The sequence below is a fragment of the Bacteroides sp. HPS0048 genome, from assembly GCF_964240755.1.
GTDB classification, from domain to species: domain Bacteria; phylum Bacteroidota; class Bacteroidia; order Bacteroidales; family Bacteroidaceae; genus Bacteroides; species Bacteroides nordii.
The window spans coordinates 1-57,671 of sequence record NZ_CAXSVC010000021.1; the positions used below are offsets into that span (position 1 = coordinate 1).

45 protein-coding genes, 1 tRNA gene and 1 pseudogene (1 of these 47 running past the window's edge) are annotated in these 57,671 nt (G+C 38.7%); 39 read left to right on the forward strand and 8 right to left on the reverse strand.

What is annotated here, in order from left to right; all coding sequences use genetic code 11:
* Window positions 1-368: 368 nt before the first annotated feature.
* From ACESQI_RS15870 to fucO, 6 genes are all read left to right on the forward strand, one after another.
* Entirely contained in the window at window positions 369-1,295 is a 927-nt protein-coding gene (locus ACESQI_RS15870; RefSeq protein WP_002559072.1) for an AraC family transcriptional regulator, read from the forward strand.
* 240 nt (window positions 1,296-1,535) lie between these two features.
* The gene (locus tag ACESQI_RS15875; protein WP_002559073.1) at window positions 1,536-4,778 is read left to right on the forward strand and encodes a TonB-dependent receptor; all 3,243 of its coding nucleotides are present in this window, start codon (window positions 1,536-1,538) and stop codon (window positions 4,776-4,778) included.
* An 11-nt stretch (window positions 4,779-4,789) separates the two neighbouring features.
* The gene (locus ACESQI_RS15880; RefSeq protein WP_278511260.1) at window positions 4,790-6,871 is read left to right on the forward strand and encodes a RagB/SusD family nutrient uptake outer membrane protein; all 2,082 of its coding nucleotides are present in this window, start codon (window positions 4,790-4,792) and stop codon (window positions 6,869-6,871) included.
* A gap of 231 nt (window positions 6,872-7,102) precedes the next feature.
* On the forward strand, window positions 7,103-9,214 hold the full coding sequence (locus ACESQI_RS15885; RefSeq protein WP_278511263.1) for a hypothetical protein: 2,112 nt from the start codon (window positions 7,103-7,105) through the stop codon (window positions 9,212-9,214).
* A gap of 153 nt (window positions 9,215-9,367) precedes the next feature.
* Complete coding sequence (locus tag ACESQI_RS15890; protein ID WP_373126553.1) at window positions 9,368-12,634, forward strand: DUF4450 domain-containing protein; 3,267 nt, start codon at window positions 9,368-9,370, stop codon at window positions 12,632-12,634.
* A gap of 9 nt (window positions 12,635-12,643) precedes the next feature.
* Window positions 12,644-13,798, forward strand: coding sequence for a lactaldehyde reductase (fucO, locus tag ACESQI_RS15895; RefSeq protein ID WP_007483768.1), 1,155 nt, complete (start codon window positions 12,644-12,646; stop codon window positions 13,796-13,798).
* Window positions 13,799-13,968: 170 nt separating this feature from the next.
* Here the strand turns inward: fucO and ACESQI_RS15900 are convergent.
* Window positions 13,969-14,041: transfer RNA gene (locus tag ACESQI_RS15900), tRNA-Pro, on the reverse strand.
* A 306-nt stretch (window positions 14,042-14,347) separates the two neighbouring features.
* A pseudogene (locus ACESQI_RS15905) lies at window positions 14,348-14,840 on the reverse strand (transposase); the annotation flags it as partial.
* Window positions 14,841-14,993: 153 nt separating this feature from the next.
* Here ACESQI_RS15905 and ACESQI_RS15910 point away from each other — a divergent pair.
* From ACESQI_RS15910 to ACESQI_RS16040, 27 genes are all read left to right on the forward strand, one after another.
* Complete coding sequence (locus tag ACESQI_RS15910) at window positions 14,994-15,152, forward strand: hypothetical protein (RefSeq protein ID WP_005942605.1); 159 nt, start codon at window positions 14,994-14,996, stop codon at window positions 15,150-15,152.
* 83 nt (window positions 15,153-15,235) lie between these two features.
* Complete coding sequence (locus ACESQI_RS15915) at window positions 15,236-16,693, forward strand: radical SAM/SPASM domain-containing protein (protein ID WP_008778690.1); 1,458 nt, start codon at window positions 15,236-15,238, stop codon at window positions 16,691-16,693.
* Window positions 16,694-17,086: 393 nt separating this feature from the next.
* Window positions 17,087-18,229 carry a site-specific integrase gene (locus ACESQI_RS15920; RefSeq protein ID WP_004292635.1) on the forward strand — a complete coding sequence of 381 codons (1,143 nt, stop codon included), beginning with the start codon at window positions 17,087-17,089 and terminating at the stop codon, window positions 18,227-18,229.
* Between the two features lie 14 nt (window positions 18,230-18,243).
* Window positions 18,244-19,389, forward strand: coding sequence for a site-specific integrase (locus ACESQI_RS15925; RefSeq protein ID WP_004292636.1), 1,146 nt, complete (start codon window positions 18,244-18,246; stop codon window positions 19,387-19,389).
* Window positions 19,390-19,698: 309 nt separating this feature from the next.
* Complete coding sequence (locus ACESQI_RS15930) at window positions 19,699-21,129, forward strand: ATP-binding protein (protein WP_004292637.1); 1,431 nt, start codon at window positions 19,699-19,701, stop codon at window positions 21,127-21,129.
* A gap of 5 nt (window positions 21,130-21,134) precedes the next feature.
* A complete protein-coding gene (locus ACESQI_RS15935) occupies window positions 21,135-21,755 on the forward strand; it encodes a hypothetical protein (RefSeq protein WP_004312206.1) in 621 nt (206 codons plus the stop codon).
* Entirely contained in the window at window positions 21,752-22,165 is a 414-nt protein-coding gene (locus ACESQI_RS15940; RefSeq protein WP_004312207.1) for a hypothetical protein, read from the forward strand. The genes ACESQI_RS15935 and ACESQI_RS15940 overlap by 4 nt, the downstream gene beginning before the upstream one ends.
* 233 nt (window positions 22,166-22,398) lie before the next feature.
* A complete protein-coding gene (locus ACESQI_RS15945; protein WP_004292639.1) occupies window positions 22,399-22,641 on the forward strand; it encodes a helix-turn-helix domain-containing protein in 243 nt (80 codons plus the stop codon).
* 30 nt (window positions 22,642-22,671) lie between these two features.
* On the forward strand, window positions 22,672-23,145 hold the full coding sequence (locus ACESQI_RS15950) for a hypothetical protein (protein WP_004312208.1): 474 nt from the start codon (window positions 22,672-22,674) through the stop codon (window positions 23,143-23,145).
* 111 nt (window positions 23,146-23,256) lie between these two features.
* Window positions 23,257-23,772, forward strand: coding sequence for a hypothetical protein (locus tag ACESQI_RS15955; protein ID WP_005942618.1), 516 nt, complete (start codon window positions 23,257-23,259; stop codon window positions 23,770-23,772).
* A 141-nt stretch (window positions 23,773-23,913) separates the two neighbouring features.
* The gene (locus tag ACESQI_RS15960; protein WP_004292642.1) at window positions 23,914-24,351 is read left to right on the forward strand and encodes a hypothetical protein; all 438 of its coding nucleotides are present in this window, start codon (window positions 23,914-23,916) and stop codon (window positions 24,349-24,351) included.
* Window positions 24,348-25,580: a relaxase gene (locus tag ACESQI_RS15965; RefSeq protein WP_195420643.1), complete on the forward strand. Its 1,233-nt coding sequence runs from the start codon at window positions 24,348-24,350 to the stop codon at window positions 25,578-25,580. Before ACESQI_RS15960 ends, ACESQI_RS15965 begins: the two co-directional genes overlap by 4 nt.
* Window positions 25,581-25,586: 6 nt before the next feature.
* Window positions 25,587-26,123, forward strand: coding sequence for a hypothetical protein (locus tag ACESQI_RS15970; protein WP_373126554.1), 537 nt, complete (start codon window positions 25,587-25,589; stop codon window positions 26,121-26,123).
* A gap of 27 nt (window positions 26,124-26,150) precedes the next feature.
* On the forward strand, window positions 26,151-26,573 hold the full coding sequence (locus tag ACESQI_RS15975) for an integrase (protein WP_004312210.1): 423 nt from the start codon (window positions 26,151-26,153) through the stop codon (window positions 26,571-26,573).
* Between the two features lie 464 nt (window positions 26,574-27,037).
* Window positions 27,038-33,202 (forward strand): non-ribosomal peptide synthetase, encoded by a 6,165-nt coding sequence (locus tag ACESQI_RS15980; protein WP_258999181.1) that lies wholly within the window; start codon window positions 27,038-27,040, stop codon window positions 33,200-33,202.
* Window positions 33,203-33,204: 2 nt separating this feature from the next.
* Complete coding sequence (locus ACESQI_RS15985; protein ID WP_004292648.1) at window positions 33,205-33,795, forward strand: 4'-phosphopantetheinyl transferase; 591 nt, start codon at window positions 33,205-33,207, stop codon at window positions 33,793-33,795.
* A gap of 17 nt (window positions 33,796-33,812) precedes the next feature.
* Window positions 33,813-36,206, forward strand: coding sequence for a TonB-dependent receptor (locus tag ACESQI_RS15990; protein WP_004312213.1), 2,394 nt, complete (start codon window positions 33,813-33,815; stop codon window positions 36,204-36,206).
* 40 nt (window positions 36,207-36,246) lie between these two features.
* A complete protein-coding gene (locus ACESQI_RS15995; protein WP_004292650.1) occupies window positions 36,247-37,434 on the forward strand; it encodes a YncE family protein in 1,188 nt (395 codons plus the stop codon).
* A 52-nt stretch (window positions 37,435-37,486) separates the two neighbouring features.
* The gene (locus ACESQI_RS16000) at window positions 37,487-38,146 is read left to right on the forward strand and encodes a DUF6796 family protein (protein ID WP_008778686.1); all 660 of its coding nucleotides are present in this window, start codon (window positions 37,487-37,489) and stop codon (window positions 38,144-38,146) included.
* A complete protein-coding gene (locus ACESQI_RS16005; protein WP_004292655.1) occupies window positions 38,125-39,207 on the forward strand; it encodes a saccharopine dehydrogenase NADP-binding domain-containing protein in 1,083 nt (360 codons plus the stop codon). Before ACESQI_RS16000 ends, ACESQI_RS16005 begins: the two co-directional genes overlap by 22 nt.
* A gap of 4 nt (window positions 39,208-39,211) precedes the next feature.
* The gene (locus tag ACESQI_RS16010; RefSeq protein WP_004292658.1) at window positions 39,212-40,321 is read left to right on the forward strand and encodes a saccharopine dehydrogenase NADP-binding domain-containing protein; all 1,110 of its coding nucleotides are present in this window, start codon (window positions 39,212-39,214) and stop codon (window positions 40,319-40,321) included.
* The gene (locus ACESQI_RS16015) at window positions 40,305-41,111 is read left to right on the forward strand and encodes a hypothetical protein (protein ID WP_004292659.1); all 807 of its coding nucleotides are present in this window, start codon (window positions 40,305-40,307) and stop codon (window positions 41,109-41,111) included. Before ACESQI_RS16010 ends, ACESQI_RS16015 begins: the two co-directional genes overlap by 17 nt.
* On the forward strand, window positions 41,101-41,895 hold the full coding sequence (locus ACESQI_RS16020) for a methyltransferase domain-containing protein (RefSeq protein ID WP_005942640.1): 795 nt from the start codon (window positions 41,101-41,103) through the stop codon (window positions 41,893-41,895). The genes ACESQI_RS16015 and ACESQI_RS16020 overlap by 11 nt, the downstream gene beginning before the upstream one ends.
* On the forward strand, window positions 41,892-42,569 hold the full coding sequence (locus tag ACESQI_RS16025; protein ID WP_004292663.1) for a methyltransferase: 678 nt from the start codon (window positions 41,892-41,894) through the stop codon (window positions 42,567-42,569). The genes ACESQI_RS16020 and ACESQI_RS16025 overlap by 4 nt, the downstream gene beginning before the upstream one ends.
* A gap of 185 nt (window positions 42,570-42,754) precedes the next feature.
* Window positions 42,755-43,261 (forward strand): isoprenylcysteine carboxylmethyltransferase family protein, encoded by a 507-nt coding sequence (locus ACESQI_RS16030; RefSeq protein WP_227035123.1) that lies wholly within the window; start codon window positions 42,755-42,757, stop codon window positions 43,259-43,261.
* 7 nt (window positions 43,262-43,268) lie between these two features.
* Window positions 43,269-45,065 carry an ABC transporter ATP-binding protein gene (locus ACESQI_RS16035; RefSeq protein ID WP_004292668.1) on the forward strand — a complete coding sequence of 599 codons (1,797 nt, stop codon included), beginning with the start codon at window positions 43,269-43,271 and terminating at the stop codon, window positions 45,063-45,065.
* Window positions 45,066-45,071: 6 nt separating this feature from the next.
* Window positions 45,072-46,814: an ABC transporter ATP-binding protein gene (locus tag ACESQI_RS16040; protein WP_004312237.1), complete on the forward strand. Its 1,743-nt coding sequence runs from the start codon at window positions 45,072-45,074 to the stop codon at window positions 46,812-46,814.
* An 824-nt stretch (window positions 46,815-47,638) separates the two neighbouring features.
* On the opposite strand, the gene ACESQI_RS16045 is transcribed toward ACESQI_RS16040, so the two are convergent.
* The gene (locus ACESQI_RS16045; RefSeq protein WP_005942644.1) at window positions 47,639-48,514 is read right to left on the reverse strand and encodes a hypothetical protein; all 876 of its coding nucleotides are present in this window, start codon (window positions 48,512-48,514) and stop codon (window positions 47,639-47,641) included.
* A gap of 18 nt (window positions 48,515-48,532) precedes the next feature.
* A complete protein-coding gene (locus tag ACESQI_RS16050) occupies window positions 48,533-49,855 on the reverse strand; it encodes an AAA family ATPase (RefSeq protein ID WP_005942646.1) in 1,323 nt (440 codons plus the stop codon).
* A 258-nt stretch (window positions 49,856-50,113) separates the two neighbouring features.
* Between ACESQI_RS16050 and ACESQI_RS16055 the strand changes: the two genes are divergently transcribed.
* A complete protein-coding gene (locus ACESQI_RS16055) occupies window positions 50,114-51,112 on the forward strand; it encodes a hypothetical protein (protein ID WP_007851243.1) in 999 nt (332 codons plus the stop codon).
* Here ACESQI_RS16055 and ACESQI_RS16060 read toward each other — a convergent pair.
* Window positions 51,107-51,829: a class I SAM-dependent methyltransferase gene (locus ACESQI_RS16060; protein ID WP_007851241.1), complete on the reverse strand. Its 723-nt coding sequence runs from the start codon at window positions 51,827-51,829 to the stop codon at window positions 51,107-51,109. The genes ACESQI_RS16055 and ACESQI_RS16060 overlap by 6 nt on opposite strands.
* A gap of 105 nt (window positions 51,830-51,934) precedes the next feature.
* On the opposite strand from ACESQI_RS16060, the gene ACESQI_RS16065 reads away from it, so the two are divergent.
* Entirely contained in the window at window positions 51,935-52,894 is a 960-nt protein-coding gene (locus ACESQI_RS16065; protein WP_005942649.1) for a tyrosine-type recombinase/integrase, read from the forward strand.
* A gap of 135 nt (window positions 52,895-53,029) precedes the next feature.
* A complete protein-coding gene (locus ACESQI_RS16070) occupies window positions 53,030-53,893 on the forward strand; it encodes a toprim domain-containing protein (protein ID WP_005942651.1) in 864 nt (287 codons plus the stop codon).
* 96 nt (window positions 53,894-53,989) lie between these two features.
* Here ACESQI_RS16070 and ACESQI_RS16075 read toward each other — a convergent pair whose 3' ends face one another.
* The 3 genes from ACESQI_RS16075 to ACESQI_RS16085 all read right to left on the reverse strand — a co-directional run bounded on the left by ACESQI_RS16075 (window position 53,990) and on the right by ACESQI_RS16085 (window position 55,847).
* Window positions 53,990-54,769 (reverse strand): DUF4121 family protein, encoded by a 780-nt coding sequence (locus ACESQI_RS16075; protein WP_373126571.1) that lies wholly within the window; start codon window positions 54,767-54,769, stop codon window positions 53,990-53,992.
* A gap of 485 nt (window positions 54,770-55,254) precedes the next feature.
* Window positions 55,255-55,557 carry a helix-turn-helix domain-containing protein gene (locus tag ACESQI_RS16080; RefSeq protein WP_005942654.1) on the reverse strand — a complete coding sequence of 101 codons (303 nt, stop codon included), beginning with the start codon at window positions 55,555-55,557 and terminating at the stop codon, window positions 55,255-55,257.
* Window positions 55,554-55,847: a helix-turn-helix domain-containing protein gene (locus ACESQI_RS16085; protein WP_005942656.1), complete on the reverse strand. Its 294-nt coding sequence runs from the start codon at window positions 55,845-55,847 to the stop codon at window positions 55,554-55,556. Before ACESQI_RS16085 ends, ACESQI_RS16080 begins: the two co-directional genes overlap by 4 nt.
* Before the next feature lie 208 nt (window positions 55,848-56,055).
* Here ACESQI_RS16085 and ACESQI_RS16090 point away from each other — a divergent pair, with 208 nt between their 5' ends.
* The 3 genes from ACESQI_RS16090 to ACESQI_RS16100 all read left to right on the forward strand — a co-directional run.
* On the forward strand, window positions 56,056-56,892 hold the full coding sequence (locus tag ACESQI_RS16090) for a phosphoribosyltransferase (protein WP_005942659.1): 837 nt from the start codon (window positions 56,056-56,058) through the stop codon (window positions 56,890-56,892).
* Window positions 56,893-57,128: 236 nt separating this feature from the next.
* Window positions 57,129-57,422 (forward strand): helix-turn-helix domain-containing protein, encoded by a 294-nt coding sequence (locus tag ACESQI_RS16095; protein ID WP_005864565.1) that lies wholly within the window; start codon window positions 57,129-57,131, stop codon window positions 57,420-57,422.
* Window positions 57,423-57,478: 56 nt separating this feature from the next.
* Window positions 57,479-57,671 carry the 5' end (the start) of an NYN domain-containing protein gene (locus ACESQI_RS16100; protein WP_005942662.1) on the forward strand. 512 nt of this gene lie beyond the right edge of the window, so only the first 193 of its 705 coding nucleotides appear in the window; its start codon is at window positions 57,479-57,481; the stop codon falls past the right edge of the window.

A 57,671-nucleotide genomic window follows, 5' to 3' on the forward strand; every position in this document is an offset into this window, starting at 1 on the left:
AGTAAAACAATCAAGAAACTGTGAAGGAAAACAGTAGATATTAACCAAAATGTGTAAAGTGAATACAGGCATAGTCATGTCTTTTTCAACTAAATTGAAGAAGAACCACTTTTGTATGATAAAAGTACGTACTTTATGTATACAAAAGTGTACACTTTTGCATGTGTAAAATCTATAGTTAAAGAATAGTGTTAATTGTGTTAATGAAAAATAGATGATAAAGCTATATTTTATTGATCGTTTTGTGACCAGCTAACATCGGTAGATTCAATTTTTTTCATTTCTGAATTAAATAGTAGTGTTTTTAGAAGATTATTTTTATCTTTGTCTGTTGTTTCTTACTATTTATATATTATGATAGGGTACGTATGACTAAGAATTATAACGATTTAGGAGTTGAATTCAAGTATCTGATAGTAAATGATATGGATCGCAAGTTCGGTTTGTGGGTCAATACTGTGGGTTTTCAGTCTATTTTGCCGGACTCCCCTTATCCATTGAAAAATCATCCTTCCGGTTATTTTTTTAATACCAGCAAAGGTCGTATTCTGCGCGAATATCAAATAGTATATATAACGAAAGGACGAGGCTTATTTACTTCGGAAACAACCCCCGAAAAGCAAGTTTGTAAAGGACGGTTAATGGTGCTTTTCCCGGGACAATGGCATACGTATCACCCTTATCAGCAAACCGGCTGGAATGAATATTATATTGGTTTTGAAGGCCCGGTAGTTAATAATTTGTTCGGAGAGGGCTTCTTATCTAAAGACAATCAAGTTCTTGAAGTTGGATTAAATGAAGAGTTGGTTTCGCTCTTCTCCCGTGCATTGGAGATTGCAGAGCAGGATAAGATTTCAGCTCAGCAATATCTTTCGGGTATTGTAATGCATATGCTTGGGATGATTCTTTCTATTTCGAAGAATAAGATTTTTGAGGTAGGAGATGTAGACCAGAAGATTGAACAAGCTAAAATTATTATGAATGAAAATGTCTTTAAGGATATTGATCCGGAGGAATTAGCAATGAAACTGAATATTAGTTATTCGTGGTTCCGCAAGGTGTTTAAAGACTATACGGGCTATGCTCCGGCAAAATACTTCCAGGAATTGAAATTACGCAAAGCAAAACAACTGCTGGTGGGGACCTCCCAATCAGTTAAAGAAATTTCTTTTATGCTCGATTACAAATCTACTGAGCATTTTTTCTCATTATTCAAAAAACGTACAGGTTTTACTCCGTTGGAATATCGCTCTTTTGGACGCGAAACGGATGTTTCAGAAGAAGAAATCGATTAAATCAAAAAGGACAGTTGAAAATCAGAATGATTATTAACTGTCTCTTTTTCTGCTGTTTTATGGCTTAAAAAGCGCATATTTTCTTAAGGAAAATCAAAAATGAAAGTGTTTCTGTCAAAAGTTGCATATCTGTAGATTATAAGACCCCTTATATTTGCAGACACAAAATCTGTGTTCGATAACGGAGCATGCTTTGTTAAACTTGAATTTATTTATTATCAAATTATATATTAATAATCTATGAGAATCTTACGCAAAAACCTCTGCTTATTGATGCTTCTGTTAATAAGCTGCCCTCTAAGCATTTTTGCTCAGAACAAGACAATTACCGGTACGGTTCGCGATGCGATGGACGTGGTGATTGGTGCTTCTGTAACTGTGAAAGGCAACAACTCTGTCGGTACGATTACCGATATTGATGGTAATTTTAAACTCTCGGTACCCGCTTCTGCCAAGGAGTTGGTTGTTTCATTTGTAGGCTATGACAATCAGACTGTATTAATCGGCAGTAAAACTCACTTTGATATTACATTAAAAGAATCCAGTGTGATGCTGGACGAAGTAGTGGCTATCGGTTATGCGAAAGTAAAACGTAGAGATCTTACAGGAGCTACCTCTTCTGTTTCGGCAGGGGAATTGGCAGCTGTACCTGTAATGACTGCAGCGCAAGCCTTGCAAGGTAAAGCAGCCGGTGTGAATATCGTGACTGCCGGTGGTGCACCGGGTGCAAAAGTGGAAGTGACGGTGCGTGGTGGTACCTCTATTACGCAAAGTACCAAACCTCTTTATATTGTAGATGGATTTGAGATGGAAGATGCACTAACAAACATTGACATTAATGATATTGAGAATATCGATATCTTGAAAGATGCTTCTTCTACGGCTATTTATGGGGCGCGGGGTTCAAACGGTATTATTCTGATTACTACAAAATCGGGGAAGAAAGGCAAAACACAGGTGACTTATAATACTTATTTCTCGTTTGACAAACTTTCCAAGAAACTGGATATGATGTCTAATGCTGAGCAGTTTACAAAATATCAGTATGAGTTGGCAGCACTTCAGGGTGGATTGGCTAACTACAGTAATGTTTTCGATAATAGTTTAGGTGTGGATGCTCCTGATTTTTACACCGGTGCTTATGGTCGTATTGCTGATCGCTATGCCGGAGTTTCTACTCTCGACTGGCAGGATGAGGTTTTTGGTGGCTCTGCCCTGACTCAGTCTCATAATGTAAATGTGACTGCCGGTACAGAGAAAACTCAAGTAATGTTGAGTTACAACTTCAACGGACAGGATGGTTTGCTGGCTAATCATGGTATGAAGAAAAGCGCTTTTCGTGCTAAAGTCAATTCAGAACTTTATAAAGGTGTACGTGTGGATGTGAACACGATGTTTTCTAACAATTCAGTTGATGGTGGCGGTGCTTACTCGGGTATGAAGAATGTATTGCTTCAACCCATTATTGGTGGTACGCTTTTTACTCAGGATGAATTGCTACATACACAGACTTATCCGGACTTTTCTGCCTTGGATTCCAGCTTCGATACAGCCAATCCGCTTGTACAAAACGAGGCTTCCACTTCTAACAAACGTTCTCGTATTTATACGGTCAATGCAGGTCTTGAAATTGATATTCTGAAATACTTTACCTGGCGTACAGCCGGTAGTTATACCTGGACAAATTCCAAGTCTACTTCTTTTGCTGATGAAAACTCTACTTCCTATCTGATGGATCAGAACACGGGTATGAATGGTAGCATTGAAAACAAAGAATCTTATAAATGGCAAATCACCAATACGCTGAATTATAATCAGACATTTGCCAAAAAACATAAGGTAAATGTATTGTTGGGACATGAAGTCACTTATTCTGAATCTGAAGGAAATAAAATGGAACTTACTAAGTTCCCTTATCCTAATATCTTTGGGTTGGATAAGATTGATAATGCTACCGTAAAATCAAAATCGGTAAGCCATTCGCGTAATGGGATTGTTTCTGCTTTCGCACGTGTAAATTACTCCTTTGATGAGCGTTATTTGTTGACTGGTACGGTTCGTGGTGACGGTTCTTCCAGATTTGCAAAAGGTAACAAATGGGGTATTTTTCCTTCGGTATCCGGTGCATGGCGTATTTCGGAAGAAGGCTTCTGGAAAGATAATAAAGTGGCAGATGTTGTCAATAGCTTTAAGTTACGTGTAGGTTACGGTACAACGGGTAACTGTAACATTAGCGATTACATGTATGTCACTTCTTTTAAAGAGTCTGATTATCCGATGAATAATACGGTAGGCTCTCCTGTTTATATTGTAGATGAAACTTTAGGAAATAAGAAATTGAAATGGGAGACTATGCGTTCTACTAATATTGGTTTGGACTTATCTTTCTTCAATAGTCGCTTGAATATTACTGCTGAATGGTATAACAACCAAGTAGACAACCTGTTGTTGAAGAGTGTGATTCCTTCTTCAACCGGTTATAAGAATCAATTCCAAAACATTGGTAAGATACGTAACCGCGGTTGGGAAGTTTCAATCAATACGGTGAATATACAGACCAAAGATTTCCGTTGGACCAGTGATTTGAACCTGGCTTTCAACCGCTCGAAGGTTCTTTCTTTGGAGAACGGGATCGAGAGCAAGACTTTCTCTGTCGGCAGTAACCGTTCGGGTATGGTGAACTATTATGCAAAAGTAGGTGAAAGTTTAGGCGATATGTATGGCTATATTTATGAAGGTGTGTATACAACGGATGATTTTGTTCAGGGTACAGACGGTAAATTGGCGCTGAAAGATGGTGTTGTCAGACCTGAAAAGGGAACACCGCAACCGGGTGATATTAAGTTTGCTGCGAATGGTGTGGATAAAGACGGCAACCCTCAGTTCACTAAAAAAGAGACTAAGATTGGTAATGGTACTCCTGACTGTATTGGAGGATTCAATAATACCTTTAGTTATCACGGATTTGATTTGAGCGTTTTCATGAAATTCTCTATTGGTAATGATGTTTACAATGCCACCAAACACAGTATGAGCCCTTATGCTGCTTTCCAGAATGTACCTACTGAATTTGGCGATCACTACTATCGCATGATCGATCCGCAGACCGGCAAACAGGCTACTACTTTGGAGCGTTATAAAGAACTGAATCCGAATGAGGCTTCTGCCACATGGAATCTGAGTAAAACAAATTCCGGTTATATCACTTATCCTTCTTCATATTATGTGGAAGATGGTTCTTACCTGCGTATTGCACAAGTGACACTGGGCTATACATTGCCCAAAGTATGGCTGAAGAAGTTTATGATTTCTAATGCACGTCTTTATTTCACAGCCAATAATTTGGCAACGATTACCGGTTACTCCGGTTATGACCCTGAGGTTTCTGCTGGCAATGACCAGGTTGTTTGTACACCGGGATATGACAGTTCTACTTATCCGCGTTCAAGAAGTTACGTCATTGGTCTTAACTTAACATTCTAAACTTAAGCATTATGAAAAAGAGATTATTCAATACAAAAAAGAAATTAGTCATTTTGTCTGTAATGGCACTTTCCATGGGAATGACGTCATGTGCAGACTGGCTCGAAATGCCTTCTTATACATCAGCCGATTCTGAAACAGTATTTAAAAATGAGGAAGCTGCCGAATTATTCGTGACAGGTTGTTATCGGGGGATTATTCCTACCGAAATGGTCTATCAGTTGATGGCAGGTGAAACTGTAACTCACTCCAGTGAGGACGGTACTACTAACAACGGAAAATACAATATTTGTAACTGGTTTTATGATTCAACCTCTCCTTATACCGTAACTACGCTTTACAATGAAGAGTACGGTGCTATTGAGGCAACTAATATTGCCATCAAGAATCTGAATATGATGCCGGAGACTACCAAGCGTAACTCTTTGTTGGGTGAAGCTCTTGCACTGCGTGCTTTTGCCTATCTTAATCTGATTAGCATTTATGGTGATGTTCCTGCAAACTGGCAACCTCTGGAAGATATGGATCCGGATGATGAATCGACTTTCTATCCTAAACGTACGTCTCGTGATGTCATTTATGACCGTATCGTTTCAGACTTGCAGACTGCTGCAAATTATATGCCCTGGTTCGAAGAAAGTGGTTTTGCTACTACCGAACGTTTAACCAAACAGAGCACTTTGGCACTGTTGGCACGTGTGGCTCTTTATGCCGGAGGTTATTCATTGCGTTGGAATCTTGAAACGAATGATCCGGCTACATTGAAAGTTTCCCGTCGTAGTGATGAAGCTCGTGTACGTGAACTTTATCAGATAGCCGACAAAGCTTGTAGCGATATCATAGAGCATGGACAGAACTCACTGGTTCAGGCAGAAGGTGGAATGAGTGGCTTTCAGAATTTATGGTATAATTATTGTCAGCGTAAATTCACCAGTTTGAATAAAGAGATTCTTTGGAGTTTGGCACAGTATGGAGCAACGACGAACTCAAAGTTTGGTTTGTATGCACATCCGGGTACCAGAGGTGGTACGTATGGTTCCCGTAAGGCGATGCAATTCATTTTGCCTACTTACTATTTGTCTTTTGAAGAAGGTGATACACGCCGGGATGTGACTTGTACTTCTTACAGTATTTATTTTCTGGAAGGTGGTGCCAGCAATGATACCTGGGTGGACGTAGGTACTACTTATTCATGTATCATGTCGGGTAAATTCCGTATCCCCTGGTGTGTGGCACCCGAATCTGATGCAAACAAACGTAATGTAAATATTCCTATCATACGTTACTCTGATGTATTGCTGATGTATGCCGAAGCTCAGAACTACTTGAATGGTGCTCCGACTCAGCCAGCTAAGGATGCTTTAAAAGAGATTCGTGATCGTGCCGGTGTAGGGTCGTTACCAATACCTACTGATCCGCAGGAATTTGAGGATGCTTTGGCTCAGGAACGTAAATGGGAATTTGGCGGAGAACTTTCACTACGTACAGATTTGATCCGTATGGGACGTATTGCCAAAGAATTGGCAGCAACAAAACAAGCGATGAAAGACCTTTCTGATCGTAAGAACAAATATGCAGATGTGCCGGTATATCGTTTGTATAAGTTCCATAAAGATGCACAGACTTATGGCGATACTTTCCTGGCAATTGATTATATTGAATTGACCGATGATAACGAAATTGCAGTAGCAAAAGCTGTGCCTACCAATAAAGCTGAATATGATGTATTCCAGACTAAACTGGCTGAAATTGTTCGTGCACACGGTATTGCAGTAAATGCAGGCGATAAATGGTACCCGGTTAATATGTTTGAAGCCTATACCAGCACGTTCAATGGTAATGCTCGTAAGGCTGTAGGCTTTGGCAAAGGCTTCAATGCACTGCAAATTGGTAAGATCATTTATCAGAAACCTACAGGCTCTGCAGAAAACGGTGGTAAATATCCCGACTGGATTGAAGCTGCTGACGGTAGTGACGGTCTTTACTATGGCTATAAGGAAAACTGTTCAGAATTGTTGCCTTTTGCAGCTAAGTCTGCCGGTCACCCACTGGTTGACAATCCGAATCTGACACAACATCCCGGATATAAATAATCAATTCTTTCTTTTGTGATTTAAGTTCACAATAAATCAGATCCTCTGTCGCTAATCTATTTCGGTGGCAGAGGATTTTTTTCTCCGATAGATTCTTTATAGGTGTCTTTTGGGGGGCAGTAAAGCAAATCTCTTAGTCTTTCTGCCAATCTGTACAGAGAAAAATCCTATAGAAACCTTTATCTTTGTACTCATCAACATCCTGAATTTTTATCAACTATATTAAATACCATGAAAAAACTGTTTTATTCTTTGCTTGCATTGACATTGGTAAGCTGCGGCTCGAAGAAGCAAACGCCCATTGACCGTGAGGCACTTGTTAATCGCAATTCTCCTCAGGTAACAGCTTTTGATTCTCTTGCATCCCTGTCAGTTGGAAACGGTGAATTTGCATATACTGTAGATGCTACCGGTTTGCAGACATATCCGGAGCTCTATACAAAAGGTGTACCTTTAGGTACACAAAGCCAATGGGGGTGGCATGAGTTTACCAATCCGGAAGCTTATAAACATGAAGAAACCCTGAAAGATTATGATTTTGGCCGTGGCCGCATGGAACCTTATTCCGTACAGTTCAATGAAGCAGGACGTCAGAAAGAAGCTGCCAACTGGTTTCGTGTGAATCCACATCGTCTTCATTTAGGGATGGTAGGTTTTGATTTTGGACGCGACTCTTCCTCACTTTCGCAGATTACAGATGTGAAACAGACACTTGATCTCTGGAAAGGAGCTGTCAATAGTAACTTCAAGTTAAATGGGACTCCCGTTGAAGTACAAACGGTTTGTCACCCCGAAGCAGATATGCTGGCAGCCGTTGTTCGTTCTGCTGCACATCCGGCTGTGAACTTCCGTTTTCCGTATCCGACAGGCGGACATTGTGATGATGCCTGTCAGTGGGATGCTAATGATAGACATTCTACCACTATTGTTAGTCAAGACGGGCAACAGGTTGTGCTGAAGCGGACGCTGGATGCTACTACTTATTATGTTACGATTCGCTGGGAAGGTAAAGCTCTCTTTGGCGAAAAGGATAAAAATTACTTTGTGCTTACTCCCGAAGAAGATACATTGGCTTTTACTTGTGCTTTCACACCGGAAGGAGCCTCTACGGAGACTGCAACTGCAGTACAAACCGAACAAAAGGCTGCTGAATATTGGACTGCTTTCTGGAAAAATGGTGCGGCAGTTGACTTTTCTGCCTGTACGGATACCCGTGCCAAGGAATTGGAACGCCGTGTGGTATTGAGTCAATATCTTCTTGCTATCCAATGTGCCGGAACAACCCCTCCACAAGAGACTGGGCTGACTTACAACTCCTGGTTTGGCAAGTTTCATCTCGAAATGATTTGGTGGCATCAGGCTCAGTTTGCATTGTGGAACCGTGCAGAATTGCTTGATCGTACATTGGGTTGGTATGAAACAGTAGAACCTGTTGCCCGTGAAATAGCTCGTAGACAAGGTTTCGATGGAGTACGCTGGATGAAGATGACCGATCCGAGTGGGACAGAAGCACCGTCTAAGGTGGGTAGTTTCCTGATTTGGCAACAACCGCACTTTATTTATCTGGCCGAATTATTGTATCGTAATCATCCGTCGGATGAAGTGATAAAGAAGTACAATCGACTCGTACAGGAGACTGCTCAGTTTATGTATTCCTTTGCTACATATGATGAATTGGAAGGCCGTTTTGTATTGAAAGGAGCCATTCCGGCACAAGAAACGCTTCGGGCTGCCGAAACTGTAAATCCTCCTTTTGAGTTATCATATTGGCATTTTGCCATGGAGACAGCGCAGAAATGGCGTGAACGTGCCGGCGAAAAACGTAATTTAGAGTGGGATGAAATGATTGATAAACTTTCTCCATTGGCCTATAATGAAGATAAGTTGTATTTGGCTGCCGAAACAGCAACTGATACTTACAAAGATATTCGTTTTACTTCCGACCACATGGCGGTGCTGGGTGCTGTGGGTATTTTGCCGATGAATAAGCTGATTCGCGATGACTATATGAAAAATACTCTGCACTGGATATGGGACAACTGGAACTGGGGTAAGACCTGGGGATGGGACTATCCTATGACGGCTATGAATGCTGCCCGTCTGGGTGAACCGGAAAAAGCAGTAGGTGCTTTACTGATGGATAAACGTACCAATACGTATTTGGTAAATGGACACAATTATCAGGATGGCCGTTTGCGGGTTTATCTGCCGGGAAATGGTGGCTTGTTGACCGCAGTGGCTATGATGTGTGCCGGTTGGGATGGTTGTCAGACGGAGAATCCGGGCTTCCCGAAGGACGGAACGTGGAATGTACGTTGGGAAGGACTGAAGCCGATGCCGTAGAAATAGTGATGAGTGATTAGTGATAAGTGATTAGTGCCGTGCGGGATGACAGCGCAGCCTACTAACCACTTATCACTAACCACTTATCACTAATCACTCATTAACAATCACTAATCACTACTCACTTATCACTACTCACTAATCACTACTTTCATGCTTCGATACTTATCTTTTATGTTGTTAGCCTTTTTCGGTTTGTCGTTTGGTTGTGTTATGGCACAGGGGACGGTGAAACGAATAGGCGACTTTATTGAATCAACTTCTTATAATGATCATAAGCGTGGGGCTGCCCGTAGTCTGCAGTACCGTCCCGAAGGGGACGATTTTGTTTGTGTGAACGGTAAGAATCGTTATACTCGCGCACTTTATGGTAGCTCTTCTGCTTTTCGCTTGGAAACAAGTGACCGTCCTGTGTTTGCTACCTATGATAAGCGAAATAGTAAAAACATCCGTTTCAGACTTTCTATACCTGCTGATTACTCAGTGATGCTGGATTCTGTGGCTTATTGTGAGGCACGTTACACACCTGGACGCCGGACATATCATCTTACAGATCCGAATTGGGGGAAAGGAGAACTTCGTATTTCTGCCTTGGCTTTGCCGGAGGCTGATGGAGCTATCTGGAAGATAGAACCTTCGGGGTTTTCTTCCGGTGCTGTGCTTACTGCCATTATTTCTGAAATAAAAGCACGGCGATTGAATCGTAATGGGGACATGGGAGCCGATCCGGCAGATAGCTTTGAGGCACCTGCCGATCCTCAACAGATGCAGTGTCATGATATCCGTTTGAAAAATGGCACGAGTTATTTATTATTTGAAGACTTTTCTCTGCAACTACTGGATAAGAAAGAGGGCCATCGCTTGTATGATGCCGCCGAACAGGCACGTGCTACGCTGGCTTCCCGTGTTCATGTGGAAACACCTGATGTCTATCTTAATACATTGGGAGGAGCGCTTGCCGTAGCTGCCGATGGTATCTGGGATGGTGAAGTATGGCTACATGGTGCCGTGGGATGGCGTATGCCACTTAGTGGCTGGCGTGCTGCTTATACCGGAGACGCGCTTGGCTGGCATGATCGTGCCCGGACGCACTTCGATGCGTATGCTGCCAGTCAGGTAACTGAAGTCCCGAATACGATCCCTCATCCGGCTCAGGATTCTGTACTGAATCTGGCACGGTCTGAAAAGCGTTGGGGAACCCCTCAATATAGTAATGGATATATTTGCCGTAATCCCCGCAAGAACGATCAGATGCATCACTATGACATGAATCTTTGCTATATTGATGAACTCCTCTGGCACTTTAACTGGACAGGGGATGTTGCATATGCCCGTCAGATGTGGCCGGTACTTGTTCGTCATCTGGCGTGGGAAAAACTGAATTACGATCCCGATAATGACGGGCTTTATGATGCATATGCCTGTATTTGGGCCAGCGATGCGCTGTATTATAATAGTGGTGCTGTCACTCATTCATCAGCCTACAATTACAGGGCTAATAAACTGGCTGCCCTTATTGCAGAGAAGATAGGAGAGAATCCTGCACCTTACCGTGCCGAAGCAGAGAAAATACTGAAAGCCCTCAATGACCGCCTCTGGTTATCTGATAAAGGTCATTGGGCCGAATATCAGGATTTCATGGGACATCGCCGTTTGCATGAATCTGCGGGGGTATGGACCATCTATCATGCACTCGACAGTGAGGTGGCGGATCCTTTTCAGGCCTATCAGGCGACACGTTATGTAGATACGGAAATCCCTCATATACCGGTTCGTGGCGAAGGATTGAACGACGAAGGGTATGCAACGGTTTCGACCACGAATTGGTTGCCTTATTCATGGAGTATTAACAATGTGGCTTTTGCTGAGGTAATGCATACAGCATTGGCTTATTTTCAAGCGGGTCGTGCCGAAGCGGGATATAAACTGATGAAGAGTTCCGTACTTGATGGTATGTATCTGGGAGATAGCCCCGGCAATTTCGGACAGATCAGCTTTTATGATGCTGCACGTGGAGAGTGTTACCGCGATTTCGGTGATCCGATTGGAGTTGCTTCCCGCTTGCTGGTTCAAGGCTTGTTTGGCATCTTGCCCGATGCAATGAACGGGCGGATTTTGATCCGTCCCGGTTTTCCTATGGATTGGGAGAAGGCAGCTCTCTCTACTCCGGATATTGCTTATAGCTTCCGGCGTAAAGGGATGAAGGATACTTATAAGATTGAACAACATTTTACAATCCCGTTGGCGATCACTTTACAGGTAAATGCCCTTCGGGAAAATATAGAATCGGTGAAGGTGAATGGACAATCTGCTAAATGGGAATTTATAGAATCAGCTTCCGGGCATCCGGTGATAGCTGTGATGGCTCCTGTCATTGTTCGGAATGCAGTCATTGAGATTGTTTGGGGAGGAGATGCGCTTTGTTCTGTTTTCGAAGGTGGGTCAGAACTGCTTCCCAACCAGGACTTGTCTTTACCTGCCTTGAAAGGAGTTGTTTTGAATAAACTATATGATCCGCAGGGAGTGTTTACAACTTCTTCAATTGATAAGAGCGTATTGAAAGGAAAAGTATCCGGTCAGTCGGGACATCATACATTCTTTGTACATGTACAACAAGGGCAAATGCAATGGTGGCAACCTGTCGATGTGAATATAAAGCAAGAGGATGTATCGGTTATGCCTTCATTTACCCGGGTGAAGACCGCTGTTTGTGAACCGGTTAACATGGAGATGGTATTCAATGCATCGGTTACGGATATATATCGGAATGAATATCTTTCTCCGCGTTCTCCTTATACAACCTTACAGCTTCCCAAACAGGGAATAGGTGAGTGGTGCCATCCTACACTGACTGCTGATATTGATGACTCAGGGATACGGGCTCAGGTTCGTAGCGGATTGTTATCTACCAGTTTGGGTGTTCCTTTTCGTACCCCTGCCGAAGGAAAGAATATCGCCTTTACCTCTTTATGGGACAATTATCCTGATAGTCTGACTATACCGCTCACCGGGAAAGCATCCCATGCCTATCTGCTGTTGGCAGGAAGTACCAATCATATGCAGTGCCACATTGCCAATGGGGTTATTCGTGTACATTATGCAGATGGCACTTCAGAAGTGTTGGAACTTATAAATCCGGACAACTGGTGTCCTATCGAACAGGACTTCTATGTAGACGGGATTGCTTTTTGTCTTCAAACGCCTCGTCCGTATCGTTTGCATTTCAAATCGGGACTGGTTAGTAATAATCTTGAAAAGGACTTGAATATTGCAGGGGTTTACGGCCGGCCTATCGACGGAGGTGCCGGAGTACTACTTGATATGTTGCTCGATCCGCATAAAGAGCTAAAGAGCCTGACGCTGGAGACGTTGTCAAACGATGTTGTCATCGGAATAATGGGAATCACCTTACAAAAATAAAATGAAATTATGAACCGTATTGTATTAAATGAAACATCCTATTTCGGAGCCGGCTGCCGTAGTGTAATTGCTGTAGAGGCTGCCCGTCGTGGATTCAGGAAAGCTTTCTTTGTCACAGACAAAGATCTTATTAAATTTGGGGTGGCTGCTGAGGTTATCAAAGTGTTTGAAGTTAATAACATTCCTTATGAACTCTACAGTGACGTTAAAGCAAACCCGACTATTGCCAATGTACAGAATGGTGTGAAGGCTTATAAGGCTTCCGGAGCCGACTTTATTGTAGCTCTGGGTGGTGGCTCTTCTATAGATACTGCTAAAGGTATTGGTATTGTGGTGAATAATCCGGAGTTTGCCGATGTGAAATCTCTGGAAGGTGTTGCCGACACAAAACACAAGGCTGTGCCTACCTTTGCATTGCCTACTACTGCCGGAACGGCTGCTGAGGTAACCATCAATTATGTGATTATCGATGAAGAAGCTAAGAAGAAGATGGTATGTGTTGATCCTAATGACATTCCCGCTGTTGCCATTGTTGACCCGGAATTGATGTACTCTATGCCGAAGGGGTTGACAGCTGCTACCGGAATGGATGCATTGACTCATGCTATTGAAAGCTTTATTACTCCGGGAGCCTGGGCAATGAGTGATATGTTCGAGCTGAAAGCTATTGAAATGATTGCTCAGAATCTGAAAGCTGCCGTAGATAACGGAAAAGATACTGCCGCCCGCGAAGCTATGTCGCAGGCACAATATATTGCCGGTATGGGATTTTCTAATGTAGGTCTGGGCATTGTTCACTCTATGGCTCATCCGTTAGGCGCTTTTTATGACACTCCGCATGGTGTAGCCAATGCTTTGCTTTTGCCTTATGTAATGGAATATAATGCTGAATCTCCGGCTGCATCAAAATATATCCGGATTGCAGAAGCGATGGGGGTAGATACGGAAGGTATGACCGAAGCGGAGGGCGTAAAAGCTGCTATTGAAGCTGTAAAAGCCCTTTCTCTGAGTATCAATATCCCTCAGAAATTGCATGAAATCAATGTGAAGGAAGAAGATATCCCGGCTTTAGCCGTAGCGGCTTTTAATGATGTATGTACGGGGGGGAATCCACGTCCTACTTCTGTAGAAGATATTGAAGCACTCTATCGCAAAGCATTTTAAAGTTGATTGTTGGTTTAGTACGGACATCCGGATATGCACATATGCATGTTCGGATGTTTTGTTTTGTGAAGCGAAGGTAACTGCTTTTGATAGCCATCCCAATGTACTTCTGATAATTTTTCCTAAAAACAGATAAGCCACTCATAAAGAGTGGCTTATCTACTAATTAGTCGGAATGAGGCGACTCGAACGCCCGACCCCTACGTCCCGAACGTAGTGCGCTACCAACTGCGCTACATTCCGCTGCTTTAAGTGGTGCCACCAGGAATCGAACCTTTTGATTTGGCTTATCCTAATTCCCTAATTGACAGCATCTTTTAGCTTTATATCTTATGAAAACCATCGAATTAGCTTTACACTAAATTCATCGCTTTTCTTTATCAATTCGACAATCATTATCTTTTTGACGATGCAAAGATAGATAGAAGGTTCGATTTCTACAAATATTTTCATCATTTTTTATACTAATTGTCAATAAAGAAATAGAGTAAACAATCCTTCTATGTCTTTCGCATAATTTCGTTCAATCATAAACAGATTACAAAACTAAGAGAATAAAGTTTCTATTCTTTTTCTTGCTTTGGCAAAGCATGCCAATGTCAGTTTTCCTATATTTTTGACAATGAATATCATGTACGCTTGCTTTTGTCAAGCCAAAGGAGTAAATAACATCACTCAACTCACACACGGCATGTAACTTATAACCCTAATAATAACCCTCTTGTAATGTACAATGTCCAATCGATGGAGTTTTTTCTATATTTTTGTGCCCATAGACATCGTCTGGCACGAACTGAACGACAGATTTCTATCGATTTTGAATCTACACAGAAGTGGTCTTCACTACCATTCATAGTTTCTGTTATCTTTTTACGAATGGCAGCATCAAGAGAGGCTGTGAATTTTCGTATTGCCTACAGGATATCAAGTGCAGAATCTCTGATTGATACTCTCTTAACTCAACAAATAAAAGGGATTCGCTGTCAATGCCAATGGATTCAGAAGCTATATTGAGAGCAAACACTTCCAAGTTAGAAAATCTATCGCCCCCGCATCGAGATCGATAGATTTGATTCAAATGATAAAAAACATGTGTCAGCAATAAAATCTTTCAAAAACTTGATTTTCTTAATGATTCATTATATATTTGAATACTTAAATTCATAAATACAACACTATTTATCAAATAATTTCTATGGAAGAAAAAGAATCAGGAACAATTGTTAAGAAAGTGTACCAAGAGGTGAAAATTGAAGCAAAGAATTCTCCAAAAGGTTCCTATGCAGCAGGATGTCCAAGTAATTATGGTGATCCTGATGGTGAAAATTGTTACATTTGTGATTATGGAGGTTGATTAATTAATCAAAAATCTTAAGGTCGATGTGCTATTTATGTGCACATCGGCTTTTGTTATTGTAAATACCAAACAAAGTAACTATGTTAGTTAGGCAAAGCAAAAATACATTTATAAGATTCTTTGATAATAAAGGATATATAACAAATCAAATGACCAGAAAAGATCGATTGTATAACGAAACTGGTGCTGATTTCTTAAGAATGATTTCACGTGAAGCAAAAGAAGTTGATGAGATAATCGAACATCTTTCTCAAATATATGATGACAGTGTTACGAAAGAAAAACTCAGAAACGATTTCTTGAAGTTTATACTTGATCTAGAAAAACATTTATTTCTAATTACTGGTTTAACAGCGGTAGAATGTGACAGCAAAGATATTGAGTTTTCATATTCTCTAGGTAATATGAAAAATAAAGTGAGTGATTTTACCCAAGTTACCGAGGATGAGGTTCCAGAAACAACTCAAGATTATATACTTGCTGCTGATAAAAAGAAGCCGCATCTTAAATCAATACAGTTTGAATTAACAAGTCGATGTAATGAACGATGTATACATTGCTATATTCCTAACGCTAAAAAAAATAATGGAAGTGATATGACATATGAACAAGCATGTCATATCATTGACCAATTTTCTGATATGGGTGGGCTACACGTAACATTAAGTGGAGGAGAAGTCTTTTTGCATAAAGATATTATAAGAATATTACAGTATTGTAGAAAAAAAGACCTTCAAATTTGTATACTCTCAAATCTTGTGGCATTAAAAGATGTACAAATTCCTTTCATAAAAGCTGCAAATGTTTCATATATACAAGCATCTTTGTATAGCATGAATCCTGAAATTCATGATAAAATTACAACTTTAAAAGGTTCACATAAGAAAACAAGAGAGGCCATTGAAAAACTTGTTGCTGCTGACATTCCAGTTCAAATATCCTGTCCATTGATGAAAGCAAATAAAGATGGATACAAGGAAATCTTAAAATATGCTCACTCTCTACAAATAAAGGCTTTCACTGACTATATAATGATGGCTGAAGCTGATTTTAATACTAAAAATCTTCAAAACAGACTTTCCATCAAAGAAACAGAACAGGTTATTAGAGATATCATAGAATTTGATATTGATTACTCAGAATGGGTAAAAAAACAACGTCCTTATCTTGAAAACTTAGATATTGAGAAATATGCTAAACAACCTTTATGTGGCGTTGGTTTAAATAGTTTTTGCATTGCTGAGAATGGAGACATTTATCCTTGTCCCGGATGGCAATCTATGATTATTGGTAATGTAAACCAACAGCCTTTAAAACAAATTTGGAATGAATCTGAAGCCTTTTCAAAATTAAGGAATATCACACATGGCGATTTTCCACAATGCTTAAAATGTGAAGCAAGGAATTATTGTTCTATGTGTATTCAACGAAATTTCAATGAAAACAATGGTGATATGTTTAAAATAAGCAAACACTTCTGTGAAGTTGCATTCCTTACCAAAAGACTACATAAAGAGTACAAAGAGCGGTTTCAATGAATGGTTCTATAATTTATACAGGTGCTTTATCGGATGCTTATAGAAGATAGGATATATCTTGAAAAAACTCATATAACTTTTTCACTATCTATTTTTCTGCATACAATTGAGAAGCTGTTTTGAAATCATTGAATATGATATCTTATTAGGAGGCACATTTACTGAATATCCCAATAATAGACTGTAGTCCATTAGCCAATGTATTGAAACGAAGGGAAAATAAAAACAGATAAAATCTATATAAATACTGATTATCAATGTATTATTAACTAATGATGATTTCTGTTGTATTCCTTAAAAATCTCTATTATTCGACATTTTTGTTACCTAAAACGATACTTATATCCGGATTATTTGTTACCTTTGTATATGGATATAAATCATTGATATACAATGGGAAGAAAAAAGAAATCATTAATAGAGAAATCTCCGTTCAAGTTACGTCACCGTAAACTGGCGGACGGACGTTTATCCCTGTTTCTTGACCGTAGTGTAGACGGCGGGCATGAGTACGAGTTTCTGCAACTCTACCTCATGCCGGAAACATCTGCCAAAGCAAGGCGGCAAAATGCGCAGACACTCCGCAAGGCGGAAGATATTCAGCGAGAACGGACAGAAGCCCTGCTCAATGCGAAGGTGGGAACAGTACCGGAAAGCAAATCTTCCGATATGCTGCTGTCCGACTGGATGACCATTGTCCGCAAGAACCACGAACACCGGGAAGCACGCGACCTGAACGGAATCGACAACGCCCGTAAAAACTTGCTGAAATTCCGTGCAGATGTCAGGCTCTGTGATGTGGACAGACAGTTTTACATTGATTATATCGACTGGCTTCGTTCTTCCTGCAAGACCGCATGGGGAAAACAGATTACTCCCAAGACGGCTCATTCCTATTATACCACTTTGCGTACCGCTTTGAACGAGGCTGTACGTGAGAGACTGATTGAATCAAATCCTTGGTACAAACTGGAGATGACCGAGAAAATCAAAGTTCCCGAAAGCAAACGGGATTTTCTGACCATCGAGGAGATAAAGAAAATGATAGCCACGCCATTTTTTAACGAGCAGGTACGGCAGGCATACCTGTTTTCCTGTTTTTGCGGACTTCGTATCAGTGACATACGGAAATTGCGTTGGCGTGACATTTCCATATCAGGCGGGCAATGGCTCGTGTCGGTAGTAATGACAAAGACCACCAATCCCGTTTATATCCCCCTTTCGTCCCAAGCGGTAAAATGGTTGCCGGAACGTAATGGCTGTACACCGGATGGCCTTGTCTTTGGAGGGCTGCCCAATACAAGCAACCTTTGTGTCAGTCTCAAGAACTGGGCTGATAAGGCAGGCGTAAAGAAGAACGTGACATTCCACACGGCACGTCATTCATGTGCGGTGCTGCTGCTGACGCTCGGAGCGGACATCTATACCGTTTCCAAAATCCTCGGCCACCGTTCCGTGCGTGCCACACAGGTTTATGCAAAAATAGTAGACAAGAAAAAGGACGATGCAATCACCTTGGTTGACGACGCATTCTAAATACATTATTATATATGGCAACAACAAAGAAATCGACCAGACTCAAGGAACCGGTAAAGGTGCGCACGAAGAAGCTCGCCGACGGTTCGGAATCCTATTATCTCGACATCTATGTTGACGGAAAACGCAGTTACGAGTTCTTGAAACTGTATCTGTTGCCCGAAATCAATCCTATGGTCAAGGAGCAGAACCGGGCCACAAAAGCGGCGGTAGAGGCCATCAAATCAAAACGCATCATCGAACTGACTCACTCGAAGGCCGGACTGAAAAAGACATCCGTCCGTTCCAAAATGCTACTGGACGACTGGATGGAAGCCTATCTTGCCGAACAGGAACGAAAAGGCGCGAGAGGACTGAAACTGTTACGAACAGTCTGCCGGTTACTTCCCCTTTACAAGAAAAAGGTGAAGATGAGAGAGATTGACAAGGACTGGTGTCTGGGTTTCATCGACTGGATTCAGCACACCTACAAGACCCGGTGGGACAAGCCGCTTTCACCCAAGAGTGCAGCGGACTACGTGGGTTATTTCTCCACCGCACTCAACGCCGCCGTCCGTGCCGAGGTTATCCCGGAGAACCCGATAATGACACTTGCAGCCACAGAACGTATCAAGGTGCCGGAATCCAAACGGGAATACCTGACCATTGACGAAATAAAAGTTCTGATTGACACGGAATGCCCCCGCGAAGACGTGAAACGTGCCTACCTTTTCGCCTGTTACTGCGGTTTGAGGTTGAGCGATGTTTATGCCTTACGATGGAAAGATATTGTTCAGGACGGGGAACAATACCGGATGTCAACCGTGATGCAAAAAACTACCACACCGATTTACTTGCCTCTTTCCCGCCATGCCGTCCGTTGGCTGCCTGAAAGGAACGGTGCGGAAGACGGGCTGCATGTCTTTGCCGGACTCCCGGCAGAACCCAATATCAACAAGGTACTGGCCAAATGGATGGCAACGGCAGGAATCAATAAAAAAATCACCTATCACACGAGCCGCCACACGTTCGCCACAATGATGCTTACCCTCGGTGCGGATCTTTATACCACGAGCAAGCTGCTCGGCCATGCCAACGTAAAGACTACGCAGATTTACGCGAAAATCGTTGACAGCAAGAAAGTTGAAGCGGTGAATCTGGTTGATAACGTATTTGGCTGACATCCTGCGTTGTACTCCATTACCACCGTTTTCAGCCTTATTTGAATAATTGCCGAATTTTGACCTTTCCGGCCAGATTTCAATCCGAAGAGGTCAAAACTCGGCATATCTGTTTATCAGATACATAAACCTGAACTTATCTTCTTGATTTAGATAGATAATTTCAGATTTATGGACGCAGTTCATAAACCTCACAAAACCTTATATCTGAATTTACAGCGTAATATTTCATAGATAATATCAAATAAGTGGTTCTAAAATTTGCTTGGGCAATTCCAAATGCGTAATTTTGCATCAAAACATGAAAGTATGGATAAACTTATTGGCCGCGACAAAGAACACGCGGAACTGGAAAGATGCCTGAACTCGGACAGATCGGAGCTGGTCATAGTCTACGGCAGGCGGCGTATCGGAAAGACATTCCTGATTGAAGAATTTTTCGACCGGGAGTTTGATTTCAAATATGTCGGTGCGCATGGAATGACCACCCGCAGACAGTTGAACAACTTCCTGAATGTGCTCAACAGTTATTCGGGAAAAAAGTTCTCCCATTTAAGCAACTGGGATGAAGCCTTTTATGCCCTTGAAGAATACCTGTCGTCCCTGCCCGCTGACCGTAAACGGATTGTGTTCATAGATGAAATGCCTTGGATGGATTCGGGAAAATCCATATTCGTGTCGGCCCTTGAAAACTTCTGGAACGGCTGGGCCATGTCACAGCGGAACATCATGCTTATCGCCACGGGGTCCGCGACCTCATGGATGAAAGACAAGATTGTCGCCAACAAGGGAGGCCTCCATGCCAGAGTGACGTGTAACCTGCATCTGTCCCCGTTCACCCTGAATGAGACGGAGCGGTATCTCGCTACCAGAGGCATCGAATGGGATCGTTACCAGCTTACCCAGACATACATGGTGCTTGGCGGTGTTCCGTTTTATTACAGCCTTCTTGACCCCGCGTTGAGCCTTTCCCAGAATATAGACCGGCTGTTTTTCAATGAAGGCGCACTTTTGAAACTGGAGTTCGAGGAGCTATACAACGCCCTTTTCGACAATGCCGACCTGTACACGTCAATCGTACAACTACTCAGCGAACACGAATCGGGAATGACAAGCAAGGACATATTCCAGTCACTATCATCGAAGAGCAGCAACATAACCAAGGCGATAAAAAACCTTGAAAGGTCCGATATGATAGAGAAATGGCTTCAGTACGGCAACAAACGTCGCGGAGCCGTTTACAGGCTTACGGATTTCTTTTCGCTGTTCTATTTCAAGTTCCTTGCCGACAACCTCTCACACGATGATGAATGGTGGAGCAATCATCTTGATTCCGGAAATGTATTCGACTGGATGGGTAGCAGTTTCGAGCTTGTCTGCATGAGACATCATAAACAGATCAAGTCGGCTTTGGGAATAAGGGGCATGGCTACATCCTTGTCCACATGGCAGGTCAAGCCCAATAAGGAGGAAGGAATGCCCGGCGGACAAATAGACATGATAATAGAGCGGGCTGACCGGATCATACACCTGTGCGAGATGAAATTCTGCATGGACACATACCGTATCAAGCCCGAATACGAACGCCGGTTGCGTGACCGTTCCGGTTTGTTCAGGGAACTTACCAAGACCAACAAGACACTGGTTCATACCTTTATCACGACGTATGGTGTGGCCAATGGCAAGAACAGAAGCATCGTCCACAGCGAGGTGACGATGGACGACCTTTTCAATTCCTGACGATTATGATGATACGGCAAATAACACAACGGTTGCACGAAGTGAACACGCTTCTTGCAACTTACGGACAAGGCGTCTTGTCTTTTGAACAGGCCTTGCCGCCGTCCCTGTTCTATCAGGATTTCAACGACACGAACCTTCTTGTCAAGGAGGCAGCCTGTCTGGTAAAGGAGAACCCCGGACAACTTCTGGACTTTTCTTCTTCCCTTCTTTCGGAAACGAACAAATACCTTTCACTCGACAGGACACCGTTGCAGACAGTGAACTTTGAAGCCCTTTTCGAGGAATATCTAAGCCCCTTTGAACACCGGTACGAGGAAGCGAAAACAGCCGCCACAGAACTTTGGCGCGAGTATTCGGCAATGAGTAACCGGTTGGATTTCCTGCCTCTGGATTCGGAAGAATACAGGTCGCTCGACACGGAGTGCGGAGTAGCAAAGGCAAAATATGACCAAGCTCATGCACACGCAAACCTATCATATAAGGAATGGCAGCAGGAGCGTGACCGGAATTTCTGTGTCTGGTGCTTCAAACCGGTATTCCTCGACGTGCTGGTGGAGCGTCTGCAAGGAATCGCCGGAAGCATCATCTCCGACATCAGACGCGTGAAGGAGGGCAACCCATGAACCGTGCAGGCCTGCTGCAAGAGACCACCGCATGGATGGATACCGTTGACCTCGCCCTGTGCCTGTTCATTTACGAGGTGTGCAACGACTACCAGTTCGAGTATCTGTCGGGCAGCGACTTCGTGAACTTCCTGAACCTGAAACCCACCGAACGGGAGGTCATCGTGCGCCCGAAAGAGAACCTTCGCATCTGTTACATGGTGTTTTCCATCGCCCGTACCATCAGGCCGCGAGAGCGCGGGAAACTCTGGTCGGAAGAGTTCCTGAAACGCTGCGGCATATCCAAATCCTACTACGACAAGCACCGCAGCGATGTTTGCAACAATGCTGCCACCAAAGAGAATCAAGATTTCCGCAAATCCATCGACAAGGCCGTTGAAAACGCAAGACGGCTGAAAGGTACCCCATAACCGCCCGTCGTTTCCCCATTCAGCCCGGTATCTTCCCATTATAGCTATGCGCTATACCGTTCATACACAACGGTATGGCGCATTTTCTTTTCATGCACTTTCCCCATTCGTCCCCCATTGGCCCACCTTGGAGCAAACTTAACTTTGCATCGGAAACAGAAGAAAGGAAAAGTCTGAAAAAACAGCAGATTCCGATTCTACGAAAGTACAAGTAACAATAAAAATGAACGTATATGGAAAGTGAACGTAATTTGATGACCACCACGGAAGCAGCCCGTTACCTCGGACTGAAGCCAAGCTATCTCTACAAGATGATGATGCGCCGCGCAATCCCTTACTACAAGCCGGGCGGCAAGCTGTGCTTCTTCGCCAAGGAAGACCTCGACGCATGGCTGAAACGGGTACGGGTGAAATCGCAGGTCGAGATCGACAGCGAGGCATCCCACTATCTGGTAACACATGAGAAAAACAAATGATTCATCAACCTTTTTTAGAACAATGCAGTTATGGACAATTCAAAGAACATGGAACCGGGTATCAGGAATGCCACGGTTCAGGAATCCCCGAACAAGGAACAGAGAAAGAAAGAGAGCAGACCCGTAATCAGCGCGAAGGTACAGACCATTCTGGACTTTCTTCGCGGCTGTTCCCCCTACGAGGCCGATTCCATACGGGTAATGGTCGGTTACGGGACGGGCAACGGCGATACCGCAACGATTGAGGCGACGGACATGTTGGCTGTCAACCGCTTTCTCAATCACGGGCTTGCCAAAGAAAACGGAACAAGTAACGAGGCCGTGATGAAACACCGTCAGGAACGTGCGCAAAAACTGTTGGAAGCCGTCAAGGATTTCGTTGACATCGGCCAGCTCTGCCGCGTCAGCATCGTGCTGATGAAAATCTCTTCCGACTTCAAGGCGGTGGAGGACGCACGGGGACACCTGCAATCCCAACCCGCCGCCAACGTGAACCGGAACTGATGTCAAAACCGGAACGGGGTATCGGACGGACAAGGAAACTCCCGCACGCACTATCTCATTGAAACTGTTGTAGGTTTTCCGATACTCCATTCCCTTATTTTTTATTGAATTATGCAAGAAAACAAGAGGAACAAGGAAACATCCCTTTTCAAAAAGCCGCAGGGCTTCCGTACAGTCCGCATCCACTTTACCGCAGAGGCAATCGAATGGCTCGGAGGGACAACGAAAGATGACGACGGCAATACAATCGGCAACCATACTCTTTTTTATGACCTGCTCTCACGGATGCGACTGTCCCCCGGCAGGGGCGATTCATTCCGCAGGCCGCAGGAATTGCAGCCCGGACAGTTCCAGTTCTCGGAAACCAGACTCGCGGAGGAATGGAACATAGGGAGAAAAAGAATCCGCAATCTCCTTGCAACGATGGAAAAGCTGGGCATGATAGCGGTGGACGCTTCCAAAACCGCTTCCGTCGCTTCCATGACCTGTGTCGAGGAATGGACGGACTTTCAGAACTTCCACGTCGTAAACCTTTGCAATCCCGCCCTGAATGGTATTCGAACGGCATCTGAACGGCCTTTGAATGGCATTTTATCCGGCAGCGGAGGCACGCCGCAGGAGAGGTGAAAACGTCTTTCAGTTTCGAGATATGCCAAGGTATCACCTCCCTTCGGTCAGTCATCCCTTGGCGCTCTCGCGGCTCACTGGCAGTTCGCCGGTGGCGGCGCTCGCAGGCTCGCACCGCTTAACCCTTATAAAACAACAGTTATGACAGAAGACAATAAGCAAGACACATCATTTCCGTCCGGCGGCAGCCGCACCGAATACATCGGAGCCAAAGTCACCGTGGAACAGAAACAGTACATCCGCCGCCTTGCCGCCGAGTGCGGCATGACCGTCAGCAGCTACGTGCTGGCAAGAGCTTTCAACTACAGGCCGAAAGCGAGGCTGACGGCAAGGCAGGAGGCGGTCATGGAGACCCTTATAGGATGCCGCAGCGACCTCGTGAACTACACGTCCGCGCTCCGTGGCATGAACCCCGAAAAGCGCAGACAGATGTTTAACAGTTACCCTTTCATGCTCGAATGGCTCAAGGAACTCGGCAGGCTGGCCGAGCGTGTCACGGACGTGCTCGACAAGGTACGGTTTTCCAACCGCCTGCCCGACGGGACAAGGAACGGTGAAGACAGGGAGGACGAGCCATGATAGGGAAAGCGAAATCCATCTCCCACGGGATAAATGACATCAGGTACATCACGGGAGAATCGAGGAACAAGAAACATCCCGAACGCATCTTCCACGTGGGGGACAATCTGCTGCCGCCCGGTCTGGATGCCACGGGTATATGGGATTCTATGCGGCTGACGCTGGAGAAGTCCAAACGGGTCAAAAATTCCGTCATCCGCATCGAGGTCAGCCCTGCGCCGGAACACACCAAAGACTTTACCATCGACGACTGGCAAAGGTTGTGGGACGACTTCACGGATGAGTTCGACAACATCGAACTGCTTGACAAGAACGGCAAGACCTATTCCCCGAAAACCGCCCTCAAAGGCAGCAAGGGCACGGTGTGGCTGCATCTGGAATCCAAGAGCGGCATTCCCCACCTTCACGGTGCGTTCTGCCGTATCGACGAACGGGGGAATATCAACAACGACCATGACATACACCTGCGGGCACAGCGGGCAGCCGAGCGTGTGGCCCTGAAACGGGGCTGGACGACTGCCGCCGAAGTACGTGAGACGAACATCGGGCAGGTGAACCGGGACTGCATGGAAACCCTGCAATCCATGGAAAGCTGGTCATGGGACGAGTACGTGGCCAGACTCCGGAGCAAGGGATATGAGTTTTGGGAGCTGAGCGACAACAAGAAGATATTGCGCGGTTACGTGCTGAAGAAAGGCAACGCCAGATACAAGGCTTCCGAACTCGGCAGGGGGCGCAACCTCATGGCGACCAAACTTGAAAGCACGTGGAAAAAGCTGCACGCGGCTCCCAAGACAAGGACTGTTTCGACACAGCCCGCCGCAGGGAAATCTATACCGACTACACCCCGGACGATTCCGGTTCACGCACAAGGAACGACACCGGTTCCGCAATACACCGGCTATCGTCCCGGTACCAGCCCGTACCATATCGACATCGACGGGGAAAGCCGCCGGTTCTTCATTCCCGATGAAGCGTTGGACGTATTCAATGACGAGTTCGACTACCGGGAGACAGCCAACAGCCGTGACCTCACGGACATGGCTGCGGCACTTTTCGTCGGGATGCTCGATACTCCGGCGGTTCCTTCGGGAGGTGGTGGCGGCAGTTCCAACGACCTGCCTTGGGGAAGACGCGAGGACGAGGACGAACGGGAATGGGCACGCCGGTGCGCCCGTGAAGCGGCAAGGGTAATCGGAAAGAAACCGAAGACAGGACGAAAAAGATAACAGCCTATGAATAAAAAAATCGATTTCTCGGAAATAGACGGGGCACTTCCGACTGCCGAAAAAATGCAGGAGCAAGACCACATAATCGATGCGCTGAAAAACAATTATGAAGCTGTCCGCATTCTTAGTGCCAACGTGGAAAAGCTCGAAAACAGACTTTCGGAAGCCCTGCCCAAAATGGACGGGGCTGTTTCTTCCCTGCGTGGGGCAAGCACGGTCACACTCGGCGAGGAAGCGAGAAAGACGCTTGAACAGGAGGGAGAGAAAATCTGCCGGAAGATGGCCGACAGGATGGAACGGGAATGCGCAAGGCTAGCCGGACGCCTCTCGGCGAATGACCGTGTGCTTATCTCCGCAACCGCTTTCTGGTGTATGGTAGAGGCAATCATCTCCCTCGCGGCGGCTTTCGTTTGTACCTGCGCCGCGAACGCTCGTCTTATACATAGCATATTGCTGTGGGAAGTACTCGGCTGTACCGCTGCTTTTCTCGTTGTCTGTGTCACGTTGACCATTTTTATATGCCGCAAGTTAAGACGAGAATGAAACATTACCAATTAAATAAATATAAGTATGACAACAGTAAAGGTGAAATTCCGCCCGTCAACAGTCGAAGGCCGTCCGGGCACTATCGTTTATTTTGTAACTCACCGCCGTGTCGTCAGGCAAATCACAACCGGTTATAAGGTGTTCTCTCATGAATGGGATGATAAACAGTCAAGACCTGTTTCGGCACCGGCTGGCGAACGGATAACCGTTATTCAGACAATAATCCGAAAACTGGAGGAGAATTTGGAAAAGCTGAACAGGATTATTGAAAGATTCGATCTGCTACGACGAGGTTATTCATCTGAAGATATAATTATGGAGTTCCGGTGCACCGAAAAAGAAAATACCCTTTTTATATTCATGGAGAATCTCATCGAGCGACTCTGCCAATTAAATCACATCGGTACGGCCAAGAACTACCATACCGCACTCGGCAGCTTCAAATGATTCCGGGATAACAAGGACGTTCCGTTGGCAGTAATAGACCAGATGATAATGGAAGATTATCAGGTATACCTGAAATATACATTGACTGTTATAGTAAATAACTAAATATTTTTAGAGCATTGCGTATCAGTAATATATTAAATGTGATGATTTCTAGGTCTTAATAAAGAAGCAATAGTTATTTATGAGATATAAAGAACTTATCATTTTACAAAAAATAGGAAGGTAAAAATACATATAATACCCCTTTGTAGGTAATATTTCCTTATCATAAATGATTATGTATAACAATCTAATATAAATTAATATCAACTGACTACTAATACGATAGCTACACACAATAAATAGAAATATATAATTTAAGTAATATTATATGCATACAACAATTTATTAAAAATACCTAATAATTGGTATTGATGGATTTAGCTAAACAAACGAACTTTGCGGGCAAAAAATAAAGCAAGATGGAAAACCTATATGAATTGTTGGAAGAAGCAGCACATAAAGTGCCGACAAAAGGAATTGTTATTGTAAATAATAGTCAATGTGATCTTTTTCTAACTTATTCAGAGTTACGAGAAAAATCTAGAAAAATAGCTTTTATTTTAAAATCTTACTATCAAGTAAAGCCTGTCAGTAAGATAATAATCTCTGTTGAAAAATCCGAAAATTTTATATTATTATTTTGGGGATGTGTTATGGCAGGTTGTATACCCGTTTTAATGCCTTCTGTACAATTCAGTAATAAGAACTCTATTGCTTTTGAACGCCTAAAGAATGCAATTGATATATTAGGTGTAGTTACACTTATAACAAATGATATTAATCTATTTGAATATTATAAATCTTCATTTCATAAAGCTGTGTGTGTTGAAGATATTATGAAACAATTGGATTTGTTGCAAGATTATTCTTTACACATACCTAAAAGAGATAGTAAAGATTTATGTGTTATTCAGTTTTCATCAGGAAGTACAGGGGCACCCAAAGGAGTCATGCTTAGTTTTAACAATATTTTAACTAATTTGAAAATAAAAACTCTTGCGGATGAAATTACAACTGAAGATACTTTGATTCACTGGATGCCATATTTTCATGATTATGGTCTATTTGGAAATCATTTGGTTTGTTTGTATAACCAAATTACAGAAATAAAAATAGAGCCTTTTTCCTTTTTAAGAGATCCTTTGATTTTTCTAAAGAAAATTTCCGAATATCAAGTAAGTATTTGTGGCGGTACGACACCTTCAGGATTGGATTTGTTAATTCAAAAGTTAGAACAATCTAATGACATAAAAGAATTGGATTTATCTCAAGTGAAGACTCTTTCAATTGGAGCAGAAATGGTTCCATCTAATTTATACGTCCGATTATCCCCCCTTTTTCAACTTGGGTTTAATCGAAATGCATTCCGCCCTTCATATGGAATGGCTGAAACAACATTGATTGTTTCTTCCTGTTTACCGGGTTATGGAAATAAAAATATAAGAATAAATAGAGAGGCGTTCTATGAAGGGATTATCAAATTAGTCGATAAACAACAAGATTTTTGTGAATTTGTTAGTGCAGGTAGAATATTACCAGGCTTACAAGTACGCATTGTTAAAGACGGTATTCCTCAAAATAATTTAAATTTAGGAGAGATTCAAGTAAAAGGCGCTTGTGTCATGTCTGGTTATTATAATGACATACAATCAACAGATGAAGTATTAAAAGACGGTTGGTTAAGTACAGGAGATTTGGGCTTTTTTGATTATAACAATATTCTTTATATAGTAGGTCGAAAAAAGGAAACAATTATAGTAAATGGACAAAACTTTCATCCTTTTGATTTAGAAAATTGTGTCTTAGAGAAATTTGGTCTTTCAATTGAAAAAACTGTATTTACATCTTTTTATTCTTCTACAGAAAATCGTGAAATTGTACTTCATTTCTTTGTATTATCAAGAAAAATGTCGGAAGAACAAATAAGACAATTAATAAATGAATGTAACGCATTTCTAGCAGACAAAGTTGGATTTGCTCCAGAATACTCTATAAAGATAAAAAAAGGAGAAATACTCAGAACTTCTAGCTCTAAAATAAAACGTCGATCTATGGCAAAGTATTTTGAGCAAGGACAGTATAATAAATCAATTGTAAAACTAAACAAAGAATCTCATAATATGGATTATTTATTGGTTCTCAAAAAAATATGGTCAGAAGTTTTAAAAACAAACCTCATTCATATAGAAGATAACTTCTTTTCTTTAGGAGGAGACTCAATACGCAGTATGATGGCTGTTTCTAAACTTGAAGAACTGTTAAATATTAAATTAGAAAATAGTTTCTTCTATAAATATCCGACCTTAGTCTCTCAAAAACATTATCTTGAACAATATTTATTAAAAGAACTTCAATCTCCTTTAAATGAATATGAACTGTTAGTTCGAGAGTTTATCAGCGAAGAAATAGGAATTCCCTCTTTAGAAATACAATATACAGAAAATATTATAACTAAAGTGACTTCTTTTGCCGCTGTATATCAAATGATGAAGCGCTTAACTGAAGTTTTTGATAAAATAACATTAGATGATATAAAAGATAAAACTTGTATACGAGATATAGCACAAACCATTAAGGAACGCTATGTAACTCCAGAGGGGTATTCTTTTCCGTTAATGGATTTCCAAGAAACATTATTCTATCACAGTAAAAGTTTTATCCGTAATGAACCGACAGGATTAAGTTGTTATATCATTTGTCGGACACAATTGAAAGGTTTTTTTGATCCAGCATGTTGGGACAAGACGTTAAATCACATTATTAACTGTCATCCATTGTTACATTCTATTCTTTCCGAAGAGTCGGATAAACCTGAGATGATAACTCTTCCTGAATATCCGACATTTAAAAGTTCTTATGAAGATATAACTTCAATGAACAAAGAACAACAGGAAACATTCTTTTTACAAAAGGACGAAAAAGATCATGATCACAGATTTGACCTTAAAGAGTATCCTTTATTCTATTGTAATATTTATAAAACAGGGGAAGATGAACATGAATTAATTATACATATTGATCACCAGATAATTGATGGTTTCAGCTTTTTTCAATTCCTTCAAGAATTAACATCAACTTATGATCAGTTTATCGCTGGTAAAGAAATAACTGTTGAACAAGAAAAAGGTCTAACTTTTTCTGACTATGTTTTTGTGGAGAGATTCAGAAGGCAAACAAAGCGATATCAGAATGCAATGGATTTTGCCCTAAAGGTGTTTAAAGATTTACCAGAGAAAATATCTATTCCCACGAAATGTCAGCCATCTTTAATAAATAAAGTCCATTTTAATACCTTACATACGGAATTGGATTCTTTATTGATGAATAAAGTTCTTGAAATCAGTTCTCATACTTCTGGTATATGCCTTAATTCCTTACTTATGGCATGCTATTTTAAACTGATGAATTTGTGGTCTGGACAAAATGATCTCATTATCAACATGCCTGTATTTAACAGGGAACAGCATTTACCTAATGCAAAAAATATAATAGGTAGTTTTCTTGATATTTTCCCTGTCCGTATCCAAACATCTCCACAAGAACCGATTGTTTCTATTGCACGTAAGATAGAACAATTTGTACGAACCATGCTTGAGTATCCAATATCTTCAATAGAATTGTCCAGAAAAATCGCAGAACAGGAAGGCTTAAAACAAAGCTCTTTGAGTGCAATTATTTTTAGTAATTCTATCAATATGCTTCCCAAAGGTATCAGTCATTCATCTAGATATTTGACAATTGGTGCGCCTAAAGTACAGACAGGTGCACCTGGTACTTATATAGACCTTGTTATGTATACATGGGAAAATAAATGGTGTTTTGATTGGAATTATGTTCGTGAGCTATTTGATGCGGAATACATACAACTACTTTCTGAACAATTCACGTCTATGCTTAACCAATTGGTAGATGATACAAACACTAAGGGATACGAAGAGCGTTCATGTTCAAATATACTCCCTCTCTTCTATATAAAATTATTGGAGCAAACAAATAAAACAGAACATGCTTATCCTCTTAAAACAATATATGAACAGATCAGTAATACTGTAGATTTGTATCCTAATAGAGAGGCGATCTCTTATCAAGGAGTTTCTTTAACTTATACAGAGTTTTGGAAAAAAGCTAATCAGATGGCGCATTTCTTACGTTCTCTTGGAGTGGTACGAAATTCTAAGGTTGCTTTATTACTGAACAGAACGCTTGATTTGCCTATAGTACAACTTGGAATTCTTTTAGCAGGTGGGGCGTATGTGCCAATTGACCCTTCTTATCCTTCGGATAGAATACAGTATATGATAAATGACTGTGGAGCAGAAGTTCTTGTAACTCAAGGAATACATGTAGACAATATTAATAGTTCATATACCCCCAACATTAAACATTGTGTGTTACTTGATGATGATTCTATTCCTTTACCTGATACATATCGTCGATACACCGTAAATGATATAAATAGTCAATCTATGGATAATATAGTACCTTGTAATACTCCTGATGATTTGATTTATATGATTTATACTTCTGGTTCAACAGGACAACCTAAAGGTACAATGCTTAGGCATAGAAATGTATCCAATTTTTTGAATTATGAGAAAGAAGCGTTTAATGTAAACTGTAATAACAGGTTTGCTTTAATAACATCGTATTCCTTTGATATGACTGTTACTTCTAATTGGCTACCTTTCATTGCCGGAGCTTCTTTACACATTCTTTCCGATAATGCAACTAAAGATATAGAGAAACTTCTGTATTTTATAGATGAAGAAAAAATCAATTTTTTGAATGTAACTCCCTCTCATTTTTCAATGTTGGTAAATATGTTGGGATTTTTGGAGAGACCTGTAAACCTATCACCCAATATGACTATTATGCTGGGTGCTGAAATTATCAATGTTTCGGATATAAACAGGTGGTTAGAAAATTATCCTTTGCACAAATTTATTAATGAATACGGCCCTACAGAAACAACGGTGGCTTCCACTTTTTATCCTATCCCGATTGAAGAAGACGGCAAATGTCATTTAAATATAGTTCCAATAGGGAAACCGATTTATAATACACAAGTATATGTATTAAATGATAATTTAGAATATACACTACCAGAAGTTCCTGGTATCCTTTATATTGGAGGCGAGGGAGTGTCATGTGGTTATTTGAATAAAGAAGAGAAAACGAAATCTGTATTTATCAATAATCCTATTACTCATGAAGGAATTGTATATAATACAGGAGACGTTGTAAAGATGACTGTAACTGGCGATATTGTATTTGTAGGACGTAAAGATTTTCAAGTAAATGTCAGAGGGTATAGAATTGAATTAGGAGAAATAGAGAATGCTTTATTAAAAGTATCAGGTATTACAGAGGCTTGTGCAGAGATTCAATATGATGTAAACAAACAGCCTGTAGTTGTAGCTTTTTATGTTACAGCAAATAAGTGTGATTTAGAATACAAGGATATAATGTCTGTTCTGCAAATGAAGATACCTCACTATATGTTACCTTCCGCAATGGCTAGAATAGAGCAGATTCCAATTTCTGCCAATGGAAAAACAGACAAGAAGCAATTACCCAATATTGCGAATCAGAAACAAAATTTTGTTAAAAGGGATATTGTAGGTCCAAGGAATGAAAGGGAAAAACAAATAACCTTAATCTGGGAAAAGGTATTAGGGATACCAGAGGTAGGTGTATTTGATAATTTCTGGGATATAGGAGGCGACTCTATCCGATCTGTAAGGTTAATAAAAGAATTAAAGGAGGTCGGATTAACCAACATCAAATTAAAAGATTTATTCGATAAACCTACGATAGCCGAACTGCTTGAACAAGAAATAGAGAATAATAAAGTTGAGAATCTCATTTGTATGAAAAAGGTTTCTACTCCATATGCAAAACTTATATGTCTTCCATATGCAGCAGGAACCCCTGGTATGTATAGTACATTTTCTGGGGATTTTACCGGAGAAATCAACTTATATACAGTACAATATCCGGGACATGGAGATGGACGTGAGATAAAGTCCTCTGTAGAAGAAGTTGGTGCGCTATTAGCCAATGAACTGAAAGAGGCTGATAAAGAGATTCCTTTGTTTATCATGGGATATTCTTACAGTTGCTATATTGCTTATGATATCTGTAAACGATTTGAACAAGAAAATATTCCGATACAGGGTATTATAATGATTGGTGGAACTCCTCCTACATTGCGTGATGACTTAATGCAATTCTTTTCAAATGACGATAATGCCCTTTTGGATTATTCACGTGCAAAAGATCTGTTGAATGAAGAATTGATCGCAACTTTATCAGATGAAGAAAAACATGAATATTTGCATGAGTTGAGAATGAATACTGTAGCAATGGTAAATTACAAGTTTCTTGATTGTAAATTGAAAACCCCATTATGTTCCATCGTCGGTAGAGAGGATGAGCCTACAATTCGAAACAATCAACATCTATGGAATAATTACTTTCAGAAAGTTTCTTTCCACCAATTGCCAGGAGGGCATGTTCTTATTACAAAATATCATGCGGAATTAGCTAAGTTGATAATGAATTATATAGAATTGCATGTATAAATATGCTTGTATTACCCTTTTCCGATATAGCAGTAGAAATTGTGGAAGATAGTCCTTTTGCTACTTCAGATAATCTCTTTAATGAGGAAAAAATATTCATTAAAAGAGAATGGTCTGAAATACGTCTTAAAACTTATATTTTGGGACGTTGTGCCGCACATCGTGCCTTACAGACTTTACAAAAGGAAATAGTTCCCATTTTAAAAGGAAGAGATGGTGAACCAATATGGCCATTTGACATAGTTGGTTCTATATCTCATAAAGATGCAATAGCAGTTGCTGCTGTTGGAAAGAAAAAGAGGTATAAGGGTATTGGAGTAGATATTGAAGATCAAACGACGATATTATCAAAAAAGGAATATTCTCTTTTTTGTACACCCCAAGAGATAGCGTGTATAGATAAGAAAGAATTTTCTCCTATTGACATTTTTTCACGTAAAGAAGCTATTCTAAAGGCATATTATACAGCATATAGTAAATTATGCAATTGGATTGATATTGACACGATAAATGTATCTAAAGCTTCCAATGTAACTATAATATGCATGTTAAAAAAAAATTTTATTATAAACCTATGTTGTGTAGAAAAGTAAAAACAATTTTAGTCATTATGGGAATATGTTGTTTCCCTATGATATCTTGGGCACAAGTTTTTCTTTCTGGTCGAATCGTAGATAAAAAGACAAATGAACCTGTTGTAGGAGCTTCTGTATATATACGAAAAAATCAGGTTGGAGATAATGCAAATGATAATGGGTTATACAGAATAAAATTACCTCAAAACGGAACGTATCTTGTAGAGGTTTCTTTTATCGGATACAAAACAATAAAACAGTCTGTTACTGTAAATAGAAATACAACTAAAAATTTCTTTTTGGAAGAAAGTACAGAAGTGTTGAATGAGGTCGTGGTAAAAGCATCCTCACAGCAGGCAGAAATAAATCATATACGTAAAAGTCCTATGGCTGTAACGGTTGTTGATGGAGCAAAATTAAGAGGTCGTTCAACTGGAATTGAAGAAGTACTTACTCGTACTTCTGGAATCAAAGTTAGAAAATCCGGAGGTTTGGGTAGCTCTTCTAAAATGTCCATACATGGTCTGGAAGGAAAAAGAGTAGCTATTTATATAGATGGTTTTCCTTTAAATAGCCCCGATGGTTCATTTGATATAAACGACATACCTATTGATGCCATTAAATATATTGAGATATATAAAGGAATAGTTCCTGCTGAATATGGCAGTGATGGTCTGGGAGGAGCGATTAATGTTGTTACAAGAGAGGACGAGTGTGACTTGGTAGGCTTTACTCAGGAGTTTGCTTCATTTGGTACTTCCAAAACGTTAGTCAGTGTAAAAAAAATGTTTGAAAAACCAGGGATTCAAATTGGAGGAGGTTTTTTTCATAATAAATCGGATAATAATTATAAAATGACTTATCCTGTTTTTGAAACAAATTTACCTTCAAGTGCCTACCAAGAAGTAATAAGAAATAATGATTATTATAGGTCCACAATGTATAATGTAGGTTTAACATTTACAAAATTCTGGTTTGATAAGATTGAATTAGAATGTGCTTTTTATAACAATAAAAAGGGAATTCAGGCCTTAGATTTTGATTCACGTTTTTCTCATACACATGGGACAAACATTATGCCTACTTTAACTTTAGAGAAGAAGAATTTCTTATTTAAAAACCTTGAATTCAAGTCAGGTCTAGTAACTCCAATCATTCATACGCATTTGGTTGATACCGCTAGAACAAAACGGCAATGGGATGGAACCATAACAAATACAATGGGAGAAACTGATGATAATTTATTAAACTATTCAGATGACAAACAATTTGAAATCAGACATAAATTGAATTTAAAATACAAGTTAAAGCAACATACCTTTAATCTTAACAATCAATTCACATATTCAAGGTATAGACCTAAGGATGATTATACAGCAGAATATGTTGGTTTTGACCCTAGTGGTTTTCCCAGTAATATGAAGGGAAATACTTTGGGGTTAGCACATGAGTATTCTTCACGTAATAACAAACTTCAAAACTCTTTAATGTTCAGTCTATACTATTTAAATTCTGGAATATATAGAACAAGTGATAAAATTGTAGATGAATCTGAAAGTGTTAAGAAAGAACCGAAAAAAACAAAAATAAACAATTTTTACTATGGAATAAGTGAAGGAATCAGTTATGAATTTTTCAAAGGGGTGAGAGGTAAATTTTCCTTATCACATAACGTGAGGCTTCCTGATACGGAAGAATTGTTTGGAGACGGAGTGACAGTAAAGCCTTCAGTTGATTTAAATCCCGAAATAAGTAATAATATAAATTTAGGGTTAATCATGGATAAAAGTAATTTTATGGGGTTAAGTCGTTTTCAGTTAGAGACAAATTTATATTATATGTATATAACAGATATGATAAGTTTATTTCCTGCTGATATACGAATGATTTATACGAATTTGGGTAAGACTCAGATCATGGGGGGAGATTTTGATTTAAAAATAGATGTGACTCCACAGCTTTATAGTTATTTTAACTTAACCTATCAAGATATTCGGGATAAGCTAAAATGGACTACTAATGACCAAAGTGTGAAAAACCCGACTTATGATAAACAGGTACCCAATATTCCTCGTTTTTATTTTAACTATGGTTTAGAGTATCATACAGAGGGATTACTTGGGAAACATGAAATATCTAGAATCTATATAGACGCATCTTACGTTCATGATTTTGATTGGAGTTGGCAAATGAGTAACTTACCAGAACAGCGAAAGAAATGGTTAATTCCTCGTAGTCATCTTTTTACGGCAGGATTCCAGCAATCTATTTGGAAAAATAAAGTATCATTAGGGTTTGAAGTTGAAAATATATTCAACAAGGAGAGCTATATGGAATTTAAAAAGCCTTTACAAGGTCGTACTTTTAAAATTAAATTACGATTTAATTGGTTTGGTGATGAATCTTCAGGGGGAGCGATGAGTTTGTAATATTATAAATAATTATTTTAACTAAAAAAAAATAAAAAAAATGAAAAATCAATGGTTTTTATTGTCGCTATTAGCGACCTTTTTAAGTTTTATTTCATGTAGTAAAGATGATCCGTTTCCAACAGATGAAGAAGACGATATGAGTTTTGTTCATAGTGTCACGGTGGGTGATAATGCTTATGTTAGTCTATTTAAAGATTTAAATGTAGAACAGACAAGTACACAAAATTCTTTGGTCTTTGCAAAAGAATCTTTTCTTTTTACTTATGGGGGTAACATTTATGTCTTAGAATCGATGAATGCCCGTTTATATAAGTACAGAGTCGAGAATGGTTTGCTAATTCAAGAAAAAGAAACGATGATTCTCCCTTCCGGTTCTCTTCCTGCATTCCTTACATTTGATTCAGAAGAAAAAGCTTATATATCATGCGTAGGATTGGGAAAATTGTATATAATAAATCCTACGACAATGCAAAAAACAGGTGAAATAGATTTATCTGAATATGCAATTGGGAAAGAAAGTGGTGATAAAAATCCTGAACCTGGTGCTTCGGTTATTAGAGATGGTATTTTATATGTAGGATTAGCTCAAGATAAGTCCCAGTTTAACCCTAATACTGGAGCTTATGTACTTTTGATTGATACAAAGACAGACAAGCCTATTAAAATGATATCTGATAATAGAGCTACAATGGCAACCGCTTATGAGTATTCAGGTGATCCTTTCATTGATGAAAAAGGCGATCTTTATATTTATTGTGTAGGAGGCTTCGGATATTTTGCAAACTGTACAGAAGGTTTCTTGCGTATAAAGAAAGGAGAAACAGACTTTGATCAGTCATACTATTTCCCAATAGAAACAATTAGTATACCGGACATAAAGGGTAATAAAGCAAATTATATTTATAGCAAAACATATACAGGAAATGGTAAGCTATATGGATATTTCAATGTTCCGGGATATGTTAGTAATCCACCTGATTATGTAAATGACAAATCAATGCAAACATTTGAAATAGATGTTTATAATAAAACTGTCAAAAAAATGAACTTTGACGGAACTACGGGTTGGTCATGTAGTCAATGTAAAGCAGGAGACTATATGGTGTTCGGGATGGCTTCTACTCAAGGAACAGGTTATTATCTTTACAACTATAAAGAAGATAAGTATGAACCTTTAAAGATAAAAACAGAAGGTAATCCCTTCAAAATTCAATATTTAAAATAAATAAAGACTGCCGGAAGCTAAAAGATTCCGGCAGCTTTTTAATTTTTATGGAATGAACAATCGTAATTATGACTGTATAATCATTATAAGTGTAATCTCAGGTTTATTTATCACAACCTGCGACTATCTAGTACAGATGAAAACTGTTGAAACAGATTATTTTGTTTCAAGACTACTTTCTTTAGAAGAAACTATTTTAAATTTATCATCTTTTGGATGTATTTTTACTTTTCCTTTTTGGATATTAGGGACATACTTCATATACACAACAATGTGTAAAGTTAATAAAAAGCTTGCGCTTATTAATACATTCTGTATATCTTATTCTTTATTGATGTTGGGGTTTTATCATTACAGCTATGCCATAATATATAGTATTGGTACATCAAAAATGATAATGCAAACAAATATAGATTGGCAATTATTAACAGGATCTAATATACCTTTTTTCCCCTTTATGTTTATTCTACTTCCAGTGACCTGGCTGATTGTTGGATTTAGTAACTTTTCATCCAAAGCTATAGTTCCTCGATGGTCTATAGTTGTGAACCCTGTTATACTAACAATTATTTTATCTATTGTCACTTGGATAATTCCCAAGACCGAATGCTTACTACCAGGCATTTTTAGTTTGGGGATCACTCTGTATTATATAATTTGTTGGATAAGCTTAAAAAAAGATAGAAATTTATGTCTAAAAAGAAAGTTTTAGTAATTGGTGGCACAGGGATTGCGGGACAATTTATTACAGATTACTTGCTACATTATCATGATATTTGTGAATTATTTATAGCATCAAGAGGTATTCATAAGATATCAGAGAAGAAAGTAAAGTTCATAAAAATGGACATACATGATACCCAAAATATAGAATCTGTTATTAAACAATTTGATATTATAATTTTGGCACTTGGTCCTTTTTCATGTGTAGGAACAGATATTTATACAATTTGTTTAAGAAATCACGTAATATGTGTTGATATTAATGATGACTATGGACATAGTGGACGTGTACTAGAAATAAAAAATGAGAACATAACAAATTTTCGGGGAACAATTTTTACAGGAATGGGATTATGTCCAGGGTTGACAACTTTCATGCTAGAATATGCTGCAGAACAATTAAAAAAAACTGTTTTAGAAGCCGAATTGAGAATCTATTTTGGAGCAGGTGTTGTTTCTGGAACAGCTTCAATAATCAATATGTTTGAGGGTTTTAAAGATGACCTGATGCTCCTTTCAGAAAGGGAAATCCGAAGAATAAAACCAACTAAATATCATTCAGATAGAACTTTTACTTTTGATCGTTTTCATTCCAATATGCCATTAATATTCTTTTCTAGTCCTGAAATAAGGACTATACAACGAGCTAGTCGATTTGAAGAACTACAAAATTTTGATTGTGCTTTTCATCTGCAAAATCTTCCTATGGGCATAGTTCCCTTACTAAGAAAGAGCTCTTTTATTAGAAAATTGATTTGTAAAATGGTCAATAAACAACAGGGGCAATTGGAGAAAAATGAGAAAAACGAGAAATCTGTGATAGTATGTACTTATGTAAGAAATCAAAATTCTATTGTAAAATGTTTATTGCACTCAGATTCCTCATTTAGATTAACAGGAGTATTTTGTGCGGTAATTGTGCTCTCGATAATAAAAGGATGTATACCAATTATGCCTGGCATCTTTACTTTTGAAGACATAAATATCAATCTGCACATGTTAAACGAAATATTAAAAAACAACAACATAAATATATCTATAGAGGAATAGTATTATGGTTTATAATAAATATATAGGAATAATAGGTGGAACTGGAACAATTGGTTCTATTATAGTTAAATATTTATTACAACTACAAACTCACTTCCATGTTTTAATTGGTGGTAGGAGATCCATAAAAGAAATATCTATGTCTACATTTTATAATAGTGAGCGACTTAAGTATAACCAAATGAACTATAACAATGATGTAGAATTGGATAATTTTTGTTCTCAATGTTTGTTGGTTATTAATGCTGTTGGACCTTCATTTAAAATAAATGACAAGATTGCCTTACATGCATTAAGAAATAATTGCCACTACATCGATATAGGAGGATATGGCATTTTGCGTGATTTATTAAAACCATATGAAAAAAGCATTGAAGCTCAGAAACTTTGCTTTATTATAGGTGTTGGTTGGATGCCTGGTATTTCAGGCGTATTTTCTAAAACTATTATAGAGACTCATTTAAACAGCCCAGAAAATACTAATTTTAATATCTATTATGGTGCTGTTGATAATTGGTCATATAGTTCAACTTATGATCTGGCAGCATCATCTATGGGAAAAACACGTTCCTATGTTTATTCTCATGGAAAGGAAATACAGGTGTCTCCTTTTCGATATACACATCACAAATTTTTTCCTTTCATTGGACATAAAAAAATATGTATGCCATCATTTGACGAACAATTAACTCAATTGGCTACTTCTTTAAAACAAATAAGAAAGATATCAACATTCATTATGCTAAATGACTATATCTCAATGGGGAAGTTTATGTTTATAAAGATCTTTTATAAACATAATTTAAATAAAGCAACACTTATGTTGCAAGATGATTATCAACGTCTCGTTAAGAAAGAGAATAAGTGGGGAAGTGTAATTTGTCAAGTTTCTAAAATAGAGCCAGAAAGAAAGATAGATACCTTTTACTATTTATATACAAAAAATAATTTATTATATACTGCATTACCTGCTGTTATTACTACTCAATACATTTTAGAAGGTAAAACAAAAATAGGATTAAATTGTCTTTGTGACTCTTTGAATTGCCAATCTTTTATGTCGGATTTAGACTTTTACGGAATAAAATATTCATATTATGAACATAAAAATTAAAAAGAAAATTCTTGTGTGTATGTTGTGGTTATGTGCCATAGCATGTTTCACTGGTTTTCCCTGGATATTTTTCTCATGGGATGTAATTCACTCTTACATGGGAATCCATGATATACCATCAGACTTGACAATTGTCTTGTTTCGAGAAGAATGTTTGTTCTTCGGTTTTTTCTGTATTTATTTTCTCTTTCTTAGAAATATCGAAAAATATAAAGGACTTATTAGCTTCTGTTCTTTCTTAGTCGCATTTATGGGTGGTTTTATGTACTTGCTAAAACTTCAAACAGGGATTGTACATATATCATCAGATTATGAACCTTTTATTTGGCTTATAATTGGAAGTTTCATATTTTATTTAAATCATAGTATTAATGGTATAGCACCAAAGAAACAAAAACTTCCCGTTTTAAGTTGTTTATTCCAAGTGCAGGCAGGAGTATTGCTATTGAACATTGTAAATATTTTAGTCCCCGAACAGACTTGGGAAATAATGTTCAATATTTCTTATTCTACAGTTTCACCTTATGATAAATATACATTTGGAATGATAAGTGGTTTTACTGCTTTCTCTTCTATTATTATATATTATATCAGTAATAGGATTCTTTTTTTTATGAATTTATCTAAAGCGATTCTCATTTTCTCTTTTCTTTATTTCTTAGGTTTCTTTGTGTGGGGAAACTTTAGTGAGTTGTATAAACCTCTATTTATTTTATATGTAGTATTAGTTGAGATTTTAAATATTGTAGGAATTAATTATATATTTAAAAGGAGGATATATGAGAAATAAAGAAGGGCTAGTCGATGATTTGATAACATCAATTCCAGGAGAATGGAAATTTGATGAACAAGTATCACAACATTTCGACACTCATGTAAGAAAAAGTGTCCCATTGTACGAGGAAGTACAAAAGGCTGTTATCGAAATAAGTGAATGGTTTATTAGAGACAATAGTGTTGTATATGATTTAGGTTCCTCTACAGGAGAAACCATTTCTCTTTTATTACAAAAGCATTCAAGAAAAAAGAATGTGAGATTCATCGGAGTCGAAGAAAGTTTACCAATGATAGAGATTGCAAGAAAAAAATGTAGTAGCGAATTAGTTCAATTTCTACAACAACATATAGAGGAAATAAATGAATTTGCTAATATAGATTTAGTTTTATCATTGTATACGTTACAGTTTTTACCTTTATGGAAAAGAAAAAAAGTCTTACAACGGATATATAATGGATTAGTAGAAGGTGGAGCTTTTATATTTGTAGAGAAAATAAGGGCGGAAAATTCACTGTTTGAGGATATATGGAATGACTTGTATTGGGATTTTAAGCAAGAAAATGGTTTGAATGAACAACAAGTTATAAAAAAGGCTCAAAGTTTGAGAGGCGTTTTGATTCCATTGAGTCTTACAGAGAATTTGAGTCTACTATCTGATGTCGGTTTTCAATGTATGGATACTTTTATTAAATGGCACAATTTTGCAGGAATTATAGCTGTAAAAATGCCTTCGAAAAATGATATAGAAGAAAATACTTATTTAAATACAGATAAAAATAATAAAATACAGCAATGAATACAAAGTTGATAATTCACATAGTAATTAGTTTGATCTCATTAAGTGGATTAATTGTTTATTATTACGCATTTCTACTAGGTTACAAAAAACATAATTCTCAATTAAAAAAACAATCAAAGCTTCCGGAAAAGTTATATTTTATGAGCACTTATCCAGCACTCATATGGTATGTATTACCCTTTATAGAGCAACCAAGGATGCATGGAATATATGACTGGTTAAATGGCGAATTTGTTTTTTTTAATGTTTTGTATATTCCAGTTTCTTTTCTGTTGTTTGTATATTTCTTTGGCATTTGGGGTAAAAAGTCTGTTTCTCAAAATATTGAAGCTACTAAAAGTGCATTTTATGCCCCAAGTAAATTGTTAACAGAAGGAATATATGCAAGAGTTCAACATCCAATGATCATAGGGGATATATTAGGACATTTTTCTTTGGTGTTATTAACAGGTGGAATCTACACTTGCATTTTATTCCCTATATATGTATTTATAGATCTCTTTATGATAAAAATACAGGTTAAGTATTCTTTAGAACCATATTATAAATCAGAACTTATAGTTTATAGAAAGAAAACCCCTGTTCTCCTTGATCAAAAACTATTATTTATAGTTTTATTTATGGCATTGTTGGTTATTTGTAATTTTTTAAATTATACAAAAATAATATGATTTATTTTAGCTGGGTCACCCAAATTATTTTGGCCATAATTTCATTTCTTTGGTTGATTCCTTATTATATAGCATTTAAGGTTGGGAATCGTAAATATATGTCTAAAACACTAGATTTATCTTGCAATAATAGATATACATTAATGTATTATTCGGGCTTTTTTATATCTATTCTTTGGTATATTATGCCCTTCTTAAATCAACCTCGCTTCAAACTAAACATTTTTTCTTTGTTTGACATAAAAGTAATACTGTTGGAAAATGTTCTTTACAATATTATCCTTATTGCATTAATTGGATATTTTATGTCTGTTTGGGGTACTAAAGTGGTAAATTGTAATCTGCAAGCAACCAAAGATAGGTTTTTGCATCCTTCAAAGTTAATAACGGAAGGTCCCTATAAAAAAGTGAGAAATCCGATGATAATGGGAGATCTATTTTGTCATTTAAGTTTTATTCTTCTGCTTGGAGCCATACATACATTATGTTTATATATAATTTATATATGTATTAATCTTGTAATTGTATATATAGAAAATAAATATTCATTATGTATACATTTCAAGAAAGAATATGAAGAATATGCTAAAAAAACTCCAGCTTATATGAATCAGGAATTATGGCTGTTTGCTATTTTTTACTTGGTAATTATTGTGACAAATATTTGTCTAACTACGACAATATATATTTAAATAAATAATGAAGAAAAAAGAAGGATTATCTAGGTTACTGGAAATTGCGGGAGAAAAAAAAAGTTTATTGCTTTTCTCCGGGTTATTTTCCGCTATAAGTGCATTATGTATACTTATACCATTTTGGTCTATATATGAAATATTAAAGGAATTGCTTGTTCATGCTTCTGATTTATCTACGATAGATTCTGAGCTAATGATCAGTTGGGGGTGGCTTGCTTTTATTGCTTTGATTGTGGGTGTACTATTTTTGTATGCGGGATTAATGTTATCTCACATAGCCGCCTTTCGTATTTTATATGGGTTAAAAATAAAACTTTCAGAGCATATAGGTCAGTTGTCTTTGGGATATTTAAATTCGACATCTATCGGTTGTATAAAGAAAATCATGGAACAAAATGTCGAAAAAATAGAGCATTTTATAGCTCACACTATTCCCGATTTGGTGAATGTGTTTGCAACCATAACTTTTATGTTTATTATCTTTTTTTCTTTAAATGGTTGGATGGCATTCACCGCTCTATTATGCATACTTTTAAGTATAGGAATGCAATTTTCTAATTTTGTAGGGAAAAGAGCTACTGCACTTACGAAAATCTATTTTGATGTCCAAGAACGTATGAGTGCTTCAGCTGTTCAATATGTGAGAGGTATGCCAATTATAAAGATATTTGGACAAAGTATACGTTCTTTTCGGCAGTTCAATGCCGAAATCGAAGCGTATAAAACATTTGCTTTAAAATGCTGTAATAACTATCAAAATGGTATAATTGCATTTATTATTCTGTTGAATTCAATAGTCACGTTTATTCTTCCTGTAGGAATATTAATAATGACCTCTGATCCTAAAAACATCTCATTAGCTGCAATTTATCTTTTTTTCATCGTGATGGGGCCCGGAGTAGCTTCCCCTGTATATAAACTCGCATTTTTAGCTTCAGGAACTGTAGAAATTAATGAAGGAGTAAAACGTATAGACAAAATATTTGAGGAAAAAAAACTATGTGAACCAGTTGTTCCTCAAATACCTCAGACGTATGATATTGAATTCAGAAATGTAAGTTTTGCTTACGAAGATAGAGAAAATATGACAAAGACAGAAGCGCTGAAGGATATCTCTTTTATCGCTCGACAAGGTGAAGTAACAGCTCTGGTTGGACCTTCTGGGTCAGGGAAGTCAACAATAGCCAATCTCATTCCTCGCTTTTGGGATGTTTCCTCTGGAGAGATTTTAATAGGGGGAATAAACATAAAAAATATTTCCTCACCCCAATTATTGGAGATCGTGTCTTTTGTATTCCAAGATACGTTTCTTTTCAATGATACCATATATGCCAATATTACAGCAGGAAATACTCAAGCTAGTTTATCGGATGTTATACAAGCTGCTCAAGCTGCCCAATGTGATGATTTTATTCGAAGTCTTCCTAAAGGATATGATACGATTGTCGGAGAGAGAGGCGTTTTTCTTTCTGGAGGAGAGGCACAACGAATTTGTATAGCTAGGGCTATTTTACGAAATTCTCCTATTTTAGTATTAGATGAAGCAACAGCTTTTGCTGACCCAGAAAATGAATATAAAATACAACAGGCCTTACAAAAGTTAATAAAAGGTAAAACTGTTATTATCATAGCTCATAGATTGTCTTCTATCACCTCTGCTCATCAAATTCTTGTTTTTAAGGAAGGATGTTTAGTTCAAAAAGGAAGACATGACGAACTTCATGTTACTACAGGCATATATAAAAATATGTGGAATGCTTATATAAATGCACATAACTGGAAGTTAAATCTAAAAAAATGAAATAATATGATTACAAAGGCTATAAAACATATTACTATAGGACAAACCAAACGTTTATACAAGCCTGTGGGGTATACAATGCTTGCAAACTTTATAAATATAGTTCCCTTTTGTCTTTCAATAGAAGTTATAAATACCCTTTTTAAAGCTTTTGATGGAACTGGAACTCCTCTAAACATATCTAAATTATGGGGGCTGATTGTGATAATGTTTGTATACATAATTTTTATGATTTTTGGAGAAAAGAAATCCTATAATGCAAATTTCCGGGAAGCATACAATATTAGTGCAGAAGGTCGTATTGCTTTAGCCGAACATTTACGCAAGTTGTCATTAGGTTTTCTTTATAAAAAAGATTCTGGAGAATTATCTTCCATGTTAATAACTGATTTTGCTATGACAGAACAAGGGATGTCGCACCATCTTCCTCAATTGCTTGGTGCACTGGTCATGCCTATTTTTGCTTTTTTAGGTTTATTGTTCGTAGATTGGCAGATGTCTATTGCTATGTTTTTATCCCTTCCTATTTCTTTTTTAATACTTATTTTCACTTCTAGTATTCAAAAGAAACTAGGGCAAACTCAAATTCTGGCTAAAATACGTGCCAGTAGCAGAATGGAAGAATATTTACAAGGTATACGTGTTATCAAAGCATATAATATGACTGGAATAAAGTTCATCCGTTTACAGGAAGCATTTAATGATCTCAAACGTGCGAATATCAAAACAGAAGCTCTGATTGGACCTATTGTCATGTTGTCTGTAACCCTTCTTCGTATGGGACTTACTTTGATGATATTATGTGGTACATACCTTTTAATTGGAGGAAAACTTTCTGTTGCTATTTTTGTGATGTTCCTTATCGTTGGCTCCAGAGTTTTTGACCCACTAACATTAGCACTAATCAATCTTGCAGAATTCCGTTATTATTCTATTGCAGGTGAACGTATTTTGAATTTACTAAATGAACCAGAAATGTCAGGAACACAAGATGCTCCGGAACAAGGAGATATTATATTTAGAAATGTATCTTTTGGGTATAATGATAAATATATCCTACATGATATAAGTGTTACAATGAAACAAGGTTCTTTAACTGCTATAGTTGGGCCTTCTGGAAGTGGAAAAAGTACATTGATGAAACTTTGCGCTCGGTTTTATGATCCTGATAAAGGTGTAATATTATTAGGTAACAAAAATATACGAGAGATTGATCCTGAGAAACTTATGCAACGCATTTCAATGGTATTTCAGGACGTATATTTATTTCAGGATACCATAAAGAATAATATTCGATTTGGTAAAGAGAATGCTACAGATAATGAGATAATAGAGGCGGCTAAAAAAGCTCAATGTCATGATTTTATAATACATTTACCTCAAGGATATGATACAATGATAGGTGAAGGTGGATGTACCTTATCTGGAGGAGAAAAACAGAGAATCTCAATTGCACGTGCTATATTAAAAGATGCTCCTGTAATTTTATTAGATGAAGCAACAGCTTCTTTAGATCCAGAAAATGAAGTGGAAATACAGTATGCAATCAATTCTTTAATACAAGGTAGAACTGTTATAGTTATAGCGCATAAACTAAAAACAATAAGTGATGCTGATAAAATTATTGTTTTAGATGGTGGAAATATTATAGAACAAGGGACACATGAACAATTATTAAAAGATGAGGGATTATATGCTCATTTATGGGATATTCAAGAAAAATCCTGTAATTGGAAAGTAAATGTATAGAGATGGCATAAGGAAAATCAAAGCCGACTCCGGAGCTTTTTGGGGGGAGGCGGTTTGGCGGCGTTTCCGCCGTTAAACCGTCCTGTTTTCGTTTAACGAAAAGACAACTTGTTGTTTGCAGGAGCAGACCACGTTTATCCAATAATTATTGTGTATCAGCCCATTGTATGGCTATTCTCCTGTGATTTTCGGGGCATTTCCATCAAATATTTGCCGACAGCTCTCCCCATTAAAGGGTGGATATCTCTCCATAATTATGTGACTTACGCTCATAATTCAGGAATAAGGAGACGAATATACGGGAAATCTGTCCTTTATATACCCTATTGTCCATTAATGGATTGTTACTTTCACACATCTACAAATGGAGAGTGGCAGTGAGTCGTATATGCTTCATGGTTTTTCTGCATTATCTCCATTAATGCGTACATTTGTTTATATTCAAATGAGAGCATTTGCTACAACGTACAAATAAATTATATCATTGTTGCTTTTTTGTTATCCATTCTAATAAAGTAAGAATTAATTCGCTTATTTATAATGTGATAATGTGTTTAGTAGGTTAGTCTACCACTAGGATAAAGCCAGACGGGAGCATTCTCTATTGGTAGTCTGTGTCATATTTTCGATTCATTTCAAAACAGCTGGAGTGATAGCTTGTGGGTGATAGCATGAATGGGATATTTTGGAACGATTCGACAATTTTAGCTCTATCTGACAATGATACGGTTGATAATAGTTTCTGTATTCCTATTTTTATCTCCATTCAGATTGTTCTTTGTGACGTCAAGGAGGCAAACTGCACCATTAAGAAGATTGCATATTTATTGTGTGAAGTATTCATAAAACCAAAAATATTCACATAATAAGGACCAGTATATAGGGTGTTTAATGCGGTTTACGACATTAAGTGGAATACCACTGTCTATCATAATATTTTTTCGTAAAGGTTCATCACTAATAGCAGCCTTTACTTGCTCTACACTGTATATACTGCTCGTAGCTATATGATACCAGGTTTGTCGAATGATTCTTAAACGTTCATGCTCCAATGCTAAATCCTCAATGGTATTGGATAGTTCAATCTGACGCTGGGAGGACTTGACTATTTTCGATATGCCAATAGTTCCATTTTTATTGTATATAATTAAATCGTTTATATTAGGAATAAAAAATAATGGGACAATCAATTTATTTCCTCTATGCTCATTACAGCATAAATGCATTTTAGAAGGATATAATTTTTTCTCCTTGTCTTCATCAATGAAAAGACTACCATCGCATGACAATACTAGGTTTTCATAAGCGCAAAAATGAGGATATGGTGGTCCGCTGCGCCATTTTCGTCTTGTACCGTTTAGATGTTTGTAAACGACATTTTGTTTAAAATTCTTATTAAGCCGTTTATAATAATTAATCTTCTTAAAATCTATCTTGTTTTGTTTGGTTACAGAGTTATGAGGCATCACATGTTCTAAGGAAATGTGTTGATTTACTTCCATATGCCTCATGCAATAACAGCAGAATCCATTCTGTTCCCTGTAAAGCAATTTCTCCATTTCATGATTTCTCTTAAATGAAGCATAAGTGCAATTTACATATTGTCCATCTTGTTCACTCCACGCTTCACATAGGAAACGATTTACAATTTGGTGACCTTTACGCCGCCTTCCTTTATTATGCTTATCAATCCAAAACATATATCTAATGATGCGAGGTTATTCTTCCTTCCATTTATTGATTAATTGCGATGCTTTTTTTTCTCCCACCATTTTTTCTAATTCCTTGCGTCTCATGTTTAGTAGTTGTGTATTTTCCATTTGTATAGCTCTTTTTATTGCCATTTGTAGAAATTCCATCTCCTCGTTTCTAGGAGCTCCTCCCATCCAATCCAGTAATACATCATCGTAATCAATACCAAAAAGGTCTGGCAATTCATGCGGTTGCTTCTCTCCAGCTACAAGTCTGAATATTTTATTTTGTTTCTCGTCCGATGACAAGTTGCTTACTATTAATGGAGAGTGGGAAGTCATTATGAATTGTAATTTTGGGAATGTCTGTGTAAACCGTTTTACAATTTCTGTTTCTAACGAAGGGTGTAAGTGCAAATCAATTTCGTCTATCATAACTAATCCTGTAGGTTCTACATCTACTCGCCTGTTTAACAAATAAGCCCGGTATGCCAGATCTAAGACAATGGAATATAACCGTTTATATCCGGCTGGAAGTCTGTCAAATTTGATTTCCTGTTCTGATTTTAGACGAAGCCACAGTTCTGGTTTTTGTTCTTCATCAAATAAATAGAAAAGACGATCTATCTCAAAAGCAGTATCGCATATATCACGATTAAGTACTAGAGAAAACTGCGTCAACTTTTTAGTAACAAATGCAACTTCATTACGTGTGAATGTGTCTGTATCATCATCTAGCTGTTTTAGTTTAGCCATTGAATTTAATAGTCGTCGTTGCCATATTTCCACACATGCTGTTTCATTATCCCATTGGTAATAGCCAAAGTTGCGTAATGTTTTTCCATTTGCAGCCATCTGTTGCTTGGCAAAGGAGGATATATTTGTGAGTGTATGCGGAAAAGAATCCGAAAAATATGCGAGTAATGGCAATTCATCGTATTTCCTATACAATTGCATCAGATGTTGATAAGCAGGCCTATAGCGTGATGGATTAAGTGAAGATCCACTAGTTGAACGGCGATACATATCCCATTCTATATTTTCTCCTTGAAAAGTTATTTGTCCATGAAAATTGGCATCAGCAGTTACATCCTCTGAATCTTTTCTTCTATGAAATTCATCATATTTGATGGATTTCATTTTTAAATCAGGATTTCCTGCCGACAAGAAGTCATCCCCCATTGAACGATCATTCGTAAACATAAAATAAAGCGAGTAAACCATAGCTCTAATGAGTGTGGTCTTTCCAGCACCATTGCGTCCGATAATAATGGACACACTAGGTGCAAACTGTATATCGAAATGGTCGAAACACAAGAAATTGTCTATAGAGAGTTTTTGATACAACATAAAATTTCATGTTTTTGGAGTACTATTGCAAATATAGAGATAAAAAATTAGAAAACAAAGGATTCAATAATGTAATCTTCGTGAGGTGATAACCATCAGAGAGTCAGGTTTAAGAGCTTTATGTTTCAGATTTCATTACACTTCTTCAACATAGCTTTACGTATCATTGTCTAAATATTGATGTTGGTTTACTTGGTTTCTGATATTCATTTATATAAATTTGCAACATGAATAACTGATAACTTAATATTATCGTCTATGCCCAATTTGTTAGAACACAGATTTGCAATTAAGCGTATTACAAAGCCATCGAATGAGGATTATATTTCTGCATTGAAAATCTATAATGAAACGACTCCTCCTGATATAAAAACAAATACGAATGAAATAACATATTGGCTTGAACAAAACAGGAATGAGTTACCATTTGAAATCATGTTATTCTCTCTTTATTTAAATAATATGGTTGTTGGATTAGCTATGCTTACTTATCTTAAGAAACAAAAAACCATTATATTTGAGTATTTAGCTTTACAACCGTCATTTAGATTGAATGCGGTCTTCTTTACATATATAAGCTTACTTCAAAATTATATCAATGATAGCAATACGGATGTAGCATATTATATTATAGAAATTAACAATCGAAATAAAGGAGAGAATATAGATAAGGAAAGCAGATTATTTAAGCGATTGTTCTGCTTGGAAAATTATGGCAAAATAAACGCTTTATACTATTCACTTCCGTTAGGTTTATACAATCATGAAAGTTATTTTGAATCGCTATTATATATCAAAACGAATGACAACATTTCACAAATATCAAAAGAAACATATATTGATTTAGTTAAGGCCATTTATTTTGATTATTATTTATTTTGGTATCAACCATTTATGAGTAATAATGAGTACATAGAATACAAAAAGAAAGTGGAACGTGTATATCAGCTTGTAATTCAAGATGTTATGAATGAAATGTTTTGTGATATATCTTATGTTGATTGTCCTCTATTTCATGAATCAGGTTATATTCAGCCTAATACTACGTTACCAGTTATTACCAGACCTCAAAAAAAATATTTGTTTTTGGTAGTACCTGGATTTATAGCTTGCACAATCCTTATCGTTTGGATATATAATACTATTCTAGTGTGGTTGGACATTCCCATTAATCATGTAGGTGCTATAATTGGCAATATAACTAGCGCTATCATAGCTACACTAAGTGCCATTTATTTTATAAAGCCTAAATCATAATTTAATGCAATGAACAATGATATTGCTGCCATGGTTATTTATAAAAGGTAAATAAGAACCTAGCACATCAAATTTTGCATACCAAGCTGCATCATTTTCACATTTTCCAAAATCAAGCATTAAAGCAGAAAATATGTGAAATTTGCGTGTAGATATAATTTTTAAACCACATTCTTTCAATATTCTATTGATATATTTATAAGAGTAAATCCATTGTTGTTGCTCTTTACCTTGATATACGGATTTTATTATTTGAGCATCAGCTTTATAACAAAGTTTACTCCGGTATTCATAAGCAAAACTATTTTCATATTCCAACAATAAACTTCCTCCATGTTTCAAAACCCGAGCCATTTCTACTATAGCAGCAACAGCATCACAATAATTTATGACACTACCTACACACAATATACCGTCAAATGTATTTGTTGCAAATGGAAGTTTCTCTAAACTTGCAACAGTATAGAGAGGTAACTGATTTATTTTTTCAGCTGCAATATCCACATGATGCATTTTGCAATTTAAGTTATAATCATATCCTCCAGAACCCGCATTTAAAACATAATCATGATATTTAAATGCATTTTTATGTACAAATTTCTCTATTTGTGCTTTTGTATATTTGTACCATGGTTCATTAGATGGCCAAATTTCTTCAACTTTATTATAGAAAGTGGCAATTTCCTCTTCATTTACTTGCTGTTGGATATCATCCATAATATTAAGTTATCAGTTATTCATTGTAAATATTACATTCTGATTTATAGGTGATTGAATTTGAAATGTAGTTTCTTCGCAGGAAAAACTATAATCCATAAAATTATGATGAAATCGGATATGAGTTATTGCCGGAAGACAGCAGTAGAGCAGGTTATTTCAGATTTTCTTTTCCATTGTCAATATGAAAAGAACTTGAATGAAAAGACAATTTATGCTTATCGTTCTGACTTGTATATGTTTAATAGGTATATTCATGAGTTGTATCCTTCGGTTGTATTTGAGCAGGTGTCAAAAGATATGCTGAAAACGTACCTGCAACATATATCGACTTACAAGCCTAAAACGGTGAAGAGAAAACTGGCATCCCTGAAGGCTCTGTTTAACTACTATGATTTTGAGCACGATGACTTTCTGAACCCTTTCAGAAAATTGCGTATTCGCTTTAAAGAGCCTTATGTTCTTCCAACGGTAATGACGTGCAATGAGGTGAAAGAGATACTTAAATATCTTTACAAATTAAGGGCGGATAATCCTGATACGGGTGGTTATGCCTATAAGGCACAGACAAGAGATATTGCGGTTGTAGAACTTTTATTTGCTACTGGTATCCGCGTTTCCGAATTGTGCGAGTTGTCGTGTGATGCCGTTGACTTAAAGCAGGCAACTATTAAAGTTTTTGGAAAAGGCAGCAAGGAACGGGTCATACAGATTTGTTCGGTGGAGGTGTTAAAAATACTCAGGCAATATCAACGTCTGTTTGCTCCTTCCAAATGTTTTTTCATAAATAGGTTAGGAAACAGGTTGTCCTCACAATCCGTCAGGCTGTTAATCAAGCGATGCCGGGAAGAAATAGGGATTGGGAAAAAAATTACTCCGCATACTTTCCGCCACACTTTTGCCACATTATTGTTGGAAGAGGATGTGGATATCAAATACATCCAGAATTTGTTGGGGCATAGCAGTATAACCACCACGCAGATATATACCCATGTCAACATGAATAAACAAAAGAAAATTTTATCCTCCAAGCATCCACGTAAGAAGATGGAAATGGAGGAGTGATGCCTGTTGCCATGTCCATGCCTTGATTAATAAACAGGGTGTCATCTGATGACTTTTGATGACATCTGATGCCATTGCTTTTCATGTTTCAGATATAAAGCGGTTCTTTACCTAAATCCATGAAAATGAGATGTCATGAACATACAGGAAGCAAAGAACATCAGACTTGTTGATTTTTTAGCCGGATTCGGGCATGAACCGGTAATACAGCGTGGGAACAGCGTATGGTACAAATCGCCCTTCAGGACGGAAAAGGAGGCCTCTTTCAAGGTAGACCTCCATAAGGAACTATGGTATGACTTCGGTCTGGGGAAGGGAGGGGATATTATAACATTGGCCAAGGAGATTTATCAGACACAGGATGTAAGCCGTGTGTTACGGTGTATTGAGGATAAAAGGACGGTTTTGAAGTCGGTTACTGTCTCCTGCCCTTTTGAAAAAGCGTATCCCGCCTTTCAGGACTTGAAAATCATTCCTCTTGCCAACCGGATACTGCTTGCCTATCTGGAGGAACGGTGCATTGATACGGAAACGGCCCGAAAAGTATGCAAGGAGGCTCATTTTAATCGGAACGGGAAAAATTATTTTGCCATCGCTTTCCCTAATATTTCCGGAGGGTACGAAATCAGGAACAGGTATTTCAAGGCTTGTATCGCTCCCAAGGACATCAGTCGTATCATCAGCTCACCGGAGAGCGGGATTTGCTATATTTTTGAGGGGTTTATGGATTTTCTGTCTTTCAGGCGGGCTTTTCCGTCCTTGGAAGAGGGGGATTATATAGTGTTGAATTCTGTCAGCAACTTACAGAAGGCTTTTTCTTTCCTTGCACGATATGACGGCATCTGTTGCTGTCTGGACAATGATACCGCCGGAAAAAATGCGGTGCAGGCATTAAAGGAGAAATACGGAATCCGTATATGCGATCTCTCGCATGAATATTCCGGATATAAGGACCTGAATGAATATCTGTGCGGGAAAAACAACCGGCTCCATATATAATAGAGGAATTGAAAAGACTATCTGATGGTATGCCCTCGTTTCCTTCCTGCCACACGTGGCAGGAAGCGGGGTGATTTTTTATGTGGCGATCCTGTGTTAATAGTAGAATGTGGTCAGATGAGTTTTATGGTCTTTTACAATCTTTACTTCCTGCATCTGTCCATATATCTCACGCACGGATACCGGACAGTCCATCTTTTCCCATTCTTCCGGGGAAATCCTCATGTCGGAATGCCTGAAACATAGCATGACCATTTCCGGGGAATCCTCTTCTGCGAATATGAAACCTTCATGGTCGTCGACAAATTGCCTGAGTCCATCCTCATCCTTGCAGGATATTTCTCCGGTGTACATGTCCCCGCCCGGCCGGGTGTTTTTGCGGATATGGATTTTGAACCATTCCCGGCTTTCCGGCTGTTCAGGTGCGCCACACTCCCACAGGGCTATTTTCGCATCGTAGTAAACCTCCCCGTTTTCACATGCCCCGTAATGCCCCCAATGCTTGAAACGGCCGGTTGTCCATGCCTTGAACCTTACATCGCCTGCCTTTACCAACACACACTCACCGCCATGCATATCGCATTTGATGCCCTTTTTATCCCGGGACACGAACGGGACACGGGAAAAATTCCGGAGCACGATGTTATCTCCATACACGGCATTTACGAAGAACGGTCGGGAACGTTCACCGTATCCGGAAATAAGGAACAGGCTGTCACCTGTACGGGGATACCGGTCGGAACGTGTCTTTTCGATGTGTTCCACCATTGCGTTCACTTTCTCTATGTCTTCCCGGACAAGCCCGTGCATCCGGTCATACCAGTAGTTCAAGCGGATGAACGTTTCCTTGCAATACTTGTTTTTTGTTTGGATCATGGTCTTTTTCATTTTGTGGTTAAACATGCCCGGCTTTGGTAAAGCCGGTATTTCTTTTCTTATATGCATCCGTTTGTCTTTTGCCCTGATTGTGCAAGGCTTGGCGAAAAAATACCGCAGCGAAGCGAGGATGATTTTTTCAGCCAACCGGTCCAAAGGACCGCCTTGCTCGATCAGGGGCAAAAGGCTACCTTTGCAGGTAAGAAATAGAAATGCGGAACACTGCTTGATTCCAAGGTGGAAAACCTTTATTCCCCAACCTGGATATATCCCCCAAAGAAAATCCACCAAGGAGAATCTGTTTTTAAAAGATTCCTTGGTCCATTTATAGTCAAATGGAAATACATTGCAAGTTCTATTTCCCACAACTATCTGTATTTCAGCTATGGATTGAATTTATTTTTGCAAACCAATTCTGTTTGACTATATCTTACATTGGACAGTATAAGGAAGCACTTAAAGTCAGGATATTCCCCAAACGTACATTACCGGTCATCAAACGCCTCCACCCTGTTTCTTTCCAGCAAAGCAAGGATGTCCTTCTCCTTATATAGTAATTTGCCTCCTATCTTGTAGTAAGGCAGTTTGCCGTTTATCCTGTACTCTGCCAGCGTCCTGCGTGTCAGTTTCAACTGTTCGGCAAGCTCATAGTCCGTAATGTAACGTTCTCCGTTCAGAACCGGACGCAATTTCTCCTCCTGCTTGTGCAGTATTCCGGACAGGATGTCTATGTTCCGGAAAAAACGTACTATCTCAGGGTTTTCTTTAGTCAGCATGGATTGGATCATTGTATTTTTTGGATTACTTGATGAATGTTGTTCTCCATAAAACGGATAATATCCTGACGCTTGTAATACACCTTACGGTCTATATAGCTGTAAGGGATGCTCCTGCTTCTGCGAAGCTGCAACATCTTTCCGGGGGAGACATCCATGAGCATACAAGCCTCCTGGTTGTCAATCCAGTCGTCCATACCATGTGTATCTTTCCCGCATGTCTCACACATTTTTTTGGCAACGGCTTCCAGAGCCTCATTCATTTCCATGAATGTTTTAGCCTCGATACAAACAAACTCCATAAACTTTACTTTTTTGTCAGATACGAAAATATGGAAGAGAAAATTCATTGCCAAAAGGTTGTCACCAAAAGTCACCAGATGTCATCAAATGTCAGGTGCGGATTATTGGAGGACTTTCGAAAAAGAAGAAAGAAGCAGCGGATTTTTATCTCAAAAAGCACTAAATTTATCCCCGACCGGACAATCCGGCCATTCCAAGTAAAACGATATGGAATTGATAATCAATGTAATGGTGCTTTTTGTCGGTATTGCCCTTTGGATGTACGGGCGATATTGGAGAAAGACGTGCGGCAAGGTTCTCTGCCAATATGCGGCGGCCTGCGGTGAACGGGAAGACAGGGAGAAACTGATGCGGTATGCCATTATAGCCGGGAATCCCTATGCGCCCCTGTTGTATGCCTTGACTTATCCGGAACTGTTTGACAAGGCCCGGCCGTTGCGGTTGTTCGCATTCGGAGAAATCCGCTGCGTGTTTGCCGGTTATTATTTTCCACAACGTTTTGAAAGTTGGCTTTGTGACGACCAGTCTGCATTTGTGCAGGAAGTGTATGACTTCAAGGATGGGAAAGATGATTGCACGGAGTATTTTTCTCAGGCATTCCGGATTCTTTCCACCGACAGGGATGTTACGGCTATGTTCATGCCATGCAGCACTTCCTACCGTTATTACAGACGTTTTTCCGGCATTGCCGGTTTTTTGGAAACTCATGGTTATGCCCGGTCAGGACTGGACCTGATATGTATTACAGAAAGCAGGGAGTGCAAGCATACTTCAGAAAAACGTTCCGAAATAAATACCGCCAACTATATGATGTCAAACGCCCTGTATGGGAAGAGGGTCGTGATTGTCGATGACTTGCTGACCAGCGGGACCAGCCTGCTGGAATACGCCCATAACCTGGAAAGGGCCGGTGCCAAAGTGGAGGGTGCCGTATTTCTTGCCAGGACCTTTCAGATGCCTTCGCCGGCAAGAGTAAAACGCCTGGTATGGAAACGCCATCTGCTTGCCCGAATTTGGCGAAAACAGGCGGGGTATTTTCTGTAAATTGTAAAGTTTACATTCGGATTTTACAGTTTTACACTTCAAAAATTTACACTTGTTATCCTCCAACAATAATTTTGAGATTATACAGACTTGATTATCAAAATGATATGATATTCATATAAACAGAAGCGGACAGTACGGCATAGATTTTTCACTAAAGATGGCATATACTCTTGAGAGTGCGCACAAGAAAGGGTATTTCAGTAATAACCTTTAAAATACAGGAGATACATGCCATGATGTATATAGACAATGAAGTGCTCGAGAAAATGATAATGACCATAGTGGAAGGGTTTGACCGCATAGAGAAGAAACTGGACAGGATGGGACGTGTGAAAGAGTTCTTGAACGGTGACGAGCTTTTGGACAACTATGACATAGCCAGGCTGCTCAACGTGTCGCTGCGGACAGTCGCCCGTTACCGGGAAAAAGGACTGATCCGCTATTACCAAACGGATGAGAACGGCAAGAATTTCTACAGGAGTTCGGATATACAGGATTTTTTGCAGAAACGGGGAAAGAAAAACTGAACGGGAGAATGTGGATATGCGGAAGTTGTGCTAACTTTGTCTTATAAACGATTGTTATGAAGACAAATACCAATTCCAGATATGCCGTTGCGGTCCTTATTGACGGGGATAACGCCTCCTTTGAGAAGATGGAGGATATAATGGGCTTTGTTTCCCGTTATGGGGATGCCGTCGTGAGACGAATTTATGGAGACTGGACGAGGAAAGCGCTTTCCGCGTGGAAGGAAACTGCCCGGGAGCATGGATTCA

Excerpts from the sequence above, each read along its gene's own strand:
- ACESQI_RS15870 (WP_002559072.1), top strand. The coding sequence starts at position 369 with ATGACTAAGAATTATAACGATTTAGGAGTTGAATTCAAGTATCTGATA.
- ACESQI_RS15875 (WP_002559073.1), top strand. The coding sequence starts at position 1,536 with ATGAGAATCTTACGCAAAAACCTCTGCTTATTGATGCTTCTGTTAATA.
- ACESQI_RS15880 (WP_278511260.1), top strand. The coding sequence starts at position 4,790 with ATGAAAAAGAGATTATTCAATACAAAAAAGAAATTAGTCATTTTGTCT.
- ACESQI_RS15885 (WP_278511263.1), top strand. The coding sequence starts at position 7,103 with ATGAAAAAACTGTTTTATTCTTTGCTTGCATTGACATTGGTAAGCTGC.
- ACESQI_RS15890 (WP_373126553.1), top strand. The coding sequence starts at position 9,368 with ATGCTTCGATACTTATCTTTTATGTTGTTAGCCTTTTTCGGTTTGTCG.
- fucO (WP_007483768.1), top strand. The coding sequence starts at position 12,644 with ATGAACCGTATTGTATTAAATGAAACATCCTATTTCGGAGCCGGCTGC.
- ACESQI_RS15910 (WP_005942605.1), top strand. The coding sequence starts at position 14,994 with ATGGAAGAAAAAGAATCAGGAACAATTGTTAAGAAAGTGTACCAAGAG.
- ACESQI_RS15915 (WP_008778690.1), top strand. The coding sequence starts at position 15,236 with ATGTTAGTTAGGCAAAGCAAAAATACATTTATAAGATTCTTTGATAAT.
- ACESQI_RS15920 (WP_004292635.1), top strand. The coding sequence starts at position 17,087 with ATGGGAAGAAAAAAGAAATCATTAATAGAGAAATCTCCGTTCAAGTTA.
- ACESQI_RS15925 (WP_004292636.1), top strand. The coding sequence starts at position 18,244 with ATGGCAACAACAAAGAAATCGACCAGACTCAAGGAACCGGTAAAGGTG.
- ACESQI_RS15930 (WP_004292637.1), top strand. The coding sequence starts at position 19,699 with ATGGATAAACTTATTGGCCGCGACAAAGAACACGCGGAACTGGAAAGA.
- ACESQI_RS15935 (WP_004312206.1), top strand. The coding sequence starts at position 21,135 with ATGATGATACGGCAAATAACACAACGGTTGCACGAAGTGAACACGCTT.
- ACESQI_RS15940 (WP_004312207.1), top strand. The coding sequence starts at position 21,752 with ATGAACCGTGCAGGCCTGCTGCAAGAGACCACCGCATGGATGGATACC.
- ACESQI_RS15945 (WP_004292639.1), top strand. The coding sequence starts at position 22,399 with ATGGAAAGTGAACGTAATTTGATGACCACCACGGAAGCAGCCCGTTAC.
- ACESQI_RS15950 (WP_004312208.1), top strand. The coding sequence starts at position 22,672 with ATGGACAATTCAAAGAACATGGAACCGGGTATCAGGAATGCCACGGTT.
- ACESQI_RS15955 (WP_005942618.1), top strand. The coding sequence starts at position 23,257 with ATGCAAGAAAACAAGAGGAACAAGGAAACATCCCTTTTCAAAAAGCCG.
- ACESQI_RS15960 (WP_004292642.1), top strand. The coding sequence starts at position 23,914 with ATGACAGAAGACAATAAGCAAGACACATCATTTCCGTCCGGCGGCAGC.
- ACESQI_RS15965 (WP_195420643.1), top strand. The coding sequence starts at position 24,348 with ATGATAGGGAAAGCGAAATCCATCTCCCACGGGATAAATGACATCAGG.
- ACESQI_RS15970 (WP_373126554.1), top strand. The coding sequence starts at position 25,587 with ATGAATAAAAAAATCGATTTCTCGGAAATAGACGGGGCACTTCCGACT.
- ACESQI_RS15975 (WP_004312210.1), top strand. The coding sequence starts at position 26,151 with ATGACAACAGTAAAGGTGAAATTCCGCCCGTCAACAGTCGAAGGCCGT.
- ACESQI_RS15980 (WP_258999181.1), top strand. The coding sequence starts at position 27,038 with ATGGAAAACCTATATGAATTGTTGGAAGAAGCAGCACATAAAGTGCCG.
- ACESQI_RS15985 (WP_004292648.1), top strand. The coding sequence starts at position 33,205 with ATGCTTGTATTACCCTTTTCCGATATAGCAGTAGAAATTGTGGAAGAT.
- ACESQI_RS15990 (WP_004312213.1), top strand. The coding sequence starts at position 33,813 with ATGGGAATATGTTGTTTCCCTATGATATCTTGGGCACAAGTTTTTCTT.
- ACESQI_RS15995 (WP_004292650.1), top strand. The coding sequence starts at position 36,247 with ATGAAAAATCAATGGTTTTTATTGTCGCTATTAGCGACCTTTTTAAGT.
- ACESQI_RS16000 (WP_008778686.1), top strand. The coding sequence starts at position 37,487 with ATGAACAATCGTAATTATGACTGTATAATCATTATAAGTGTAATCTCA.
- ACESQI_RS16005 (WP_004292655.1), top strand. The coding sequence starts at position 38,125 with ATGTCTAAAAAGAAAGTTTTAGTAATTGGTGGCACAGGGATTGCGGGA.
- ACESQI_RS16010 (WP_004292658.1), top strand. The coding sequence starts at position 39,212 with ATGGTTTATAATAAATATATAGGAATAATAGGTGGAACTGGAACAATT.
- ACESQI_RS16015 (WP_004292659.1), top strand. The coding sequence starts at position 40,305 with ATGAACATAAAAATTAAAAAGAAAATTCTTGTGTGTATGTTGTGGTTA.
- ACESQI_RS16020 (WP_005942640.1), top strand. The coding sequence starts at position 41,101 with ATGAGAAATAAAGAAGGGCTAGTCGATGATTTGATAACATCAATTCCA.
- ACESQI_RS16025 (WP_004292663.1), top strand. The coding sequence starts at position 41,892 with ATGAATACAAAGTTGATAATTCACATAGTAATTAGTTTGATCTCATTA.
- ACESQI_RS16030 (WP_227035123.1), top strand. The coding sequence starts at position 42,755 with ATGCCCTTCTTAAATCAACCTCGCTTCAAACTAAACATTTTTTCTTTG.
- ACESQI_RS16035 (WP_004292668.1), top strand. The coding sequence starts at position 43,269 with ATGAAGAAAAAAGAAGGATTATCTAGGTTACTGGAAATTGCGGGAGAA.
- ACESQI_RS16040 (WP_004312237.1), top strand. The coding sequence starts at position 45,072 with ATGATTACAAAGGCTATAAAACATATTACTATAGGACAAACCAAACGT.
- ACESQI_RS16045 (WP_005942644.1), bottom strand. The coding sequence starts at position 48,514 with ATGTTTTGGATTGATAAGCATAATAAAGGAAGGCGGCGTAAAGGTCAC.
- ACESQI_RS16050 (WP_005942646.1), bottom strand. The coding sequence starts at position 49,855 with ATGTTGTATCAAAAACTCTCTATAGACAATTTCTTGTGTTTCGACCAT.
- ACESQI_RS16055 (WP_007851243.1), top strand. The coding sequence starts at position 50,114 with ATGCCCAATTTGTTAGAACACAGATTTGCAATTAAGCGTATTACAAAG.
- ACESQI_RS16060 (WP_007851241.1), bottom strand. The coding sequence starts at position 51,829 with ATGGATGATATCCAACAGCAAGTAAATGAAGAGGAAATTGCCACTTTC.
- ACESQI_RS16065 (WP_005942649.1), top strand. The coding sequence starts at position 51,935 with ATGATGAAATCGGATATGAGTTATTGCCGGAAGACAGCAGTAGAGCAG.
- ACESQI_RS16070 (WP_005942651.1), top strand. The coding sequence starts at position 53,030 with ATGAACATACAGGAAGCAAAGAACATCAGACTTGTTGATTTTTTAGCC.
- ACESQI_RS16075 (WP_373126571.1), bottom strand. The coding sequence starts at position 54,769 with ATGATCCAAACAAAAAACAAGTATTGCAAGGAAACGTTCATCCGCTTG.
- ACESQI_RS16080 (WP_005942654.1), bottom strand. The coding sequence starts at position 55,557 with ATGATCCAATCCATGCTGACTAAAGAAAACCCTGAGATAGTACGTTTT.
- ACESQI_RS16085 (WP_005942656.1), bottom strand. The coding sequence starts at position 55,847 with ATGGAGTTTGTTTGTATCGAGGCTAAAACATTCATGGAAATGAATGAG.
- ACESQI_RS16090 (WP_005942659.1), top strand. The coding sequence starts at position 56,056 with ATGGAATTGATAATCAATGTAATGGTGCTTTTTGTCGGTATTGCCCTT.
- ACESQI_RS16095 (WP_005864565.1), top strand. The coding sequence starts at position 57,129 with ATGATGTATATAGACAATGAAGTGCTCGAGAAAATGATAATGACCATA.